This is a genomic window from Synergistota bacterium (assembly GCA_025060595.1).
Classification (GTDB): domain Bacteria; phylum Synergistota; class GBS-1; order GBS-1; family GBS-1; genus 42-11.
The window spans coordinates 1-57671 of record JANXBX010000004.1 but is presented as its reverse complement, the minus strand read 5'-3'; the positions used below and the strand labels follow the sequence as shown (position 1 = coordinate 57671).

The 57671-nt window shown below is 38.5% G+C and carries 61 protein-coding genes, 1 other RNA gene and 1 pseudogene (1 of these 63 running past the window's edge); all 63 read left to right on the top strand.

The genetic code is table 11. The features are described from left to right. Positions 1-222: the end of a GerMN domain-containing protein gene (locus NZ900_03805; protein MCS7233220.1), read on the top strand. The gene continues 384 nt to the left of window position 1, outside the view; the window shows 222 of its 606 coding nt (coding positions 385-606); its start codon lies beyond the left edge, outside the window; it ends in the stop codon at positions 220-222. A 20-nt stretch (positions 223-242) separates the two neighbouring features. Beyond that, positions 243-986 carry a ribonuclease PH gene (gene rph, locus NZ900_03800; GenBank protein MCS7233219.1) on the top strand — a complete coding sequence of 248 codons (744 nt, stop codon included), beginning with the start codon at positions 243-245 and terminating at the stop codon, positions 984-986. Between the two features lie 78 nt (positions 987-1064). Continuing rightward, positions 1065-1415, top strand: an RNA gene (rnpB, locus tag NZ900_03795) — RNase P RNA component class A. 54 nt (positions 1416-1469) lie between these two features. Continuing rightward, on the top strand, positions 1470-1895 hold the full coding sequence (gene mraZ, locus NZ900_03790; protein ID MCS7233218.1) for a division/cell wall cluster transcriptional repressor MraZ: 426 nt from the start codon (positions 1470-1472) through the stop codon (positions 1893-1895). Then, positions 1896-2858, top strand: coding sequence for a 16S rRNA (cytosine(1402)-N(4))-methyltransferase RsmH (gene rsmH, locus NZ900_03785; protein ID MCS7233217.1), 963 nt, complete (start codon positions 1896-1898; stop codon positions 2856-2858). It abuts the gene before it with no gap. Beyond that, positions 2779-3075, top strand: a complete 297-nt coding sequence (locus tag NZ900_03780; GenBank protein ID MCS7233216.1) for a hypothetical protein — start codon at positions 2779-2781, stop codon at positions 3073-3075. The genes rsmH and NZ900_03780 overlap by 80 nt, the downstream gene beginning before the upstream one ends. Before the next feature lie 44 nt (positions 3076-3119). Continuing rightward, entirely contained in the window at positions 3120-4739 is a 1620-nt protein-coding gene (locus tag NZ900_03775) for a penicillin-binding protein 2 (GenBank protein ID MCS7233215.1), read from the top strand. After that, positions 4736-6187 (top strand): UDP-N-acetylmuramoyl-L-alanyl-D-glutamate--2,6-diaminopimelate ligase, encoded by a 1452-nt coding sequence (locus NZ900_03770; GenBank protein ID MCS7233214.1) that lies wholly within the window; start codon positions 4736-4738, stop codon positions 6185-6187. The genes NZ900_03775 and NZ900_03770 overlap by 4 nt, the downstream gene beginning before the upstream one ends. Positions 6188-6194: 7 nt before the next feature. Continuing rightward, positions 6195-7145, top strand: a complete 951-nt coding sequence (mraY, locus tag NZ900_03765) for a phospho-N-acetylmuramoyl-pentapeptide-transferase (protein MCS7233213.1) — start codon at positions 6195-6197, stop codon at positions 7143-7145. A gap of 5 nt (positions 7146-7150) precedes the next feature. Then, entirely contained in the window at positions 7151-8497 is a 1347-nt protein-coding gene (gene murD / locus NZ900_03760; GenBank protein MCS7233212.1) for a UDP-N-acetylmuramoyl-L-alanine--D-glutamate ligase, read from the top strand. A gap of 41 nt (positions 8498-8538) precedes the next feature. Then, entirely contained in the window at positions 8539-9567 is a 1029-nt protein-coding gene (ftsW, locus tag NZ900_03755) for a putative lipid II flippase FtsW (GenBank protein MCS7233211.1), read from the top strand. Next, positions 9557-10645: an undecaprenyldiphospho-muramoylpentapeptide beta-N-acetylglucosaminyltransferase gene (gene murG / locus NZ900_03750; protein MCS7233210.1), complete on the top strand. Its 1089-nt coding sequence runs from the start codon at positions 9557-9559 to the stop codon at positions 10643-10645. Before ftsW ends, murG begins: the two co-directional genes overlap by 11 nt. Continuing rightward, positions 10626-11960 carry a UDP-N-acetylmuramate--L-alanine ligase gene (murC, locus tag NZ900_03745; GenBank protein ID MCS7233209.1) on the top strand — a complete coding sequence of 445 codons (1335 nt, stop codon included), beginning with the start codon at positions 10626-10628 and terminating at the stop codon, positions 11958-11960. Before murG ends, murC begins: the two co-directional genes overlap by 20 nt. Next, on the top strand, positions 11960-12859 hold the full coding sequence (gene murB / locus NZ900_03740) for a UDP-N-acetylmuramate dehydrogenase (GenBank protein MCS7233208.1): 900 nt from the start codon (positions 11960-11962) through the stop codon (positions 12857-12859). The genes murC and murB overlap by 1 nt, the downstream gene beginning before the upstream one ends. Then, positions 12843-13547 (top strand): FtsQ-type POTRA domain-containing protein, encoded by a 705-nt coding sequence (locus tag NZ900_03735; protein MCS7233207.1) that lies wholly within the window; start codon positions 12843-12845, stop codon positions 13545-13547. The genes murB and NZ900_03735 overlap by 17 nt, the downstream gene beginning before the upstream one ends. Further along, complete coding sequence (gene ftsA, locus NZ900_03730) at positions 13544-14800, top strand: cell division protein FtsA (GenBank protein ID MCS7233206.1); 1257 nt, start codon at positions 13544-13546, stop codon at positions 14798-14800. The genes NZ900_03735 and ftsA overlap by 4 nt, the downstream gene beginning before the upstream one ends. 29 nt (positions 14801-14829) lie before the next feature. After that, on the top strand, positions 14830-15921 hold the full coding sequence (gene ftsZ, locus NZ900_03725; GenBank protein MCS7233205.1) for a cell division protein FtsZ: 1092 nt from the start codon (positions 14830-14832) through the stop codon (positions 15919-15921). After that, positions 15921-17408 carry a B12-binding domain-containing radical SAM protein gene (locus NZ900_03720; GenBank protein MCS7233204.1) on the top strand — a complete coding sequence of 496 codons (1488 nt, stop codon included), beginning with the start codon at positions 15921-15923 and terminating at the stop codon, positions 17406-17408. Before ftsZ ends, NZ900_03720 begins: the two co-directional genes overlap by 1 nt. An 87-nt stretch (positions 17409-17495) precedes the next feature. Beyond that, positions 17496-18866 carry an RtcB family protein gene (locus NZ900_03715; protein MCS7233203.1) on the top strand — a complete coding sequence of 457 codons (1371 nt, stop codon included), beginning with the start codon at positions 17496-17498 and terminating at the stop codon, positions 18864-18866. A gap of 281 nt (positions 18867-19147) precedes the next feature. Further along, positions 19148-20833, top strand: a complete 1686-nt coding sequence (locus tag NZ900_03710; GenBank protein MCS7233202.1) for a methylmalonyl-CoA mutase family protein — start codon at positions 19148-19150, stop codon at positions 20831-20833. A gap of 13 nt (positions 20834-20846) precedes the next feature. Continuing rightward, positions 20847-21245, top strand: a complete 399-nt coding sequence (locus NZ900_03705; GenBank protein MCS7233201.1) for a cobalamin B12-binding domain-containing protein — start codon at positions 20847-20849, stop codon at positions 21243-21245. Then, on the top strand, positions 21245-22204 hold the full coding sequence (meaB, locus tag NZ900_03700; GenBank protein MCS7233200.1) for a methylmalonyl Co-A mutase-associated GTPase MeaB: 960 nt from the start codon (positions 21245-21247) through the stop codon (positions 22202-22204). Before NZ900_03705 ends, meaB begins: the two co-directional genes overlap by 1 nt. After that, complete coding sequence (gene mce, locus NZ900_03695) at positions 22191-22604, top strand: methylmalonyl-CoA epimerase (GenBank protein ID MCS7233199.1); 414 nt, start codon at positions 22191-22193, stop codon at positions 22602-22604. Before meaB ends, mce begins: the two co-directional genes overlap by 14 nt. 2 nt (positions 22605-22606) lie before the next feature. After that, positions 22607-24166, top strand: coding sequence for a methylmalonyl-CoA carboxyltransferase (locus NZ900_03690; GenBank protein ID MCS7233198.1), 1560 nt, complete (start codon positions 22607-22609; stop codon positions 24164-24166). A gap of 18 nt (positions 24167-24184) precedes the next feature. Continuing rightward, positions 24185-24571, top strand: a complete 387-nt coding sequence (locus NZ900_03685) for an OadG family protein (GenBank protein ID MCS7233197.1) — start codon at positions 24185-24187, stop codon at positions 24569-24571. Beyond that, positions 24564-25028 carry a biotin/lipoyl-binding protein gene (locus NZ900_03680; protein ID MCS7233196.1) on the top strand — a complete coding sequence of 155 codons (465 nt, stop codon included), beginning with the start codon at positions 24564-24566 and terminating at the stop codon, positions 25026-25028. The genes NZ900_03685 and NZ900_03680 overlap by 8 nt, the downstream gene beginning before the upstream one ends. A gap of 16 nt (positions 25029-25044) precedes the next feature. After that, on the top strand, positions 25045-26166 hold the full coding sequence (locus tag NZ900_03675) for a sodium ion-translocating decarboxylase subunit beta (protein MCS7233195.1): 1122 nt from the start codon (positions 25045-25047) through the stop codon (positions 26164-26166). A 79-nt stretch (positions 26167-26245) separates the two neighbouring features. Continuing rightward, on the top strand, positions 26246-27343 hold the full coding sequence (gene upp, locus NZ900_03670) for a uracil phosphoribosyltransferase (GenBank protein MCS7233194.1): 1098 nt from the start codon (positions 26246-26248) through the stop codon (positions 27341-27343). Continuing rightward, positions 27330-28175 (top strand): undecaprenyl/decaprenyl-phosphate alpha-N-acetylglucosaminyl 1-phosphate transferase, encoded by an 846-nt coding sequence (locus NZ900_03665; GenBank protein ID MCS7233193.1) that lies wholly within the window; start codon positions 27330-27332, stop codon positions 28173-28175. The genes upp and NZ900_03665 overlap by 14 nt, the downstream gene beginning before the upstream one ends. Positions 28176-28177: 2 nt before the next feature. After that, complete coding sequence (gene wecB / locus NZ900_03660; protein ID MCS7233192.1) at positions 28178-29284, top strand: UDP-N-acetylglucosamine 2-epimerase (non-hydrolyzing); 1107 nt, start codon at positions 28178-28180, stop codon at positions 29282-29284. A 12-nt stretch (positions 29285-29296) separates the two neighbouring features. Beyond that, entirely contained in the window at positions 29297-30559 is a 1263-nt protein-coding gene (murA, locus tag NZ900_03655; GenBank protein MCS7233191.1) for a UDP-N-acetylglucosamine 1-carboxyvinyltransferase, read from the top strand. A gap of 15 nt (positions 30560-30574) precedes the next feature. Beyond that, positions 30575-31423: an Asp23/Gls24 family envelope stress response protein gene (locus NZ900_03650; protein MCS7233190.1), complete on the top strand. Its 849-nt coding sequence runs from the start codon at positions 30575-30577 to the stop codon at positions 31421-31423. Further along, entirely contained in the window at positions 31383-31976 is a 594-nt protein-coding gene (locus tag NZ900_03645) for a uracil-DNA glycosylase (GenBank protein MCS7233189.1), read from the top strand. Before NZ900_03650 ends, NZ900_03645 begins: the two co-directional genes overlap by 41 nt. After that, positions 31955-32356, top strand: coding sequence for a secondary thiamine-phosphate synthase enzyme YjbQ (locus tag NZ900_03640; protein ID MCS7233188.1), 402 nt, complete (start codon positions 31955-31957; stop codon positions 32354-32356). The genes NZ900_03645 and NZ900_03640 overlap by 22 nt, the downstream gene beginning before the upstream one ends. After that, positions 32353-33036 (top strand): polyprenyl diphosphate synthase, encoded by a 684-nt coding sequence (gene uppS, locus NZ900_03635; GenBank protein ID MCS7233187.1) that lies wholly within the window; start codon positions 32353-32355, stop codon positions 33034-33036. The genes NZ900_03640 and uppS overlap by 4 nt, the downstream gene beginning before the upstream one ends. After that, positions 33033-33830, top strand: coding sequence for a phosphatidate cytidylyltransferase (locus tag NZ900_03630; GenBank protein MCS7233186.1), 798 nt, complete (start codon positions 33033-33035; stop codon positions 33828-33830). Before uppS ends, NZ900_03630 begins: the two co-directional genes overlap by 4 nt. Positions 33831-33893: 63 nt before the next feature. Next, positions 33894-34178, top strand: a pseudogene (locus NZ900_03625) (septal ring lytic transglycosylase RlpA family protein). Positions 34179-34199: 21 nt separating this feature from the next. Then, positions 34200-34457, top strand: coding sequence for an SPOR domain-containing protein (locus NZ900_03620; protein MCS7233185.1), 258 nt, complete (start codon positions 34200-34202; stop codon positions 34455-34457). Then, positions 34397-35593, top strand: coding sequence for a 1-deoxy-D-xylulose-5-phosphate reductoisomerase (gene dxr, locus NZ900_03615; GenBank protein MCS7233184.1), 1197 nt, complete (start codon positions 34397-34399; stop codon positions 35591-35593). The genes NZ900_03620 and dxr overlap by 61 nt, the downstream gene beginning before the upstream one ends. A 2-nt stretch (positions 35594-35595) precedes the next feature. After that, positions 35596-36597, top strand: coding sequence for an RIP metalloprotease RseP (gene rseP / locus NZ900_03610; protein ID MCS7233183.1), 1002 nt, complete (start codon positions 35596-35598; stop codon positions 36595-36597). A gap of 5 nt (positions 36598-36602) precedes the next feature. Beyond that, entirely contained in the window at positions 36603-37661 is a 1059-nt protein-coding gene (ispG, locus tag NZ900_03605; GenBank protein ID MCS7233182.1) for a flavodoxin-dependent (E)-4-hydroxy-3-methylbut-2-enyl-diphosphate synthase, read from the top strand. After that, complete coding sequence (locus NZ900_03600; GenBank protein MCS7233181.1) at positions 37648-39387, top strand: proline--tRNA ligase; 1740 nt, start codon at positions 37648-37650, stop codon at positions 39385-39387. The genes ispG and NZ900_03600 overlap by 14 nt, the downstream gene beginning before the upstream one ends. Before the next feature lie 66 nt (positions 39388-39453). Further along, the gene (locus tag NZ900_03595) at positions 39454-40359 is read left to right on the top strand and encodes a hypothetical protein (GenBank protein MCS7233180.1); all 906 of its coding nucleotides are present in this window, start codon (positions 39454-39456) and stop codon (positions 40357-40359) included. 111 nt (positions 40360-40470) lie between these two features. After that, positions 40471-41730: a dicarboxylate/amino acid:cation symporter gene (locus NZ900_03590; protein MCS7233179.1), complete on the top strand. Its 1260-nt coding sequence runs from the start codon at positions 40471-40473 to the stop codon at positions 41728-41730. After that, the gene (locus NZ900_03585; GenBank protein ID MCS7233178.1) at positions 41711-42421 is read left to right on the top strand and encodes an amino acid racemase; all 711 of its coding nucleotides are present in this window, start codon (positions 41711-41713) and stop codon (positions 42419-42421) included. The genes NZ900_03590 and NZ900_03585 overlap by 20 nt, the downstream gene beginning before the upstream one ends. Positions 42422-42438: 17 nt before the next feature. Further along, the gene (locus tag NZ900_03580; protein ID MCS7233177.1) at positions 42439-42693 is read left to right on the top strand and encodes a hypothetical protein; all 255 of its coding nucleotides are present in this window, start codon (positions 42439-42441) and stop codon (positions 42691-42693) included. Further along, complete coding sequence (locus tag NZ900_03575) at positions 42690-43802, top strand: HD domain-containing protein (protein MCS7233176.1); 1113 nt, start codon at positions 42690-42692, stop codon at positions 43800-43802. The genes NZ900_03580 and NZ900_03575 overlap by 4 nt, the downstream gene beginning before the upstream one ends. Positions 43803-43806: 4 nt before the next feature. Further along, positions 43807-44343, top strand: coding sequence for a hypothetical protein (locus NZ900_03570; protein MCS7233175.1), 537 nt, complete (start codon positions 43807-43809; stop codon positions 44341-44343). Between the two features lie 18 nt (positions 44344-44361). Next, a complete protein-coding gene (locus tag NZ900_03565; GenBank protein ID MCS7233174.1) occupies positions 44362-46179 on the top strand; it encodes a DUF115 domain-containing protein in 1818 nt (605 codons plus the stop codon). Between the two features lie 2 nt (positions 46180-46181). Then, positions 46182-46451: a hypothetical protein gene (locus NZ900_03560; protein MCS7233173.1), complete on the top strand. Its 270-nt coding sequence runs from the start codon at positions 46182-46184 to the stop codon at positions 46449-46451. A gap of 12 nt (positions 46452-46463) precedes the next feature. Beyond that, positions 46464-46691, top strand: a complete 228-nt coding sequence (gene secG / locus NZ900_03555; GenBank protein ID MCS7233172.1) for a preprotein translocase subunit SecG — start codon at positions 46464-46466, stop codon at positions 46689-46691. A 15-nt stretch (positions 46692-46706) separates the two neighbouring features. Next, positions 46707-47735 carry a nicotinate phosphoribosyltransferase gene (locus NZ900_03550; protein MCS7233171.1) on the top strand — a complete coding sequence of 343 codons (1029 nt, stop codon included), beginning with the start codon at positions 46707-46709 and terminating at the stop codon, positions 47733-47735. Positions 47736-47750: 15 nt separating this feature from the next. Continuing rightward, positions 47751-48872 carry a DegT/DnrJ/EryC1/StrS family aminotransferase gene (locus tag NZ900_03545; GenBank protein MCS7233170.1) on the top strand — a complete coding sequence of 374 codons (1122 nt, stop codon included), beginning with the start codon at positions 47751-47753 and terminating at the stop codon, positions 48870-48872. Positions 48873-48875: 3 nt separating this feature from the next. Beyond that, positions 48876-49739, top strand: coding sequence for a DUF4392 domain-containing protein (locus NZ900_03540; GenBank protein MCS7233169.1), 864 nt, complete (start codon positions 48876-48878; stop codon positions 49737-49739). Continuing rightward, the gene (locus tag NZ900_03535) at positions 49721-50170 is read left to right on the top strand and encodes a hypothetical protein (GenBank protein ID MCS7233168.1); all 450 of its coding nucleotides are present in this window, start codon (positions 49721-49723) and stop codon (positions 50168-50170) included. Before NZ900_03540 ends, NZ900_03535 begins: the two co-directional genes overlap by 19 nt. Position 50171: 1 nt before the next feature. Continuing rightward, positions 50172-50954 (top strand): 3-keto-5-aminohexanoate cleavage protein, encoded by a 783-nt coding sequence (locus NZ900_03530; GenBank protein MCS7233167.1) that lies wholly within the window; start codon positions 50172-50174, stop codon positions 50952-50954. 2 nt (positions 50955-50956) lie between these two features. Next, positions 50957-51811 carry a class II fructose-1,6-bisphosphate aldolase gene (gene fba, locus NZ900_03525; GenBank protein ID MCS7233166.1) on the top strand — a complete coding sequence of 285 codons (855 nt, stop codon included), beginning with the start codon at positions 50957-50959 and terminating at the stop codon, positions 51809-51811. A gap of 3 nt (positions 51812-51814) precedes the next feature. Further along, the gene (gene fsa, locus NZ900_03520) at positions 51815-52465 is read left to right on the top strand and encodes a fructose-6-phosphate aldolase (GenBank protein MCS7233165.1); all 651 of its coding nucleotides are present in this window, start codon (positions 51815-51817) and stop codon (positions 52463-52465) included. Positions 52466-52468: 3 nt separating this feature from the next. Next, positions 52469-53380: a hypothetical protein gene (locus NZ900_03515; protein MCS7233164.1), complete on the top strand. Its 912-nt coding sequence runs from the start codon at positions 52469-52471 to the stop codon at positions 53378-53380. Positions 53381-53383: 3 nt separating this feature from the next. After that, positions 53384-54625 carry a transcription termination factor Rho gene (rho, locus tag NZ900_03510; protein MCS7233163.1) on the top strand — a complete coding sequence of 414 codons (1242 nt, stop codon included), beginning with the start codon at positions 53384-53386 and terminating at the stop codon, positions 54623-54625. A 13-nt stretch (positions 54626-54638) separates the two neighbouring features. After that, entirely contained in the window at positions 54639-55832 is a 1194-nt protein-coding gene (locus tag NZ900_03505) for a M23 family metallopeptidase (GenBank protein MCS7233162.1), read from the top strand. Positions 55833-55849: 17 nt separating this feature from the next. Beyond that, positions 55850-56284: a HEAT repeat domain-containing protein gene (locus tag NZ900_03500; GenBank protein ID MCS7233161.1), complete on the top strand. Its 435-nt coding sequence runs from the start codon at positions 55850-55852 to the stop codon at positions 56282-56284. A gap of 4 nt (positions 56285-56288) precedes the next feature. After that, positions 56289-57671: CTP synthase (locus NZ900_03495; GenBank protein MCS7233160.1), on the top strand; the 1383-nt coding region annotated here is incomplete at its 3' end.

Sequence of the window (57671 nt, the reverse complement as noted above, 5' to 3'; positions counted from 1 at the left end):
GGTAAGGGGGTACTTTTTTTGGATTTTTCTTCTGAAATCATTAAGAATCATCCTGGCGGAAGTAATGCTGAGCTTATGACAATATATAGCATAGTTAATTCTGTTTGTAAGAGTTTTCCAGAGATCAGAATGGTTCAGTTCCTAGTAGATGGGAAGGTCTTGGATACCCTTAAGGGTCATGTAGATATATCTCTTCCTCTTGAACCTATATGGAAATTTTAAATGGGGGAGTGGTCGTATATATGTCGAGGGTAGATGGAAGAAGTCCTGAAAAACTTAGACCTATCAAAATGGAAAGAGGGTATCTGATTTATCCCGAAGGGTCTGTGAAGATAGAAATGGGAAATACACAAGTTATATGTACAGCAAGTTTGGAGGACAAGGTTCCTCCTTTTCTGAAGGGTTCTGGGAAAGGGTGGATAACAGCTGAATATGCTATGTTGCCGAGATCTACGCAAATTAGAACACCGAGAGATTATATGATTAAAGGGAGAGCGTCTGGAAGATCTTTTGAAATACAGAGGATGATTGGTAGAGCCTTAAGGGCTGCTGTTGATCTTGATAGGCTTGGTGAAAGGACAGTATGGATAGATTGTGATGTTCTTCAAGCTGATGGTGGAACACGGACAGCTTCTATAAACGGTGGATTTATTGCTCTTACCGAAGCTTTATATAAGCTTTATATGGAAGGAGTTATTGAGGAGTTCCCTGTGAAGTTTTTTGTTGCTGCTGTTAGCGTGGGTATAGTCGATGGGGAATTTCTTTTGGATCTCTGCTTTGATGAAGATTTTAGAGCAGAGGTTGATTTGAACGTGGTCATGAATGATAAGGGTGAATATATCGAAATTCAGGGAACAGCTGAACATAGAGCTTTTTCTCACTCTACTCTTGAGAAACTATTAACTTTGGCTTGGTGTGGTATAAAAGAAATTATAGAAATTCAGAGAAGAGTTTTAGGGGATATATCTGAGAAAATAAGCGCTTAAAAGCAAGGGACAAGAGTCCCTTGTTAGGGTATATACTTGGTTTACAATTCTTATTAGAACCTTGAAATATAAAAAGGTGGAAGCAACTGGGTAGCCGCAAGGAGATCCATTTGCTCCTTGAGGAAAGTCCGAGCTCCACAGAGCAGGATGCTGGGTAACTCCCAGTGGGGGCGACCCCAAGGAAAGTGCCACAGAAAACAAACCGCCTCATTTTTATAATGAGGCAAGGGTGAAAAGGTGGGGTAAGAGCCCACCAGCTATCAGGGCGACCTGATAGGCTTGGTAAACCCCATCCGGAGCAAGACCAAATAGGAGGGAGATAGGGTTGCTCGCCCTTCCCTCGGGTAGGTTGCTTGAGGAACGGAGTGATCCGTTCCCCAGATAGATGGCTACCTAAAACAGAACTCGGCTTACGGGTTGCTTCCGCCTTTTATTTTTTTATCCCCATGTGGATAACTTTGTGGGTAAAAGTGGTGGAAAGTGGTGAAAACTTTTGTAGGAGCTTATTTTTTTAGTGTGGATAATAAGGGAAGAGTTTTTATCCCTGCAAGTATGAGGGAAAAATTAGGGAAAGAAGCTGTTCTAACCCGGGGGCTTGATAGGTGCTTGTTTTTGTTTCCGTTAGAGGAGTGGGAAGGTATAGTTAATAGCTTTAACTCTCTTTCTTTTGCTAAAAAAGAGGTCAGAGCTTTTCTAAGACTTCTTTTGGCAGGTGCTTCTATGGTTTCTATTGATGCTCAAGGTAGGATTCAAATTCCTCTGACTCTTCGGGAGTATGCAAAACTTGAGAAAGAGGTGGCCATAATAGGGGTTGGTAATAGGGTGGAGATTTGGGCGAAGGATAGATGGGACGTTTATGAAAACGATGTGCTTCCTAGGTTCGAGGAAGTTGCAGAGGAGATTTTTTAGATGCATGTGCCTGTGATGCTCGAGGAGGTCATAAATATATTAGACCCTAAACCAGGTGATATTTATATAGATGCTACTGTTGGATTAGGAGGTCATGCTAAAGCGATAGCGGAGAAAATATTCCCTGATGGTTTATTGATAGGGATAGATAGAGATAATAAAGCTCTTGAAATTGCAGCTACTCTTTTAAGTGGATATAACGTTAAGCTTATTCAGGCAAATTTTAGAGATATAGATGTAGTTCTCGAATCGCAAGGGATAAAGAAGGTAAGAGGAGTACTCTTTGATCTGGGGGTTTCTTCCCTTCAGATAGATGATGAAACGCGAGGATTTAGTTTTATTAAAAATGGTCCACTAGATATGAGAATGGGACCAGATGCTTCATTGAAAGCGATAGATATAATTAATAATTCGAGTTTAGAACAACTTGTTAAACTCTTTAAAGATTATGGAGAAGAAAGAAACGCTTATATTATAGCTAAAGCTATAGTTGAAAGAAGAGAAAAAGAGAAAATAGAGACCACTTTAGATCTAGTTGAAGTTATAAGAAAAGCTTTGCCTAAACCTTTGCAGAGGAAGATGGGGAAACATCCTGCAAGGAGAGTTTTTCAAGCTTTGAGAATAGCAGTTAACGATGAACTTAACTCTTTAGAAGAGGGTTTAAGGAAATCTTTTGATTTCTTAGAAGTGGGAGGAGTAATTTGCGTTATATCTTATCACTCTTTAGAGGATAGAATTGTAAAACTTCTTTTTAAAGCTCTTTGTGAAGGAAAAGTTGCAGAATTTGTAGTTAAAGGAACGCTGTTTCCGTCAAAGAAGGAAGTGCTGTCGAATCCACGTTCAAGGAGTGCTAGGTTAAGAGCAATAAGGAGAGTGAAGGAGGGTGAAGTTTTTAAGAGCTTTAATAATTCTCTTGATATTTTGCGGCATAGTTATTGTTCTACTTCAAATTGTAAGCCTTAAAGCTGGTTATGAAGTTGACCTTTTACAGAAAAGGTTGGATGCTCTCGCTAAAGAGAGACAAGAACTTCTTTTAAAGTTGGGTGAGTTAACTTCCTCTGATAAGATTAAGAAGTATGCAAAAAGTAACGGATTTATTTTTTATGATAAAGGTAAGGTAGTTTACTTGGATATTAGGAAGGAAATCTTTACGAAAGCATGGGCTTCTGATTCTATGTGATGAATGATGATAGGAAGATAACTAGAAGAGGTTTTATTGTTTTATTGTTTTTTCTTTTACTTCTTGGGGTTGTAGGGAGTCACGTTTTTACACTTCAGGTTCTTGAGTCCGAAAAACTTAAGCTATATGCATGGAGGGAGCATAATACTGTTGTTTCTTTTTCTTCCAGGCGAGGAGAGATATACGATAAAAGGGGTAAAATATTAGCTTTAAGTGTTCCAAATTATTCTCTTTTTTACTACCCATTTGCGGGTGAAAGCCTTGATAGGGATAAACTTAGGAAGATAGCTTTTATTCTTTCTATGTCGCTTGAGGAACTTGAAAATAAAATAGGGGAAGGAAGAAGGTTTGTTTGGGTTCGTAGGCACATACCTAAAGATGAGGCCGAAGAGATAAGAGAAAAAATTAAAGAATTAAAATTGAAATCTTTTGGCTTTGTTGAAGAGGATAAAAGGTTTTATCCTAATGGTGACATGGGCTTAAACATTTTGGGATTTACTGGCATAGATGATCAGGGTTTAGCAGGAATAGAGTATGCTTATGAGGATTTCTTAAGAGGTGATAGAAAGGAAATCTTTTTGAGAAGAGATGCTGGCGGAGGAGCCATTCCTGATGAAAAGATTTTGGAACTTCCAGTTGGAACTTCTCGTAGAGAGCTTGTTTTGACTATAGATTCTATCCTTCAATCTTTATGTGAAGATATACTTAAGAATGCAATTGTGAAACACAGAGCTAAAGGTGGTTGTATTATAGTTTTGGAATCTAAAACTGCAGAAATTCTAGCTATGGCTACTTATCCATTAGTTAAGGAGAGAAATGATGCTATTTCATGGGTTTTGGAACCTGGCTCTACCTTAAAGCCTTTTATTGTGGCGGCTGCAATAGAGGAAAATATAGCTTATCCTGGAATGAGGTTTTTTTGCCCAGGATATATAGTTTATGCTGATAGGAAGATAGGGGATATTAAAACTCACGGAGCTTTGACATTATTGGATGTAGTAAGTGAGTCGTGCAATGTGGGTATGATAAGTTTGGCTTTGAAAATGCCACCTGAGCTTATTTACAGATATTTATTAGGTTTTGGCTTTGGTGATTATACTAACGTTGATCTCCCAGGGGAAGAAAAGGGGTTATTAAGGGAACCTCAACAGTGGTATGGATCAAGCAGGGCTGTTATAGGTATTGGCCAGGGCATTGGGGTTACTCCAATTCAACTTGTTAACGCCATGAATGTGATAGCAAACAAAGGCGTATTGCTTAAACCTGTAGTAGTTAAAGAGTTAAGGGATAACGGGAAGGTTGTTTATAGGGCTAGCAGGACGGAAGTCAGAAGGGTAATTTCTAGAGATACTGCAAAAATACTTGAAGAAATGCTTATTGCCGTAGTTGAAAGGGGTACAGGTAAAAAAGCTTCCATTCCAGGTATTAGGGTGGCCGGTAAAACGGGAACCGCTCAAATTCCAATAAAAGGGGGTTATCTTAAAGGAGAATATATTTCTTCTTTCATTGGTTATTTTCCTGTGGAAGATCCGCAATGGATTATATTAGTAATTATTGACAGACCCTCTGGAGGAGAATATTATGGTGGAGAAGTCGCTGCTCCTATTTTCGCAGAAATAGGTAATGCTATATTTAACATCTACGGCTGGGGGGTGAAAAATTGAAATTAGCAGAAATAGCAAAAAGATTGGGAAATGTAGAAGTAAAAGGGGAACTTGTGGATAAGCATGTTAAAGGGGTCACTCATGATTCTCGTAAAGTTAAAGAGGGATACATGTTTGCCTGTGTTCCTGGTTTTTCTACTGATGGACATCTTTATATAGAAGATGCTAAAAAGAGAGGAGCTGTAGCAGCACTTGTTGAGAGATTTTGCGAATGCGATATTCCTCAAATAAAAGTGGATTCCGTTAGAAAGAGTCTTCCTTGGGTTGCTTCTTGGGTTTATGGTGAACCTTCTCGGGGACTTCTATGTATAGGGGTTACGGGTACTAATGGTAAGACTACAACTACCTTTTTAATTAAATCTATTTTAGAGAAAGCGGGCTACAAACCTATGCTGTTTGGCACAATAGAGTATCGGTTTGGAGATAGGGTTATTCCAGCTTCAAGAACAACTCCTGAAGCATCAGATATAATGGAATTTATAAGTGAAGGAGTAAATTCTGGAAATGATTCTCTGGTTATGGAAGTTTCCTCTCATTCTCTTGATCTTCATCGGGTTGATTCTATAGATTTTGATATAGGTATACTGACGAACATAACGCCAGAGCATCTTGATTTTCACGGGACTTTTGAAAACTATAGAAACTCAAAAGCTAAGTTGTTTAAAAAGACCAAGAAATCATCGGTTTTAAATGCGGATGATGAGAGTTATTCTTTTATAAAAGATGTAGCTGCTTCTCCAGTCATATCTTATGGTGTAAAAAGTTTTCTTAGTGATGTAAGGTTAAAAAAAGTTGATTTTAAGTTTGGCGGAATGGATATTGAAATAGAAACCCCTATAGGAGTTCTTTATATAAGCAGTTCTCTTATGGGAATGTTTAACGTTTATAATATCTTAGCTTCTGTTGCTTGCGGAATATCTTTGGGATTGGATTTAACGGTCATAAAAGAAGGTATTGAAGCTGTTAAAGGTGTTCCTGGGAGAATGGAAGTGTTTAAGAAAGAAGGGTTTCCTACAGTAGTAATAGATTATGCTCATACACCCGATGCACTTGAGAAAGTTTTACTGGCTATTGAAGGATTTAATCCTAAGAGGATCATTAGTGTTTTTGGTTTAGGAGGAAATAGATTTGTTGATAATAGACCTATTATGGGAAAAATAGCGGCATCCATGTGCTACAAGGTTTTTATAACTTCGGATAACGCTCGCTGGGAAAATCCGATGGACATAGCTAAGCAAATAGCTGAGGGTTGTAAATTAGTTGGTGGAAAGTATGAGATAGTTTTGAATAGGAAAAGGGCCATAGAAAAGGCTATAGAGGAAGCATCTCCAGGCGATGTCGTTTTAGTTGCTGGGAAGGGTCATGAGGATTACTTTGAGATAAAAGGGCAGATAAGGTATTTTTCAGATAGGGAGGTTGTAGAAAAGATCTTAGGATTAAGGGGTTAAAGTCAAAATGTTAAAGGCTTTTACTATATCACTGTTTATTTCGTTATTTCTAGGTTATCTTATTTTAGCTTATTTAAAAAAGTTTAGTATATGGCAGCCCATAAAAAACTACGGACCTAAGAATCATTTTGTTAAAACTGGAACACCTACAATGGGGGGCATTTCTTTTGTTCTATCTTTTTTGATAGGAGTTTTTCTTTTAATGGACCTTCCTATAAAAGAAGTTGTGTACATAGTCATATCAGGGATCCTATGCTCTTTTGTTGGACTTATAGATGATATAGTTAAAGTTAAAAAGAGAACTGATGGAGTTAAGCCAAGAAAAAAGTTGTTTCTTCAATCTGTTGTTGCATTGTTTTGTTTAATTTTTCTTTTTAAATCGAATCTTTATGACCCAGAAGTTTTTTTTCCTTTTATGTTTAAAGTAAATTTTGGAGAAATTTATTCTCCTTTTGTTATATTTTTATTTTTAGCCTGTATGAATGCGGTGAATATAACCGATGGACTCGATGGTTTAGCATGTGGGAGTTCAATAATAGCCTTTTCAGCTCTCCTTATTATATCTTTACTGCAAGGTAAGATAGAGATTGCTATCTTGATACTGATACTTATAGGGTCTCTCGTAGGATTCCTTTACTATAATCGTTATCCGGCTAAGATGTTTATGGGGGATATGGGAGCCATGTTTTTAGGAGGGGTTCTAGCTTCCTTAGGTTTGGTTTTGAAAGTTGAGATACTGATGCCCTTTATTTGCGGGATATTTTTAATTGACACTCTTAGTGTGATAATACAGATCGCGAGTTATAAATTTAGAAAGAAAAGGGTTTTTCTTATGAGTCCACTTCATCATCACTTTGAGCTTAAAGGGTGGAAAGAACAAAAGGTTGTTAAATTTTTTTGGAGCATAGAGTTGGGGCTTTCAATATTAGGAGTAATGTTTTATAAGTTTGGGTGGTGAAAATGATGAAGCAAATCGAAGGTAAGAGAGTTTCTATAATAGGAGCTTCGAGAAGTGGTTTAGGTTTAGCTTACCTTCTAAAAGCTAAAGGAGCTAGGGTTTTTGTGAGTGAGAATTCTTTAGAGAAAAAGGACTCTATAGGGGAATTAGAGAGGCTGGGTGTGGACTTCGAAATCGGAGAGCATAGTAAGAGAGTGCTTGATGCTGACTTTATAGCTGTTAGTCCTGGTGTCTCTCTTGATATTCCTATACTTTCAGAAGCTAGGGAAAGGGGGATATCTATTTATGGGGAGATAGAGGTGGCTTCATGGTTTTCCAACGTTCCAATTTATGCTGTTACTGGAACGAATGGGAAAAGTACAACAGTAACACTTCTTGATCTGATGTTGAAGGCTTCAGGAATGCGGTCGATTTTAGCAGGAAACATAGGATATCCTTTTTCTAGGGCAGTGTTGGAGCAACAGGATGCTGACTGTTATGTTCTTGAAGTTTCAAGTTACCAGCTTGAAACTATAGAGAAGTTTTCTCCTAAAATTGCAGCGATACTAAATGTGACACCTGATCATCTTGATCGTCATAAAACTATGGAAAATTATTTGAGAGCTAAGCTTAAAATTGCTTCTAACCAGAAAGAAGAAGATAGTATATGGGTTAACGCGAGTGATAACTTGTTAAAAGATGTTAATTTTGTTTCTCAAAAGTACCTTTTTTGGAAAGACGGGCTTCCGGAGCGAGGGGCTGGCGTTATAGATAGTAAGATGATTGTTTTAGGAGAAGAGATTATTAAAGTAAGCGAAATTAAATTGAAGGGACCTCATAACTTAGAAAATTCTCTGTGTGCCTCTGGTATGGCCTATCAGGCTGGAGCAAAAAAGGAAGCTATAGCTAAAGTTTTAAGGGAGTTTTCTGGATTAGAACATAGGTTAGAATTCGTTGCTGAGATCGATGGAGTAACTTATATAAATGACTCTAAGGGAACGAATGTAGTTTCTACCTTAATGGCTCTCGATTCATTTGAAGCTCCTATTATCTTAATAGCTGGTGGAAGGGGTAAGAAGGCGGGTTATGAGAAACTTGCTAAAAAGATAATAGAAAAGGTAAGGGTCCTTGTTCTTCTTGGTGAAGATGGGCCGATTATAAAAGAAGCGGTTCAGAGAGAGGGTTTTTCTGAGGATAGAATCTTTTCTGTGTCAAGCATGGAAGAGGCTGTTAGTTTGGCTCATTCTGTTGCTAGAAGAGGAGAAATTGTGCTTCTTTCACCGGCTTGTGCAAGTTTTGATATGTTTTCTAACTTTGAGGAAAGGGGAAGGGTATTTAAACGAGCGGTATTAAATCTCCAGAAAGACTTTTAATAGTAAGCGTAGCAATTCTTTTAGTTATAAGCACCCTTGAAATATTAAGCTCTACAGCTCCTCCTGGCTGTAGAAATGGTGAAGGTTTTGCCCTTTTTAAAAAACATCTTATATCTATAGGAATTGGCTTAGTTGCTTTGAACTTACTGATAAGAATGGATTATGTAAAGCTTTTTGCTCTAAGTAAACCATTGATGTTTGTTTCCATTTTCTTGCTTTTGATTACTTTGTTTTACGGAGGAGAAGCAAGGGGAGGGGCTTATAGATGGATTAAAATCGGATGGGGATTTACCTTTCAACCTGCTGAGCTTGTAAAACTTAGTATTGTGATTTATACTGCTTCTTTCCTAACAAGAAAGCAGGAAATATTGAATAACTTTAAAGAGGTTCTTTTGCCTTTATTGATTATTACGCTTGTATCAGCGGGTTTGGTTTTATTTCAGCCAGACTTGGGAACTGCTGTTGTTATAGTTGGAGTTAGTATTATACTGTGGTGGGTTGGTGGAATAAGTACTTTAAGAATATTAATTATTTTAGTTTTCTTGGTTACTTTAGGAGTTTTATTCATATGGATAGAGCCTTATAGGAGAATGAGGATACTAGCTTTTTGGGATCCTTGGTCTTCACCTCACGGATATGGATATCAAATAATTCAGTCTTTATTGGCTTTTGGTATAGGTGGTATTTGGGGAACTGGGTTAGGAAGAGGTTTACAAAAGTTTTATTATCTTCCTGCACCCTACACTGATTTTATTTTTTCTGTAGTGGGAGAAGAGCTGGGTCTGGTTGGTAGCTTTTTAGTTCTTACCTTGTATGGCTTGATAGGTTGGACATCGTTTCAAATCGCGAGGAAGGCAAGCATCACCTTTGGTAAGCTTCTAGGTATGGGAATTACCTTTTTAATGTTACTACAAGCTTTTATAAATTTAGGTGGAGTTACGAATTTTATACCTTGCACTGGTATGCCTCTTCCATTTTTAAGTTATGGGGGTTCGAGTATGCTAGTTAACATGTCCTGTGTAGGCATCCTTCTGAGTATATCTAGGAGGGAAGATAAAATTGAAAGGTAGGGTTTTAATAGCATCTGCTGGGACTGGTGGACATGTTTATCCAGCCTTGGCATTGGCAGATTTTCTAAAGAAAGAAGGAATAGATGTTTTCTTTGTGACTTCTGATAGGGGAGAAAGTAAAATTATTGTGGAGAAAGGATATAATTGCAAAGAACTTTCCTATAGGGGTTTGCATAGAAGGTTCTGTTTTGAGAATGTGAAGAGAGTTTTAAAAATAGGCTTAGCAGTATTTCACTGTATTAAGTTGATAAAGTATTTCATGCCTGATCTTATAGTTGGAATGGGAGGATATGGGGAGGTTCCTCCTATTTTGGCAGGAAAATTGTTAGGAATTAGAACCCTTATTCATGAGCAGGATGTAAAGCCTGGTCTTTCAACTAGAATTTTAGCACCTCTTGTTGACAGAATATCTATCTCTTATGAAGAAACAATGCAATTTCTAAGAAAAGACTTGATTAAGAAGTGTGTTGTAACTGGGAACCCAGTGAGGGAGGAAATTTTGAAGATTACTCTTGGAGCAACGAAAAAAAAGTGGGGGCTAGAGGGGAGAAAGGTCCTTTTTGCTTTTGGGGGAAGCCTGGGTGCGAAAAGGGTAAACGATGCCATAGTGGGCTTTTTAAAGGACGGAGGCTTCGAGGGTTCTTTAGAAGACTGGGGGATTATACTTGTTACTGGTAAGGAGAACTTCGATGAAGTTAACGAAGCTCTTAGGTTTGTTAAAAGCAGTTTATTGATGTACGTTAGGGTTTTACCTTATATCGATAATATATGGGATGCATATGGTGCAGCGGATTTGGTTCTTTCAAGAGCAGGTGCAAGCACAGTAGCAGAGCTTAGAGTTTTAGGGTTACCAGCGATCCTTGTTCCTTACCCTCATAGTACTGGGAATCATCAATTTTTTAATGCTCGCCTTTTAGAGAGAGAAGGACAAGCTGTTTTGATTAAAGATGAAGAATTAACCTCTTCAAAGCTTTATGAACTTCTAAAAAGGGAATATAGAATAAGGCGGGCAAATAGGGAGAATTCTGCACAGCTTCTTGGAAAGGTGGTATTAAATCTTGTTTGGAAAAAAAGATAGGTATCATTTTATAGGCATAGGCGGAGTTGGGATGAGCTCTTTAGCTTTTATGTTGCATGATATGGGTTACCGTGTTTCTGGTTCCGATGTTGGAGAATCCCCTTTTCTAGAGAAACTCATTCAGAAAGGGATAAAAGTTTTTCGTAGCCATGATCCTTCTAATATAGGAGATGCCCAAAATGTTGTGTATTCTTCTGCTATAGATAAAAAGAATCCAGAACTATCTTTTGCTATCAGACAAGGATTAAGGGTAATGCATAGAGCTGAGCTGCTTGAGTTTCTTATGAGTTCTTATAGAAGAGTGGGGGTAACAGGAACACATGGTAAAACGACCACATCAGCGATGGTTATAAAGCTGTTTATAGATTCGGGGTTTGATCCTATAGGTGTGATAGGAGGTGATTATCCTTATATTGGTGGCAATTATAGAATGGGTAATGGTGAATTTTTTGTGGCTGAAGTTGATGAAAGTGATGGAAGTTTTCTCTTTTTATCAAGGCTTGATTACTTGATAATTACAAATCTGGAAGAGGAGCATCTGGAAAACTACGTTGATTTTGAAGATCTTAAGGATAAAGTTCATCAGCTTGCGAGAGTTTCAAGGTTAGTAATATATAATGCTGACGATCCAGTATTAAATGGAATGAACCTAAAAGGATTGTCTTATGGATTTGTTCGAGGATCCTTTACAGGTAAGGTTATAGATTCAAGTACTTTGTTTGTGGAAGGAATAGGTACTTTAAGACTCTCAGTTGCTGGTAGACATAACTTATACAATGCTCTAGGGGTAATAGCGTTATCTAAAGAAATCGGTTTAGATCATGGTAAGGTTATAGAATCTCTTCAAGGTTTTAAAGGGGTTAGAAGAAGGATGGAATTGCTAGGTGAGTTTAACGGTATTCTCTTTATGGACGACTATGCTCATCATCCAACTGAAATAAGAGCAGTTTTAAAGACCTTGAAGGATTTATGGGTGGATAGAAGATTGGTTGTTGTTTTTCAACCTCATCGCTATTCGAGAACAAGTAGAATGTATAAAGAAATGGCAGAGTCGTTAGAATTAGCTGACTGGATCGGGGTCATGGAGATATATTCTGCTTCTGAACCGCCAATAGAAGGGATAAGCGGAAAGCTTATTTATGAAGTTTTGTGCTTTAAAAAGAAACCGAATATTTACTTTTTTTCAAATATAGAGGATGCACAAAAAGTTTTAATGGAGGAGTTGAAAAGTGGAGACCTTTTTATTACTATAGGAGCAGGAGATATATATAAACTCAGTAAAGCCCTACTTGCTAAGTTTAAGGAGGGTTGTTGATGAAGATAGAACGTCTTCTTAGTAAAATAAAGGGTGTTATATTAAAAGGAGAAGCTCTTTCTAATCATACCTCAATAGGCATCGGTGGTCCGGCTGATTACCTTATAATTCCTGAAGATGTGGATGATGTTAGGAGGACGATAACGTTTTGCAATGAGGCAGGTATTAATTTTTTGTTTGTTGGGCATGGGAGTAATATTCTTGTGGGTGATGATGGATTTAGGGGAATAGTTCTAAAATTTAGTGAAGGAAAAAATTTGCAAAACGTATGTTTTCTTGACAAGTTTAGGATCGAGGCCCAGGCTGGGGTTCCTCTTAAAAGGCTTATAAACCTATCTCAAGAGAAAGGGCTTTCCGGTTTAGAGTTTGCTATAGGTATACCTGGTTCTGTAGGAGGGGCTATATGGACAAATGCCGGAGCGAATTCTCATGCGATAGGTTCTCTTGTGGAAAAGGTAACTGTTATAAAGGAAGATGGAGAGATAAGCGAACTTTTCGATAAAGACATGGTTTTTTCTTATAGATATTCTAACTTCCAAGAAAAAAAGTGGTTTATATGGAGAGTAGTCTTACGTTTAGAGCCTTCTACCCCTGCTGATATAGCTAAGAGAATAAGGAGCTTTTGGGAAAAGAGAAAAAAACAACCTTTTTCTTATCCAAGTGCTGGATGTATATTTAAGAATCCTCCAGGAGATTATGCCGGCAGACTAATAGAACAAGCAGGTTGTAAGGGAATGGTCATAGGTGGAGCTAAAGTTTCAGAAAGCCATGCTAACTTTATAATAAATATTGGCGGAGCGAAAGCGAGGGATGTACTTCAACTAATGGAAGTTATAAAAGAAAGAGTAAGGGAAAAATTTGGAATTGAGCTTGAACCTGAAATTGCGATTTATATTTAAGCTATTTGTTCTTATAACTTTAGGTGTAGGTTTTTACTATTTTCTATTTAGATCGGAATATTTCAAAATAAAGAATTGTGAGCTTAAAAATGGTTCTTCGTTAACTTTAGAAGACTTAAAGAAAAATCATCTTCTTCCTATAGGGGAGAATATTTGGTTAATAGATGAAGAAAGTATAGCTTTTGAAATAGAAAAAAGGTGGTTTGTTAAGGTTTTAGAGATACGTAAAAAATATCCTTCTTCCTTGATTATAAGGTTAGAGGACCAGATTCCGATTGCTATTGTAAGGGCTCCTAATGGTTTATGGCTGATAAGTGTTAGAGGATTGCTTTGGCCAGTTTTAAGCGTTGGAAAAGAATACATGAAAAGCTTACCAAAAGGCTTATGCGTGGTAACTTATTATAAGGAAATTGTTTGGTTTCCTGGTAAAGAAACTGAGGATCCGAATTTGATAAATTTGTTGAAGTTGTTCTCTTTTTTGGAAAAGATTGAAGAAGTATATATAAAGGAAAATTGTTTTCAGATTAAGAAGGAGGATTGTGAAATTTTTCTCCCGCGAAGTGGGGATGTTTCCTTAAGCATGTATAAATTAGACAAGGTACGTAGTAAATTTCCTGCTAAAGGAAAGGGTTTGATTTTTGATCTGAGATTTAGTGATATGGTAATAGTAAGGGAGAGGGAAAGATGAGAGGAAGACCGGAGGCCATAGTTGGGCTTGATATAGGTACTACAAAAATTTGTGCTCTTGTTGCAGAACCTAATGAAAGTGGGGAGCTTGAAGTAAAAGGTTTAAGTCTTGTTAGGTCGAGAGGTATGAGAAAAGGGGTAATAGTGGACCTCGATGGAGTAATAGATGGGGTTAGCAAGGTTATCTCTGAAGTATCTCAAAGATCTGGAGTCAATGTAACAAGTGTTTATGTAGGTGTGGCGGGATCGCATATTTCTACATTGCGTAACCGTGGAGTTACTTTAGTAAGTGGGGAGGCCCGTGAAATTACTTTTGCGGATTTAAATAGAGTAATGGAAGCAGCTCAGACCGTTTCTATTCCTCAGGATAAGAAAGTTATACATATCTTACCTATGGAGTTTATAGTGGATGGACAAAGAGGAATAAAAGACCCTGTAGGTATGGCTGGAATAAAGCTTGAAGCGGAAGTTCTAATAATATTGGGTTCTTATACTTCCATTCAAAGTACTGTAAATTGTGTAACTAGAGCAGGGCTTAACCTCGAGGGTATGTTATTAGAGCCGATAGCTTCAGCTGAGGCTGTTTTATCTCCTACCGAGAAAGAGCTTGGTGCTCTTGTTGTAGATATTGGTGGTGGTACTACTGATATAGCTGTTTTCTTTGAAGGTAATATACGTCATGCTGCAGTTATACCTGTTGGTGGGGATCATATAACAAGTGATATAGCTGCTATATTTAAGATTCCGCTCAATATGGCGGAAGAGATAAAAATAAAGTATGGCTGTGCTTCTGTTGATCATGCTGAAAGTGGATTGGATATAGAGCTTAAGACTGTTTTAGGGAAAGGGGGTTCTGGAAGTAAAATATCCCATAGGGAGCTTTGTGATGTTATTGAAGCCAGGGTAGGAGAGATATTCCTTCTTGTTAAGGAAAACCTGAAGAAATCCCAATGTTTAATGTATTTGCCAGCAGGTGTAGTTTTAACTGGCGGAGTAGCTCTTTTGAAGGGAATAGATGATTTGGCTATGCGAATATTAGATTTACCTGTTAGGGTTGGTAAGCCAAGGGAGATGGGAGGATTATCGGAAATGATTTCGAGTCCCATATTTTCTACTGTTGTAGGTTTGGTTAAATATGGTTTTCAACAAAGGGGTTCCGGGGAAAAGAATTTAAAAACTAATTCTGTTGTAGGTGGAGGGTGGTTAAGTAAATTGAAAGAAAAGTTGATAAGAATGTTTGTTGAATTCTTTTAAGGTTGTGAAATGTTGGAGGGTGATGAGAAATGATAGAGATATTAAAGGATGAAGAAGGGAGAAAAATCGGGGCTGAAATAAGGGTCATAGGTGTTGGTGGAGGAGGGAGTAACGCCCTAAATAGGATGATAGAGGCAGGTTTAAACGGTGTTAAGTTTATAGCAGTTAATACTGATTTGCAGGCCCTTAGTTTGTCGAAGGCTCCCATTAAGCTTCAAATAGGAGAAAAGCTGACGAGGGGGTTAGGAGCGGGGGCTAATCCGGAAATAGGTAAGAAGGCAGCCGAGGAAGACAGAGATAAAATATCTGAGGTTCTTAAAGGATCAGATATGGTTTTTATAACTGCTGGTATGGGTGGAGGAACAGGAACAGGAGCTTCTCCTGTTATTGCTGAGGTTGCAAAGGAGTTAGGCATACTGACTGTTGGTGTTGTTACTAAGCCATTTTCCTTTGAAGGTAGAAGGAGAATGTTTCAGGCTGAGGAAGGGATAAAACTTCTTAGGGAGAAGGTTGATGCTCTTATAGTTATACCTAATGATAAGCTTCTTGATGTTGCTGATAAAAATACTTCACTTCTTGAGGCTTTTAGGATGGCAGATGATGTCTTGAGACAAGGTGTTCAGGGGATTTCTGATTTAATAATGGTTCCAGGACTTATAAATGTGGATTTTGCTGATGTTCAAACTATTATGAAAGATGCTGGTTCTGCTTTAATGGGAGTAGGATATGGTAGAGGAGAAAATAAAGCTGTAGAGGCGGCAAAAGCTGCTATATCAAGTCCTCTTCTTGAAAGCTCTATAGAGGGAGCTAAGGGAATATTGCTTAATATTTCTGGTGGTATGGATTTAACGCTTAAGGAAGTTAATGACGCTGCAGATTTAATAACAAAAGTAGCAGACAGAGATGCTAATATAATATTCGGTGCGGTTATAAAGGAGGAAATGAATGATGAAATAAGGATTACTGTTATAGCTACTGGTTTTGGTTCTAAACCCAGCAAGGTTAAACCTTTAATGGACCTTGAAGGGTTTAGCCCGATAATAGATTCGGAGGATATCGATATCCCTCCATATCTTAGAAGAAGAAGAGAGGGAAGCCCACCAAATATAGGTCACAGGTAATGCTTTGGGAGTGGAGAAGCGAAGTATCAAAATATAAGGAGAAGGAAAGATGGCTTAGGTCTTTGTGGAAACCCCAGGGTGATTTGAAGTGGGCTCTGGTTTATCCTAACTTTTATGGTGTTGGAATATCTAATCTCGGTTTTCTACTCATTTATGGAATACTAGTAGAGGATAAGGATATTTTTGTTTCAAGATTTTTTAAGTGGGATGGTTTCCCTCCTCTTTCTTTAGAAGAAGGAAGAAGCCTCAATGAATTTGATATAATTACTTTTTCTCTCTCCTATGAATTGGATTTGATCAACGTAGTTTCTATCCTTAAAGCTGCTGGTATTCCTCCACTTCGAGAGGATAGAAGGGAGGAGAAATCGCCTCTTATTGGTGTAGGAGGAATTTTCCCTACAATGAATCCATTTCCTCTTTTCCCTATAGCAGACTTTATAGTATGTGGTGAGGGAGAGGAAGTTATTAAGGAAATTTCTAACGTTCTCAAAGCTTCTATTGGTAAAAAGAAAGAATCTATTTTAAGGGATTTAGCGGATTTAGAGGGAGTATTGGTACCTGATATTAAGGAATTTACTGCTCGAAGATGGATTAAAGACTTAAATAGCTACTTCTTGGTTGCGCCTCTTTACACTCCCTTGAACCAGTTTGGAGGAGCTCTTTTGGTAGAATTAAGTAGAGGATGTAACAGGTCTTGCTTGTTCTGTCCTGTACGTCAATGTTATAAGCCTTTTAGGTTTGTGTCTCTAGATAGTATAAAGAGGTCATTAGAAGATGTTCCTAAAGACGTTAAACTTGGACTTATAAGTTCTGTAGCTTCTGATCATCCTTTTTTTGATGACTTATTAAACTATCTCCTAGAGGAAGGAAGAAAAGTGTCTTTCGGTTCTTTCCGGGTGGAAGGAATTTCCGAAAAGCTTCTTATGTTACTTAAATCTAGTGAGCAGAAGATAATAACGTTAGCACCCGAGACGGGAAGTGAAGAGTTGAGAAAAAGAATAGGTAAAGATTTCTCTAACGAGCTTATAGAAGAGAAGCTAAGTCTTGTTTATAAATTTGGTTTCAAAAAGGTTAAACTTTATTTTATGATAGGTTTACCTATGGAAGAAATATCTGATGTGGAAAGTATAGTAAAAATGATTAGTAAGTTTAGAGGTAGCTTTAAGGGGCTTGAGATGGTTATTAACATCAACCCTTTTGTTCCTAAACCTTTCACCCCTTTTGAGGAAGAGCCTTTTTTACCTATAGGTGAGATTCGGAAAAGACTTAAGGTACTTGCTAGGATTGAAGGAGCAGAGCTTCGAACGGATGGATTAAAGGTTGCTCAACTTGAAGCTTTAATTGCAAGAGGGGGCGTTGAAGTTGGGAAAGCTCTTTGCCTCCTTGGAGACAAGCTTTCGATGAAAGATCTTAGAAAATATATTGATGTTGATGCGTATTTGCATGGTAGGTTTGGTAAACCATGGAGAGATGTGATAAAATCTTAATGGAGGTGTTAAGTAATGGGAGTAGAATCTATACTTAAAAAGGTAGATGAAGTTAGATGGTTGTTGCCTGAAAGCTATAAGTCTGGGATGAAGGTCCCGGGCCTAATATATGCTGATAGAGAAATATTAAAAGGGTTGGAAAAAGAGCAAGTCTATGATCAGGTTGCCAATGTGGCTACTCTTCCTGGTATAATAGGCTATTCTTATGGTATGCCTGATATTCACTGGGGTTATGGTTTTCCAATAGGTGGAGTTGCTGCAATGCGAGTCGAGGATGGAGTTATATCTCCAGGCGGTGTCGGATATGATATATCTTGCGGTGTTAGGCTTCTTGTTAGTCAGCTTGAGAAAAAGGACGTGGAATCTAAAATAGATTTGCTTATAAACAGGCTTTTTGGAGCTATTCCATGTGGTGTTGGTGAAAAGGGAAGGATAAGCTTGAAGCCTAATGAGTTGGACGAAGTACTCTCGAAAGGTGCTGTCTGGGCCGTTGAAATGGGCTACGGAGATAAAAAGGACCTTCAGTGTATAGAGGAAGGCGGGAGAATGAAAAGAGCAAATCCTGATAAAGTTAGTAAGAAGGCTAAAGAAAGAGGAGCGCCTCAGCTTGGAACTCTTGGATCTGGGAATCATTTTTTAGAAGTTCAGTATATTGAAGAGGTTTACCTTGAGGATGTTGCAAATAAATGGGGTTTGAGAAAAGGTATTGTTACGGTGATGATTCATTGTGGATCAAGAGGTTTAGGGCATCAGGTTTGTGATGATTATGTAAGAATAATGAGGAACAAGATGAAGGCTTACGGTATAAATGTACCTGATGCTCAGCTAGCTTGTGTTCCGATAAAGTCTAGGGAGGGAGAAGATTACTTTCAAGCGATGTCTGCCGCAACAAATTATGCCTTTGCAAACAGGGAAGTTATAACTCATTGGGTTAGGGATGTGTTTTATAATACGTTTGGCAGTGATGCGCATCTTAGACTTCTCTATGATGTTTCTCATAACATAGCTCATATAGAAAAACACAAGTGGAATGGTAAAGAGGTGGAAGTTTGCGTTCACAGGAAGGGAGCAACAAGGGCTTTCGGACCAGGTTCTACTTATATACCTGAAATCTATAGAGATGTGGGACAACCTGTCATAATACCTGGTAGTATGGGAACCCCATCTTATGTGCTTTTAGGGACAAAGAGGGCAGAAGAAGAGGCTTTTGCTTCAACTTGTCATGGTGCAGGTAGGGTTATGAGTAGACATGCAGCTATAAGGGATTTGAAAGGAAAAGATTTAATAGAAGAGCTTGAGGAAATAGGAATTAAAGTTAAAGCGAGAGAAAAAGGAACTATCTATGAGGAGGCACCAGAGGCTTATAAGGATATAGACAAAGTCGTAGATATTGTTGATAGGGCAGGGCTATCTAAGAAAGTAGTTAGACTAAAGCCTATTGGGGTTATAAAAGGTTAAGCTTTCCTTCGTAAGGGCAACATTTTAAATCCTTTTTGTTGCCAGAGAGGAAAGCAACCTTTAAGGGTGAAGAAAATGTAGTCCTAATCCCTTTTGAAGGGAGAAGGGAAAAGGGGCTGCTTTAAGAAAGAGAAAAGCAGTCCCTTTTCTTTTTAGCTTAGCTTAATTTATTTAGAGATTGACATTTTAGAATTTTTGAGGTATGGATTGTTCTAAGGATATATCTAAAGAGTTAACTTGAATTATAAATTATGTAAATCTCAAACGGGGAGGGGTGGGGTGTGTTTGATAAAGAAGCTTTAGAAAGAATCAAAGTTAAAAAAGAGGAGTGGGAAAGGGAAAACGTTAATAAGACTCTTACTAAAAATCCAGAAATGAAAAAGGAATTTAAGACAGGCTCTAATATAACAGTAGAAAGACTTTACACTCCTGCAGATATAAGTGATATGGAATATCTCGAGTCTTTAAACTTTCCTGGGGAATATCCTTTCACTCGTGGTATTCAACCCACTATGTATAGGGGAAGGTTCTGGACGATGCGTCAGTATGCTGGTTTTGGAACTGCTGAAGAGTCTAACAAAAGGTACAAATACCTTTTAGAGCAGGGACAAACTGGATTAAGTATTGCCTTCGATCTTCCTACGCAGATAGGTTATGACTCTGATCATCCCTTGGCTCAGGGGGAAGTGGGTAAAGTAGGCGTAGCTGTGGACTCTCTTGAAGATATGGAGATTTTGTTTGATGGTATTCCTCTTGACAAGGTTAGTACATCTATGACCATAAATGCTCCTGCTGCTATAATATGGGCAATGTACTTGGCTGTAGCGGAGAAACAGGGGGTTTCCTTTGATAAGTTGGAGGGGACTATTCAGAATGACATTCTTAAAGAGTATATAGCGAGGGGAACCTTTATATTTCCGCCTAAACCATCTATGAGGTTGATTACGGATACGTTTGAATTTGGCAGTGAATATGTTCCAAAGTGGAATACCATAAGTATCAGTGGCTATCACATAAGAGAAGCTGGTGCTACCGCGGTTCAAGAGGTGGCGTTTACTCTTGCTGATGGAATTGCTTATGTAGAAGCTGCTATTAAAAAGGGTTTAGATCCGAATATTTTTGGGCAAAGGCTCTCTTTTTTCTTTAATGCTCATAATGATTTTCTTGAAGAAATAGCAAAGTTTAGAGCGGCCAGGAGACTCTGGGCTAAAATAATGAAAGAACGCTTTGGTGTAACCAATCCTCGAGCCATGATGCTTAGGTTTCATACCCAGACAGGAGGATCTACTTTAACTGCTCAGCAGCCCTTAAACAACATAGTTAGGGTTGCTATACAAGCTCTTGCTGCTGTTCTAGGAGGTACACAATCTCTTCACACCAATTCCTATGATGAGGCTCTAGCTTTGCCAACGGAGGAATCTGTAAGGATAGCCTTGAGGACTCAGCAAATAATAGCTTATGAGAGTGGAGTTACTAACACTATAGATCCTTTAGCGGGTTCTTACTATGTAGAGTGGTTAACAAACAAGATAGAGGAGGAAGCTAAAAAGCTTATAGATAAGATAGATGAGCTTGGTGGAATGATTGAAGCAATAGAAGCTGGCTTTATTCAAAAGGAGATACAAGATAGTGCTTATCGATACCAGCTTGAGATTGAAAGGGGAGAACGTATAATAGTAGGGGTTAATAAGTTTCAAATAGAGGAGGATTTGAGCAATCTTAAACTTCTTAAGGTGGATCCTTCTATAGCAGAGAAGCAAGTGAAAAGGCTAAGAGAGCTTAAGCAGAAAAGGGATAACATAAGGGTTAAAAACGTTCTGGAAGATTTGAAAAAGGCGGCAGCGGATGAAAGCCTTAATCTAATGCCTTATTTTTTAGAAGCGGTTAAGGCATATGCTACTGAAGGAGAAATCTGTGATGTTCTTAGGGATGTTTTTGGAGTTTATGTGGAGAAGATAGTTCTCTGAGGGGGGAAATGAAATGTATGAGGGCAAAATAAGAGTTCTGATAGCTAAGCCTGGTCTTGATGGTCATGATAGAGGTGCTAAGGTTATAGCTAGAGGGCTTAGAGATGCTGGTATGGAAGTGATATATACGGGATTGAGACAAACCCCCGAACAGATAGTTCAAGCCGCCATTCAAGAGGATGTGGACGTGATAGGTTTAAGCATTCTTTCAGGTGCTCATGAGTATTACTGTAGGAAAGTTCTCGAACTTCTTAGAGAAAAGGGCTTAAACAATGTGATCTTGATCGTCGGAGGGGTTATTCCTCCAGAGGATATACCTACACTTAAGGAAATAGGAGTTTCAGAGGTGTTTGGTCCTGGTACTCCTATATCGCAGGTGGTAGAATTTATAAGGCAGGTAGTTAAAAGGTGATGGATATAGTAGAGAAAGCGCTGCGAGGAGATTTTTTGGCTATAGCTAAGTTAATAAGTATTGTTGAAGATGACGAAGAGAATGGGAAAAAGATATTGAAGGAGATCTATCCTTTTACGGGTAAAGCTCACTATATAGGTGTTACTGGAGCCCCTGGTGTTGGTAAAAGCACTTTAGTGGATAAAATTATAACTTATCTTAGGGAAGAAAATAAGAAGGTAGGGGTAATTGCTGTAGATCCATCAAGTCCTTTTTCTGGAGGAGCTTTTCTTGGAGATAGGTTACGTATGCAAAGACATGCTACTGATCCAGGGGTTTTTATAAGAAGCATGGGGTCGAGGGGGGCCTTAGGAGGGCTAGCTAAAACGACAATAAACGTTGCAAAGGTTTTAGATGCAGGTGGTTTTGACTTTGTTATAGTTGAAACAGTTGGAGCTGGTCAAAATGAGATAGATGTAGTTAAAGTAGCAGATACAGTTATAATAGTTCTTGTACCTGGTATGGGAGATGAGGTTCAAATAATAAAGGCAGGCATAATGGAGATTGGAGATATATTTGTTGTTAATAAGGCAGATAAAGAGGGTGCTCAAAAATTAGTAAGGGAGCTCGAAGTTTGGATTGAGTTTGGTTATAAGGGTAGATCGTGGATTCCTCCTGTTTTGATGACGATAGCTGAGGACGGAGCTGGTATTGATAAGCTTGTAGAAGAGATAAAAAAGCATCAAAGGTACCTTCACGAAAGTGGAGAGTTGGATAAGAGAAGAAAAGTAAAGACTATGGAGGAGATTGATAAGGCGGTAGAAGATGCTATAAGGAGGAGAATTATGCTTAAACTAAATAATAATTTAATAGATAACTATGTGAGTTTGGTTCTGGCTAAGAAAACGGATCCTTATAGTATTGCTGAGGAGTTAGTGAATAGACTATTGAAAGGGGGAGAAAAGTATGAAAACTGTTAAAGTAGATCATATAGGTATAGCTGTTAATAGTATATCGGAAGCTTTAAAGTTTTATGAGGGGGTTTTGGGTATAAAGTGCGAGGGTATAGAAGAAGTTTCTGAGCAAAAGGTTAAAACTGCTTTTTTACCCATAGGTGATACTGAGATAGAGCTTCTGGAGTCTACTTCTCCTGATGGACCTGTGGCAAAGTTTATAGAAAAGCGAGGGGAGGGGATACATCATATAGCTTTCAGAGTTAAAAATATTGAGGAAGCCATTAATGAGTTGAAGGAAAAAGGTTTTAGTTTGATAGATGAGAAACCAAGGAGAGGCGCAGGTGGGGCTAAAATTGCTTTTCTTCACCCCAAGTCTACAGGTGGCGTTTTGGTTGAAATATGTGAAAGGGGGGTAGAGGGGTAATCATGCCTGAGAAGACTATTGAGGAGCTTATTAATGAGCTTGAAGTTAAGCGGCAAGAGGTTTTATCTATGGGTGGTTCTTCTAAGGTTGATGAGCAGAGGTCTAAGGGTAAGCTGACTGCTCGTGAGAGGTTATCTCTTCTTTTGGATGAGGGTAGTTTTGTTGAGCTTGACATGTTTGTGGAGCATCGTTGTACTGAGTTTGGTATGGATCGTGTTAAGGCTCCTGCTGATGGGGTTGTATCTGGTTATGGTAAGGTGAATGGCAGGTTAGTTTTTGTATATTCTCAGGATTTTACGGTTGTGGGTGGTTCTTTGGGGGAGATGCATGCTAAGAAGATATGCAAGGTAGCGGATTTAGCTTTGAGGGTGGGGGCTCCTTTGATAGGTATAAATGATTCTGGTGGTGCTCGTATTCAGGAGGGGGTGGACTCTTTAAGTGGTTATGGTCAGATTTTTTTTAGGAACACCATATCTTCTGGTGTAATACCTCAGATAGCTGTGATAGTAGGTCCTTGTGCGGGTGGTGCTGTATATTCTCCTGCTTTAATGGACTTTGTTTTTATGGTTAAGGGTATAGGTGTGATGCATATAACTGGTCCTCAGGTGATAAAGGCTGTTACTGGGGAGGATGTGAGTTCTGAGGAGCTTGGTGGTGCTATGACTCATAATGTTAAGAGTGGTGTAGCTCATTTTGCTTGTGATAGTGAGGCTGAGTGTTTTTCTTTAGTTAGGAGGCTATTGAGCTATTTACCTCAGAACAACATGGAGGATCCTCCTTATGAGGATACTGGGGATGATCCTGGTAGGATGGACCTGCTTTTAAGGGGTGTAGTTCCTGTTAATCCTAACAAGGCTTATGATGTGAGGGATGTGATAAGGCTTGTGGTGGATAGGGGTGAGTTTTTTGAGGTACAGGAGCATTATGCTCCCAACATAGTTATAGGGTTTGCTCGTCTTAGTGGTTATTCTATAGGCATAATAGCGAATCAGCCGAAGCATTTAGCTGGTTGTTTGGACATAGATAGTTGTGACAAGGCTTCTCGTTTTATAAGGTTTTGTGATGCTTTTAACATACCTTTAGTGAACTTTGTGGATGTACCTGGTTATTTACCTGGGACTTCTCAGGAGTGGGGTGGGATAATTAGGCATGGTGCCAAGATGCTTTATGCTTACTCTGAGGCGACTGTACCTAAGCTGACTGTGATATTGAGGAAGGCTTATGGTGGTGCTTATCTTGGTATGTGTAGCAAGGATTTAGGTGCGGATGTGGTACTGGCTTGGCCTCAGGCTGAGATAGCGGTTATGGGTGCTGAGGGTGCTGCCAACATAATATTTAGGAGGGAGATACAATCTTCGTCTAATCCTGAGGAGGTGCGTAGGCAGAAGATAGAGGAGTATCGTGAGAAGTTTGCCAATCCTTATGTAGCGGCCAGGCGTGGGTTTGTGGATCGTGTGATAAAGCCTGAGGAGACCAGGCCTGCCTTGATAGAATCTTTAGCTATGGCTTTAACGAAGAGGGAGACGCGTCCTAGGAAGAAGCATGGGGTAATGCCTGTTTAAGAGGGGTGGTGGTTAGCTTTGGGTAGCTTAAACACCATTTCTGGGGCCTTAAGCTTATCTGTTATAGCCATGGTCATAGTGTTTGCTGTTTTAGGTGGCCTGGCTTTAATGATGGTTTTAATAAAGTATCTAGCCTTGCTGGTGGAGGCATCTAGGCTTAAGGTTAAGGAGGAGCCTAAGGGGGTTTTAAGGGAGGAGAGGGAGGTTAGGGAGGAGCCTAGCCTTTTACCTTCTGGTGGAGGTGGGGATAATAAGGAGCTAGTGGCTATAGCTGCGGCTATAGCCTCTTTTTCTGCTACAACTAGGGTGCCTTTAAGGGTGTGGAGGGTTACTGGACCTATAAGGAGCTCTTGGAGGGAAAGTGCCAAGGCAGAATCTGTGATGGGAGGGAATGAGAATGAATAAGAAGCTATTTAGGATAACCATCAATGGTAAAACTTATGAGGTTGAGGTGGAAGAGCTTGGTGGTCTTACCGTTCAAGCTACTACATCTTCGTCTACCGTTTCGGCGCCTTCCGTTTCACCATCTGCGCCTGTTTCTTCCCCTGTATCGCCTTCTGTAGCGCCTGCTTCTACACCTATGCCTACACCTACACCTACTGTTAAGAAGGAAGTGAAGAGGGAGGAGGCGCCTCAGGCTGTTTCTGGTGGTTTAGCGGTATCTGCTCCCATGCCTGGTAAGATATTGAGGGTAAACGTTAGGGAGGGGGAGACTGTATCTAAGGGGGACTTACTTTTAATTCTTGAGGCGATGAAGATGGAGAACGAGATTTTTGCGCCCTCTTCTGGGGTAGTTAAGCGTGTAGCTGTATCGCCTGGTGATTCAGTAAACACTGGTGATCTGCTTGTATTGCTTGGTTAATGGGGGGTAAGGGGAGATGGAGTTACTTTTGAGTAAGGCTATGATGGTATTTAAGACCTCTGGATTTTCTGGTTTAACTTGGGGCAACCTACTTATGATACTTGTGGGAGGGGTACTCCTTTATCTTTCCATAGGTAGGGGTTTTGAGCCGCTTCTTTTAGTGCCCATAGGTACTGGTTGCATCATAGCGAACCTTCCCTTATCTGGGATAATGGATGAGGGTGGATTACTTTACTACATTTACTTTGGGACTCGTCATGAGATATATCCTTGTTTGATATTTTTGGGTGTTGGTGCGTTAACGGACTTTGGGCCGCTTCTTGCCAACCCTATAACCTTTCTTTTAGGTGCTGCTGCTCAACTTGGCGTATTTATTTCCATGATAGGTGCCATGTTTTTAGGTTTTAACATAAAGGAGGCTGCCTCGATAGGGATAATAGGTGGTGCTGATGGTCCCACTGCTATATATTTGACCATGAAGCTTGCATCACACTTATTAGGGCCGATAGCTGTAGCGGCTTACTCTTACATGTCTTTGGTTCCCTTGATACAGCCCCCTGTGATATACTTACTTACCAACGCTAAGGAGAGGGCCATAGTGATGGAGCAGCTTCGTCCTGTATCTAAGCTTGAGAAGGTGCTTTTTCCTGTTTTGACGATGGTGGTTACGGGATTGCTTTTACCTTCGGCTGTGCCATTGATAGGAATGCTTATGTTTGGGAACCTTTTAAGGGAATGTGGTGTAACGGAGAGGCTATCTAAGACTGCGCAGAATGAGTTAATAAACATAGTTACTATAATGTTGGGGTTAACTGTTGGGGCTACCATGGATGCCAGGACCTTTTTGAACTTAAGGACGCTTGGGATAATACTTTTGGGTTTAATAGCCTTTATGGCTAGCACTGCTGGTGGGGTTTTATTTGCCAAGATATTGAACCTATTTTTGAGGACTAAGATAAATCCTGTGATAGGAGCTGCTGGTGTATCAGCCGTACCTATGGCTGCTAGGGTCTGTCAGAGGGTGGTTCAGAAGGAGAACCCTGGTAACTTTGTTTTGATGCATGCTATGGGTCCGAATGTGGCTGGGGTAATAGGTACTGCTGTTGCAGCTGGTGTAATGCTGGCTGTGTTAAAATAGAGAGGGTATATTTATATTTTGTAGCCAGTGACTAAAGTCACTGGCTATTTTTTTGACTTTATGTTAGGGGGTGCTTTTCTTGGTGGATAAAATAGCCCTTGGAGCTGATCATGCAGGGTATAGGCTCAAAGAGGAGATAAAAGTCTTTTTAAGCGAGAGGAATTACTCATTTGAAGATTTTGGGACTTTTAATGCCAAGCCAGTTGATTATCCAGAAATAGCAATAAAGGTTGCTATTTCTGTAGCAAGTGGGGAATTTTCAAGAGGGATATTGTTTTGTGGAACAGGCATAGGTATGTCAATAGTGGCTAATAAAGTACCAGGTGTCTACGCTTCGTTGTGTCATGATATATTTACCGCACGAGCATCGAGGGCTCATAATAATGCTAATATTCTTGCTTTGGGGGGTAGAATTTTGGCTCCAGAATTGGCGAAGGAAATAGTTAGAGAATGGCTTGAAACACCCTTTGAAGGTGGAAGGCATTTAAGAAGGATACAACAGATAAAGTCTTTTGAGGAGAAGGTTTTCAAAAAAGAAAAAGTTAAGAGTAGTAATTTAATAATAGTAGATCATCCCCTTATTCAGCACAAACTATCTATATTAAGGGATAAAAATACCGGGGTGAAGGAATTTAGAGAGCTTATATCTGAAGTCTCGGCTTTGATGTTGTTTGAAGTTACGAGAGATCTTCCGCTTCTTGAGAAGGAGATAGAAACTCCTATTTCTAAGGCCAAAGCTCTTATTGTTAGTGGCAAAGAAATGGTTTTAGTCCCTATACTCAGGGCTGGTTTGGGGATGGTGGATGGTATACTTAAGCTTATGCCTACCGCTAAGGTAGGTCACATAGGTTTATATAGGGATCCTAAGACATTAGAGCCTGTTACTTATTATTGTAAGCTTCCTCAAGATACCTCGGAAAGAGATGTGGTAATACTTGATCCCATGCTTGCTACTGGTGGATCTGCAGTAGAGGCTGTGAAATTAGTTAAGGAGTATAAACCCAAAAGCATTAAATTCCTTTGTATTATAGCTGCCCCAGAAGGAGTAGAAAGGCTTCAAAGAGCTCATCCTGATGTGGAAATATTAACAGCTGCTTTGGATGAGAGGATTAATGATCATGGTTACATAGTTCCTGGGTTAGGTGATGCAGGTGACAGGATTTTTGGAACAAAGTAAGATGGTTTTATTTTCTTTTTTTATTTCTTTTCTACTAAGCTTTGTTTTGTCTAAGCTTGCTTATAGTTACGGATTTTTAGATATACCTTTTGAGAGAAAGGGACACCCTTTTCCAGTAGCTCTTGGAGGAGGGATGGCCATTTTTCTTTCTTTAACTCTATCGTCCATGATTTTAGGTGGGCCTTATGAATTGCTTATTTTTTCCTCTGTTCTTATTATGATTGGGCTTGTGGATGATATTTTTGATCTACCTGCTTTTCTTAAACTTGTTTTTCAGTTTATGATTTCTACAGTTTGGTTAATTTATAAGCCATTTGTCCTTTTGGGGGATCCTTTTCTTGATTTCATAGGTGGGCTTTTGTGGATTGTTGTTCTTATCAATGCGTTTAATATAATAGATGGTATAGATGGCCTTGCTTCAGGAGTTGCGATTTTATCTTCTATAGGCTTAGCTATAGAAGGTGAAAAATTTGCTCTTTTAATAATAGGGGCAAGTATAGGGTTTTTTGTTTTAAATTATCCACCAGCTAGGATATTTTTAGGAGATGCAGGGGCTTATCTTTTAGGGTTTCTTATAGGAAGTCTCTCATTGAATCTTCTAAAAGATTTTTCTCTTCCATCTATATCTAAGATTTTTTTCTTGGTATTATTTCCATTGATTGATATAACTTGGACTGTATTAAGAAGATGGATTAAAGGGCAACCTGCAATGGTAGGGGATGAGAAACATATTCATCATTTTCTTAGAAGAAAGCTTGGAGGAAAAGCTGCTTTAATTGTTCTACTTTTAGTTCAAGGAATGTCTGTTTTGATAGGAGTGTGGTGTTTTTAGGAATGAATAAAGTTGTTCTAGTTTTTGGAACGCGGCCGGAAGCAATAAAGATGGCTCCAGTGTATGAAGTCTTAAAAAAAAGAGGTCTTTTTGATGTTAAGGTTTTGGTTACTGCTCAACATAGAGAGATGTTGGATTCTGTTCTTAATATATTCTCTATAAAACCAGATTATGATCTTTCTTTGATGAAAGAAAGACAAACCTTGGCATATGTGACAAAAGAGGCATTGGTTGGTATAGTTGAGGTGCTTGAAAAAGAACGCCCTGATGTAGTTCTTGTTCATGGTGATACTACTACTACACTAGCTGGTAGTCTTGCAGCCTATTATTTAAGGATACCTTTGGGACACGTGGAAGCTGGTTTGAGAACAGGGGATATCTATAATCCTTTTCCAGAGGAGTTTAATAGAATAGTAGCTGATGTGCTTTCAGACTTGTGTTTTGCTCCAACTAGAAGGGCAGCCCAAAATCTCTTAAGAGAGGGGATAAGCGAAAGCAAGGTTTTTATAACGGGTAATACGGTGGTTGATGCGCTTTTAAAAATTGCTTCGATAAGATTTGAATTTTCTGGGGAACTTGAGATAATAGATTCTTGGGATGGAAGAATTGTATTAGTAACTTTTCATAGAAGAGAAAGCTGGGGCGAGCCTTTGATAGGAATATGTTCGGCTTTGAATGTGATACACGATCTATTCAAGGATCTTCTTATAATTATCCCTTTACATCTTAATCCCGAGGTTAGAAAAGTTGCCTTGTCGGTTCTTAGGGGAAAACGATTTCTATTTGTGGATCCCCTTCCCTATATTCCTTTTGTTCATCTTATGAGGAAATCTTATTTGATTTTGACCGATTCTGGAGGGATTCAAGAGGAAGCGCCTTCCTTAGGTGTTCCCGTATTGGTCATAAGGGAAAAAACTGAGCGTCCCGAAGCTCTTGAAGCAGGAGTGGTTAAGCTTGTGGGAAGGGATAAGGATAAGATAATTGAAGAAGTTTCTTTACTTCTTGAAAATGAAGAGGCCTATGGTAAAATGAAAAGGGTTACTAATCCTTATGGTGATGGAAGGGCGTCAGAGCGAATTGCTACTATATTAGAGGCATATTTTTCTTGAAGGAGGTGTAATATGAGCAAAATAATTGTAGAAGGCGGGGTTCCACTCAATGGTGTTTTAAAGGTTCAGGGGGCTAAGAATGCAGCGCTTCCGCTTATGGCTGCTTCTATTTTGTTAGAGGATAAGGAAAAACTTTCCTTAAATAATGTGCCCTCTCTTAAGGATGTAAGTACAATGGCCGAAATTTTGTCTTTTATTGGTTTTTCTGTATCAATGGAAGGGGATACGCTTATTATATCTAATACAGGAGAAATAAGAGAGGACGTTCCCTATGAACTTATGAGGAAAATGAGAGCTTCTATTCTGATATTAGGACCTTTACTTTCTAAAAAGGGTAGAGTTACTTTGCCCATGCCTGGTGGTTGCCCTATTGGAACGAGGCCTATAGATCTTCATCTTAAGGGTTTTTCTTTGATGGGTGCTGAGATATCTATTAAGCATGGCTATATAGAAGCTCAGGCTAAAGGAAGGTTAAGGGGGGCAAGGATTTACCTTGATTTTCCAAGCGTTGGAGCCACTGAAAACATTATTATGGCTGCTGCTCTTGCTAAAGGCACTACTGTTATAGAGAATGCAGCTCGAGAACCAGAGATAGGTAATCTTATAGACCTCCTTGGCAAGATGGGATTAGATATAGGTAGAGACGGAGAAAGTACAATAGTGATTAATGGTTCCGAAAGTCTTCATGGGGCGGAGGTTGCAGTTATTCCAGATAGAATAGTGGCAGGAACATACATAATAGCTGGTGTTATAAGCGGAGGTAAAGTCAGAGTTGAAAAAATTAATCCTTGTCATATGGAAGCATTGCTTTCTAAGTTGCTGGAATCGGGAATAGATATAAAGCAAGGTGAAAATTGGGTTGAAGCGTCTTTTGTTAAAAGGCCTAGAGGGGTTAGGATAACTACGCTTCCTTATCCTGGTTTCCCAACCGATCTTCAGGCACAAATGATGTCTTTGCTTTCTATAGCAGAAGGTACGAGTCTTATTACGGAAACTATCTTTGAGAATAGGTTTATGCATGTTCCAGAATTGAGAAGAATGGGAGCAAACATAAGAGTAGAAGGTGGAAACGCTATTATGGAGGGAGTAGAATCCTTGAGCGGTGCTCAAGTTGTTGCAACGGATCTCAGGGCTGGTGCTGCTTTAGTTTTGGCTGGGCTTTCAGCTAAGGGTGTTACAATAGTGTCTAAGGCTGAACATGTAGATAGGGGTTACGAGAAATTTGTTGAAAATCTGAAATTGTTAGGGGCAAAAATTGAGAGGGAGGAGGATTGAAGGAGAGGATTTAGCTTGGAGGTTTATGCTTTTATAGGTCCTAGTGGTACTGGAAAAAGTCAGCGTGCCTTGCCTCTGGCTTTAAGTTACAATATTAGGTATATTATTGATGATGGTTTATTAATAAAAGATGGTAGAATTATTGCTGGTGTTTCCGCTAAAAGTGAGTTAAGTAAAGTTAGAGCTATAAGAAGAGCGCTTTTTCAATTTGAAGATCATAGGGAAGCTGTTGTTAGTAAAATTAAGGAGGAATCCCCGGAAAAAATCCTCATAATAGCTACTTCGGAAGAGATGGCCCAGAAGATATGTAGGAATTTAAATCTTCCTGATCCAAATAGCATAATTTATATATATGATGTGGCCTCCCCTGGAGAAATAAGCCAAGCTAGGCAAGAGAGAGAAAGAAGTGGTAAGCATGTCATACCTGTTCCTTTGGTAGAAGTAGAAAGAGGTTTTAGAGGGCAGCTTGTTGGTAGGATAAGATTGTTTTTTTCTGGGAAAAGAGAGGAAGTAGGAGAGAAGGTAATTGTAAGACCTCCTTTTAGTTTATATGGAAGGTTATCCATAACAGAGGATGCTCTTAAAAGTCTGATCGGATTTTTAATAAAAGAGCACTCTCCTTATGTTCTACTAAAAAACGTTAGTTTAAGGTTTCCTGAGGAAGGAAGTATAGAGGTTGATTTGAGAGTGGAAGTTGTATATGGTGTTTCTATAAAGGTTTTGCTAAAGGGTTTACAGTTTTACCTTAAGAACAGGGTAGAAGAGATCACTGGGATGGTAATTAATGAGGTAAATATAGAGGTGGTGGGGATAAAAATTGGTATTGAGTTTAGAAGAAAGGTTACAGCTTATGGAGGAAGTTAAAGATCATTGCCTTAAGTGTAAAAAATGTCCTCTTTCAGGGCTGAGGACCCAAGTTGTTTTTGGGGAAGGTCAAATAAATACTAAACTCATGTTTATAGGTGAAGCTCCTGGCGCAGAAGAGGATCAACAGGGAAGGCCATTTGTTGGAAAAGCAGGTCAGCTCCTAACAAAAATACTAAGTTCTGCTGGTATATCGAGGGATGAAGTTTATATAACTAATGTTGTTAAATGTAGACCTCCGGGTAATAGAAATCCCACGCCTGAGGAGGTGGGAATGTGTTGGCCTTATCTTGAGGCTCAGATTGCTATTATAAGACCCAAGATAATAGTTACCTTGGGTAGTGTTCCTACACAGGCTATTTTAAAAACTAAAGAATCTATAACAAACCTCAGGGGTAGATGGTTTGAGTGGGTAGGTGGAATAAAGGTATTTCCCATGTTTCATCCGAGTTTTCTTTTAAGGAACCTTTCGAAAGAGAAAGGAAGCCCAAGATGGTTAACTTGGGAGGATATAAAGGAGGTTAAAAGAACTTGGCAGGAGCTAAAAGGGTGATAAACTTAAGAACTTCTTCTAAAGAGGAATTCATCGATATAACTGATAAGGTAAATCAGGTTGTTAAAGAATTTGGAGCTAGGGACGGTTTTTGCTTTCTATTTGTTCCTCATACAACAGGAGCAGTGTTTGTTAATGAAGGTTATGACCCTTCTGTTCTAAAGGATATAGGTGATACTTTAAGAAGATTGATTCCCTCTGGTTTGAGTTATAGTCATCTTGAGGGGAATAGCCATGCTCATATAAGGTCCTCGATTGTAGGTGTTAGTTTACTGCTACCTGTCGAAAATGGCAAAATCTCTTTGGGAAAATGGCAATCAGTATTTTTTGCTGAGTTTGATGGTCCTCGGAGTAGGGAGGTTTGGGTTTGGCTACTATAATTCCTGCGCATATTGCCATAATAATGGATGGAAATGGAAGATGGGCTAAATTTAGGGGTTTGCCAAGGATTGCTGGACATAAAGAGGGAGCTAAAGCTGTTGAAAGAGTAGTTTATGCTTCATTAAAAAGGGGAATAAAGTATCTTTCGCTTTTTGCGTTTTCCACAGAAAATTGGAAAAGGCCAAGGTTAGAGATCGATAGTTTAATGAGTATATTAAAAATTTATTTTTTGACTAAGATCGAGAAACTGAAATGGGCTGGTGTTAAGATTAGATTTGGTGGTAGATGGTGGGAGCTTTCATCTGATATAGTTGAGCTTATTAAGAGAGCTATGGAGATTACTGAATCCAATAAGGAACTTCATCTTATAATATATCTTAATTATGGTGGTAGAAGAGAAATAATAGATGCAATTAATTCTATGATATTAAGCAAGAGCCCTTCATTGGTGAGTGAAGAAGACTTAAGGCCTTACTTATATGTACCTGATGTTCCAGAACCAGATTTGCTTATAAGAACAAGTGGAGAGAAAAGAATAAGCAACTTCCTGCTTTGGCAGATAGCTTATACTGAACTTTACTTTACTGAAACTCTTTGGCCAGACTTTGGAGAAGATGATTTAGATGCTGCTATTGCGGATTATAATAGGCGTGAGCGGAGGTTTGGAGGGATAGTATGAGAGAACTGGGGAAAAGGGTTTTATCTGCTCTTATTGGAGCTCCTGTAATACTTTTTACTTGTTGGTGGGGAGGATACCCATTTTTAGGGTTTGTTATGAGTGTTGGAATTTTAGGACTTATGGAATTTTATGATATAGTTGCTTATAAAGGTGTTAAAGCTTCTCGTGGAGCGGGTATAATTGCTACTATAATTCTTCTTACATGTGCGTTTTTTGATAATGAGCAAAAAGTTATTGTTCCGACTTTCCTTTTTTTATTCCTTATTGTTGCTCAGGTTCTAAAAAGAGAGAAAGGTTCGCCTCTGATATCAGTCGGTGCTACATTGCTAGGTTTCTTTTACGTTGCTTGGCTAATAAGCTATGTAATACTTTTGAGAAACCTTGAGGAGGGAAGATTTTGGACGATAGTACTTCTTCTTGTTACTTGGTCTACTGATACGATGGCTTACATCGTTGGTAAAACAATGGGTAGAAGAAAATTAGCACCTAGCATAAGTCCTAATAAAACTGTTGAGGGTTTTTGGGGTGGGGTTTTAGGAGCTGTGTTGTTTTCAAGCATTATGGGATGGCTTTTTACCCTTCCTCCTTTATGGACTCTTCTTTTTGGTTTTGTTATGGGTGTTTGGGGACAACTTGGTGATCTCGGAGAGTCTCTTTTTAAGAGGGAAGTGGCTTTGAAGGATATCAGTGGCTTAATTCCTGGACATGGTGGTGTGCTAGATAGATTTGATAGTTTCCTCTTTAATGCTCCTATGATATATTATTTCCTCTTCTGGACAGGAGTGATAGATTAGTTGAAAAAGCTTCTTTGTTTTAAGTTATTTCTTCTTTTTCTTCTTACAGATGTTGTTTACTCTAAGAGCTTCATTCAGTATGGTTTGGCTTCCTGGTATGGTTCTGAGTGGCATGGAAGAAGGACGGCAAGTGGTGAGGTTTACAATATGTATGATCATACTGCAGCTCACAGGACCCTTCCATTTGGGACGGAGGTACTTGTCACCAACTTATCTAATGGGAAAAGAGTTGTTGTTAAAGTAAATGATAGAGGTCCCTTTAAGGAAGGTAGAATAATAGATTTATCATATGCAGCTGCTAAAAAGATCGGTATTATTAAAAGTGGAATAGCCAGAGTCAAGCTAGAGCTTCATCGACCACCTCCAGGGATGGAAACCATTCCTGACCCTGACTACTACTCGGTTCAGGTAGGGGCATTTAGGGAGTTAAATAACGCTAGGGTTTGGAAGGGCAAAGTTAGAGGTTTGATGTGGTGGAGAATAGATGTTCCGTTATTCATAAGAAAAGAAGGGGAACTATATAAAGTGCTAGTGGGTAGGTTCAAAAGAGAGGATGAGGGAGACAAATGGAGAAAGTTTTTTATGAAGAGAGGGATAGATGCTTTTGTTGTAGCGATATACAAATGAGGGTTGCTGTTCTTGGTGCTACGGGAAGTGTTGGTAAGGCTGTTATGGATATTGTTAGGCTTTTTCCTAATTTTTTAATTCCTGTTGTTTTAGTTGGGGGTTCAAATGTGGACTTGATGCAAAAGCTTTTTATGGAATTTAGGCCTAAAAGGGTTGGGATGTTTTTTGAGCCAGCGGCAGAAGATCTTGAAAAGCGATTAGGTGTAAATGTTTATTCGGGAGATAGTGCTCTTTTAGACATATGGAAATATTATGATGATATTGATGCAATTGTGGTTTGCGTATCTGGTATTCATGGTTTTAAGCCGATTTATGAGGCTGTTAAGTTAGGCAAGAGAGTTTTTTTTTCTACAAAAGAAGCTCTAGTTGTGGGAGGTGGTTTTATAATAACCGAATTAAAGTCTAAAGAACAGTTAATTCCATTAGATAGTGAGCATTGGGCTATATTATCTTGTTTAGATTTAAGAGGGGAAGTTAAAAGAATTTTCCTTACAGCATCTGGTGGAGCATTAAGAGATCGCTCACATGAGGAAAGAAGAAGGGCTTCTCCTTTAGAGGTTTTGGAACACCCTGTGTGGAATATGGGGAAAAAGATTACAGTTGACTCTGCAACGTTGATGAATAAAGGGTTTGAAGTTATAGAAGCTTATCATCTTTTTGGTTTGTCTTTAGATAGTATAAAAGTTTTGATTCATAGAGAAGGATACGTTCATGGTATGGTTGAATTCTTGGATGGTTCAGTGAAAGCTTTACTTTTTTATCCTGATATGCGCATAGTTGTTCAAGAAGCTCTTTTACATCCGTTGATTTTAGAAAATCCTGCCCTGCCTAAGATTGAATTTAATGGTAAGGTAAATCTGAGCTTTGAGGAGCCCGATTTTGAAGAGTATCCTTGTTTGAGTTATGCTTATTATGCTGCCCGGGTTGGGGGGAATCTCCCTGTGATTTTGAATGCTGCTGATGAAGTTGCGGTTTCGCTTTTTTTATCTTATAGGCTAAAATTCAGCGATATTCCTAAATTTATAAGAAAAGTTCTCTTTTACTTCCCTAGGGAGGATCTCGACTCTCCAGAGGATATATTTTTTTGGGATAGAGAGGCTCGAAAATTTGCGGAGGAGGTTTCAAGGAATTGTTAACTGTGTTAGCTTTTTTGGTCGTTATAGGAATTGTAGTTGTTTTTCATGAGCTTGGGCATTTCTGGGTTGCTAAAGTTGAGAAGGTTAAAGTTAAGGAGTTTGCAATAGGGTTTGGTCCAATTATTTTTTCTAAGAGGAAGGGAGACTTGCTTTATTCTATAAGATTACTTCCTTTAGGTGGCTTTGTTAGGCTTTTTGGTGAAACTCCTGAAGAAAGCGGAGAGGGTAGTTTCTTAGAAAGCTCTCCTTGGTCAAGGTTTAAGATAATAGGTGCTGGTCCCTTGATGAATTTTCTCTTAGCTTTGCTAATGTTTTACTTGGTTTTTCTATTTAACGGCTATCCTAACCTTAACGTTTGTAAAGTAGGTGAGGTTCTATCTAGCAGTCCTGCGGAAAAAGCTGGCTTAAAGCCTGGTGATGAGATAATTGCTGTAAATAATATTAAAGTTTCGAAATGGAAAGAACTGGCTACGATAATTCATAGCAAACCTGGTGAAAAGCTAAGACTTGAGGTTTTGAGAAAGGAAAGAAAGCTTTTTATCGAAGTCACTCCAGAGTATAATCCTAACCTAAGGGTTGGATTAATAGGTGTGGCTCCATGGATAGAGAAATATAACTTTTTAGGTTCTATGCTTTACTCGACCAAATACACTTTGAGTGTTAGCTATTTTATGTTAAACGCTATAGGTAGGATGGTTTTAAGAAAGGAAAGGGTCGATATAAGGGGACCAGTGGCTGTAGCACAGCTTGCTGGACAGGCGGCAAAGAGCGGTTGGTTTAACTTTTTATCGTTTATTGGTATAATAAGCGTTAACCTTGCTTTTATAAATCTATTTCCTTTACCTGCTCTTGATGGAGGAAGACTTCTCTTCATAGCTTTTGAGATTTTCTTTCACAAGCGTTTAGATCCTAAATATGAGGGGATCATTCATTATATAGGTTTTATAATACTTATAGCTTTGATGCTTTTTGTGACCTATCGTGATGTGGTGAGTTTGAGGTGATCATTTTGGGAAGTAAAAAAACAGTTTATCTTGGTGGCCTTCCCATAGGGGGAGGAAACCCTATAGTTGTTCAATCTATGTTAAGAAGTTCACTAGATGACTTAAAAAGCTGTGTTTTTGAATCCCTTCGCCTATTGGAGGGAGGATGTGAGGTAATAAGAGTAGCCTTGGTTTCGGATGATCAGCTTCCTAACCTGCTTAGGCTCAAAAAGGAAATAAAGGCTCCATTAGTTGCTGATGTTCATTATGTTCCTGCTCTTGCTATCAAGGCTCTTCTTAGTGGAGCTGATGGTGTTAGGATAAATCCTGGGAATATGAGAGATACCAAATATTTAAAGGAACTTGCTAGGGTTGCAAGAGAGGAAGGCAAAGTTATTAGGGTAGGGGTTAATTTAGGGAGTCTTCCTGAGGATAAAAGAAAGCTTTATGAAGATGATGCTTTAGCTATGGTTAATGTAGCTTTAGAAACGATTGCCTTTTTGGAAGAGGAAGGTTTTAAAGATATAAAGGTTTCCCTTAAAGCTTCTAATGTTATGACAACTGTTAGAGCTTATAGATTAGTATCTAAGCTTATTGATTATCCCCTTCATCTTGGAATAACTGAAGCTGGTCCAGTGTTTGAAGGAGCTATAAAATCTGCTGTAGGACTTGGGATTCTCCTTGCAGAGGGAATAGGAGATACTATAAGAGTTTCACTTACCGGTGATGGCCTTAAAGAGGTCGAAGTTGCATATGAGATATTAAAAGCTTTGGGTTTGAGAAAGCGAGGGATAGAGATAGTTTCTTGCCCCCGATGTGGTAGATGTGAAATAGATCTTGAAAGAATAGTTGAGGAAGTTAAAAGTGGGATTAAGTCCTCAAAAAGGAGCTTAAAAGTAGCGATAATGGGTTGTGTTGTGAATGGTCCTGGTGAGGCAAAAGATGCGGATATAGGGATAGCTGGTGGTAGAGGAAAGGGGGTTATATTTAGGAAAGGAAAGATTATTGAAACGGTGGATGAATCACATTTAGTAGATAGATTTCTTGAGTTAATGAAGGAGGTAGAGGATCATGAGGATGAGTAGGCTTTTTGCTCCAACTCTAAGAGAGGATCCTGCGGAGGCCGAAACTATAAGTCATAAGCTAATGCTAAGGGCTGGTCTGATAAGAAAGGTAGCAGCTGGCGTTTATAATTTTCTTCCTTTAGGTTATAGGGTAATTAGAAAGATCGAGCAGATAATAAGAGAGGAAATGGATGCTAAAGGTGGGCAGGAAGTTTTCATGCCTGCTTTGCAGCCTGCTGAGCTTTGGAAACAAAGCGGAAGGTGGGATGTGTATGGCCCTGAGTTAATGAGATTGACGGATAGAAATGGTAGGCAGTTTTGTTTAGGTCCTACACATGAAGAGGTTATAACTACATTAGTTAGTGAGAATGTTAGGTCTTATAGAGAACTTCCATTGCTTCTTTATCAGATTCAAACCAAATTCAGGGATGAGATAAGACCTCGTTTTGGTGTTATGCGGGCTAGAGAGTTTTTAATGAAGGATCTTTATAGTTTTGATAGAGATGAAGAGGGGATGAAAAAGTCTTACGAAGCTATGTATGATGCCTACTGTAGGGTTTTCAAAAGGTGTGGTTTAGCTTTTAAAGTGGTTGAGGCTGATCCTGGTGCTATCGGGGGAACCAGCTCTCACGAGTTTATGGTTTTAGCTAAAACAGGTGAAGAGGAGATAATTTACTGCGATGATTGTGACTACGCGGCTAATACTAATCAAGCTACGAGCGTTGTCCCTGATATTGATTTTTCTTCGAATGAAGAGGAAAGAGGATTAGAAAAGGTGTATACACCTGATGCTAAGACGATAGAAGAGGTGGCCAGCTTTCTGGGGATAGAGAAAAAGAGGACCATTAAAACCCTTTTTTATGAGGCTATTTATACTAAAGATAAGTGGGAAATGGTAGCTGTTTTGATTAGGGGAGATTATGATGTTAATGAAACTAAGCTTAAGAATTATTTGGGATGCTTATATCTCAATCTTGCAAAGGAAGAGGAGATAAGCAAGATTTCAGGGTGTAGGGTTGGTTTTGTTGGTCCAGTAAATCTTAAAGGGGTTAGGATTATATCTGATATTACTGTTCATAGGCTTAGAAATGCTGTTATAGGTGCGGGAGAGGAAAACTATCATTTCATAAATGCTAATCCTGGAAGGGATTTCGAGTTGGGGGAAGTAGTAGATATAAGGTTGTCTAAGTCTGGTGATAAGTGTGTTAAATGTGGTGCTGAGCTTAAGGTTACGAGAGGTATAGAAGTTGGACATATATTTAAGTTGGGACACAAGTATAGTGAAGTTATGAATGCAAAGTTTGTTGATAGTGATGGTAAGGAGAAATATTATTATATGGGTTGCTATGGAATAGGAGTTGGAAGGACTATGGCTGCAGCTATTGAGCAGAATCATGATGAAGATGGAATAATATGGCCTATGTCTATAGCTCCCTATCATGTTGTAATAGTTCCTGTGGAATATAGTAATATAGAGCAGATGAAAGTAGCGACAAAGATATATGAAGAGCTTCAAAGTAAAGGGGTTGAAGTGGTCCTTGATGATAGAAATGAGCGACCCGGTGTCAAATTTAAGGATGCCGATTTGATAGGCTTCCCTTTAAGAGTTACAGTAGGGGAAGCTCTTAAAGAAGGTAAGGTAGAACTTAGATGGAGGAGGACGAAGGAAAGTAGGTATTATCTTGTAGAAAATATATCTGATGTTATAATTTCTGAGATAAATAGGGAGATAAGAGAAGGGGTTTAACTTTCTTTTCTCCTTTGCCGATAGATAAGTAACTTATAGATTCTTCCCAAGGAGGGGGAAAACGGCATGGATGCTGTTAACTATTTGACTTTAAGGAGTTTTTCAAGGTATGAGGTAAGTTTATCATTTGAAGGATTTTCTCAAAAGGACAGAATAAGTGTTATTTATGAAGCTTTGAAAGGTAAGGATGCGACTTTAGGGAAAAATTTCCTTATAGTTGTTTCCTTTCTTAGGCAAATTGATCCTGATGTGGTTGAGCATTTTCTTAATGTAGTTGAGAGTTCTTTGAAATTGGAGAAGCAAATGTCAATGCGGCGAAATCGTGAAGGGGTAGATCTTTTCTTTGAGATTGATCTTAGGATAGTTGTGGCAGAGGAGCTAGGGGACGAGGAAGGGAATGTTATTTCTACAAGATTAGTATTGGAAATTGCAGTTGGGTTTAATAGTAATCTGGCCAAACCTAAGAGGATGGATCCTATAGTTCTGGATATACATGGAGATGGGATAAGATTAAGTGGTCTTGAGAACCCTGTATATTTTGATATAGATGGAGACGGCTTTAAAGAGAAGGTTAGCTTTGTTGAGGGAGATGATGCTTTTTTATTCTTAGATCTTAATATGAATAAGTTTCTAGATAATGGTTGGGAACTCGTAGGAGATAATTTTGGCTTTAAAAATGGCTTTGAAATGCTGAAAGCTTTTGATATTGATAAAGATAATAAGATAACGATGAAAGATCCTGTTTATAGCTCCCTTTATATATTTCAGGATTTAAATAAGAATAAAAAGGTAGAAACGTATGAAAATCGTTCTTTATTCGAAGCAGGAGTGATAGAAATTGATCTTCTTTATAATTATACCGATATAAAGTTAAATGAAACTGACAAAATTATAGCCATTTCTTCTTATAGAACTGCTTTAAACAAAGAAAAGTTTAAAGTTGGTGATGTAATTTTAAGTTACCTTAGGTGATTTAAAAGGATCCCATCAACTGATGGGGTCCTTTTAATTTATCTTGTTTTATTTTCTTAAAAGGATTATAATTTTATTTAAGGTGTCCTTTAATATAGGAGGTGATACGCTATGTGGAGGCGTTACCTGGAGATTAGTGTACTCACCAAAATACTGATTGGTTTAATCCTTGGTGTAATATTTGGCCTTATAATAGGACCTAAGATTGAGGTTTTAAAGCCCTTAGGAGATATATTTATGAACCTTTTAAGAATGATAGTTATGCCTGTTATTTTATTTTCTCTAATTGTTGGTGCTGCAAGCATTGAGCCTGCGCGATTAGGTAAGGTTGGAGTTAAAATAATGCTTTATTATCTTTTCACATCGGCTGTTGCGGTTGCAATTGGTTTAGTTGTTTCTGCTATATTTAGACCGGGGTTAGGACTTAATCTTGCTGGTGTGACAGGTAAAGGTGTTACCTTACAACCACCTCCTTTAGTAGAAGTTCTTCTTGGTATTATTCCAACCAATCCATTTGAAGCTCTTGCTAAAGGTCAAGTTTTACCAACCATATTTTTCGGTATTGTTCTAGGTATAGCGCTTTCAGTGCTTAAAGAAAGCAAACAAGAGGGGATAAGAAGCTCTGCTGAACTAACTATCAAAATTTTTGATGCTCTCGCTAATGCTATATATAAAATAGTAGGTGGAATTCTTCAATATGCTCCTATTGGGGTTTTTGTTCTCGTTGGTATTGTGTTTGGAAGGCAGGGAGCTAAAGCTGCTGGACCTCTTCTTACAGTTATCATCACAGTTTACTTAGGGCTTCTGATTCACATATTATTAATATACGGAGGGTTTTTGAAGTCTTTCGGGGTAAGCTTCTTAAAGTTTTTGGTTAAGGCTAAAGATGCTATGCTTACAGCTTTTGTTACCAGGAGTAGCAGCGGAACTCTTCCTGTAACAATGAGAGTTGCTCACGAGGAGATGGGGCTTCCTTTAGGGATTTACTCTTTTACTCTTCCTTTAGGTGCTACAATTAACATGGATGGAACTGCTCTTTATCAAGGAGTATGTGCTTTATTTGTCGCAAATGCTATAGGGATGCCCCTTGGTTTTTCACAGCAGCTTGTGGTGGTATTAACTGCTGTCTTAGCTTCTATAGGAACTGCAGGAGTTCCTGGAGCTGGTGCTATAATGCTTTTAATGGTTTTAGATTCTATAGGAATAAAACTTACAGAAGGTAGTCCTGCGGCTATGGCTTATGCTATGATACTTGGTATAGATGCAATACTTGATATGGGTAGGACAATGGTCAATGTTACAGGAGATCTTGTAGGAACGGTTATTGTGAGTAAATCTGAGAGGGAGCTTGATGAATCAAGGTGGAAATAGGAGTAAGATTGTAGGAATACTTGGAGGAATGGGTCCGGAAGCAACGGCAGATCTATTTCTAAAAATAATAAGGTTGACACCCGCTCTGAAAGATCAGGATCATATACGTGTTATAATAGACTCTAATCCTAAGATTCCTGATAGAACTGCATATATTTTGGGGAAGGGAGAAGACCCCTTCCCCGCCTTGCTAGAAACAGCGCTTAATTTGAAAAGAGCCGGGGTTGACTTTATTATCATGCCTTGCAATACAGCTCACTATTTTCTGAAGCGGCTGGAAAAGGAAACAGGTCTTCCTTTTATAAGTATAATTGATGCTGCTTTGGAAGAGCTTAAGGAAAGGGTGTCTCCACCAGCTAGGGTTGGAATTCTTGCCACAGATGGGACTATTAGAGCTGGAATATACCATGAAAGTTTAAAGAAAGAAGGTTTCACGCCTGTTGTTCCCTCTGATGAGAGGCAAAAGCTTGTAATGAAGTGTATATACGAAGGAGTTAAAGCTGGTAGAATTGCAGAAGCAAGGGAGTGGATAAAAGCACCACTGGGAGAACTTCAAGCTCTTGGAGTTAAAGCTATAATTCTAGGTTGCACTGAACTACCTGTTCTTTTTGATAGAACTTGTCATAAAGAAGTTTTAATGATTGATGCCACTTTGGCTTTGGCTAAGAAAGTAGTGAGTATCGCAAGTTAATTTTAGGAGGGTTGGCTTTGAAAGAGGGGATATTCTTTTGTCAAGAGTGTCTTAAAAAAGTTATAAGTGAGCTTGAAAGGGAATACACTACTCAAAAGATGGGTAAAGCTCTATGTTGGGATTGTCTAAAGAAGTTGATTGTTCTTGAGGAGCTAAAAAAGAAAGAAGAAAAGGAGGATGTAATAAAAGAATCTATAGAGAAACTTCGAGAAGAAAATATAAAAGTTAAGCTTATTGAGGATTTATATGGGGGGAAGGAAGGGAAGAAATGAAGAGGGTATATGTAGATGAGCTTAAGCCTGGTGATAAACTCGCCTGGCCAGTTTATTTGAGTAGTGGAGAGATACTGTTAGAGGCAGGTAAGGTACTAAGCGCTGAAGATATAGATAAGCTTTGTGAATGGAAAGTAGTGGAAGTCTTTGTTGAAGGATATGATGAAGTTGAGAGAGAATTAGAACAGGAAAGGATATTAGTTAGAGTTTTTAGGGAAGCTCATCGTAATGCTGTTGAATATTCTAAAAATATTTGGGAACGTTTCTCCCGTAATGTTGAAGTCAAAAGGGAGGAAATTGGGAGACTTGTCATAGATGCGGTGGAAAATCTTTCCATAAATAGGGATGTATTGTTAATAATTTCGACATACCTTAAAGGGAAAGATGAGCATCTATTTCCCCACGCTGTTAACTCTATGACGATTTCCTTAGCAATAGCGAGCTATCTAGGTTATACCAAAGAGGAACTTGAACTTATAGGGGTAGGTGCTCTGCTTCATGATATAGGTCTCGTTAAATTATACTACGAAACTGATGGGAAATTCAATGAAGCTGATATTAAACATCCTGATATTGGTTTTAAAGTAGTTAAAAGCCTTGTACCAGGATTTCATCCCGTAATTGGCAACATAATATTACAACATCATGAGAAGAAAGATGGTAGTGGCTTTCCTTATGGTCTTAAGGGAGAAGAAATATCAAGAGAGGCTATGATAGTTGCTGTAGCTGAGCTCTTTGAAAGACTAACTTCTCCTCTCTCTAGCGATAGAAGGCTTTCTCCTTTTGAGGCCATGAAGTACATACTCTCTAATACTAAAGAGGCTTTTGATCCAAAGGTGGTAGAAGCGCTGATGAGGGTGATGGTTATATATCCTTTGGGAAGTTTGGTCAGGCTTAACACAGGTGAAATAGGTAGGATTGCGGCTTCAACGCATAACCCCTTTAGACCTAAGGTAAACATAATTTTCGATAAATATGGGAAGCCTCTTGAAAAGGTTATTAGGCTAAACCTGGCTGAGGAATCAGCACATAGATATTTTATAGCTGAGGTTTTGGATGAAAGTAAGTACGATTTAAATTTGGAACAGGAGCTTATGTTAGAGGAGTGAAAGAATGCTGAGAATAGACTCTTTTATAGAGAATCCCATACTTTATTACAGACTTGACCCAGGAGAAATGGGATTAGCAATTCCTGCTAGAGCGAGTGAGAGTATTTTGCGTGTTTCTTCTCATGAAGTTGCTAATATTCGTCGATTTGAGGCAGAAGCAGCTCAGAGAGAAGGGGTTGTGATATACAAAAACGTTTCTCTTGACCTTGCTTTTGAGGGGTCATTTTTGGCTGCGAGAGCTGGTAAGTCTGAGGTTAGAGTTATTTATAAAAAAAGCGGGGGCAGAATAGTTCTAGAAAGGATTGAGGATCCAGATGTGAATAGAGAGAGAATGAAATTTAGTTTGGAGAGAAAAAAAGAGCTTTTAGAACAAAGAAAAAAGGCGATAAGGAGGGATACATCCCTCGATTTAGATCAAAAAGAGTTTAAGATAAGAAACTTAGAAAGAAGGATAAAAGAAATTGAAAGACTTATAGCGTTATTAGATACAAAACTAGGGGTCCCTTTTATGGGAGCCATATTTTTAAACTTTATGGTTTAATTTTAATTGAGAGTTAGGATGGATTTTTTTTCGAAGAACCTTCAGCTTCTTAAGCATAAGGACAGAGAGCTTTATAGTAGATTAAAAAAAGTGCCTGAGGCACCATATGTTTCTTTTATTCTATCAAAGACAGGAAAACTTGTTGCTCAAGTTTTAGGAAAGGATGGTAAAAGGTATCTTCTTCATAGTGCTTACGATCCATTGGCTGAAGTAGAAGAGGTAGCTTCTAAGATCAATTGGGTTGGTGTTTCTCATGTAGTGGTTTTAGGATTAGGATGTGGTTATCAGTTAATACCAATTCTTAAGAAAGTTCCTGAGAATGTTAAGGTTTATGCTGTTGAACCTGATATATCTCTCTTTAGAAAAGTTTTGGAAGTTATTGACTGGAGTGAAATTTTATCTTTTCCTAATCTGAATTTAATAGTGGGCTTTTCCCCTTCAGTTGCTGTTGAAGCCATAATGAAGAGTTTAAATCCCTCTGAGTTAAAAGCAATAGAGTTTTTAAAGCATCCTGTGTACTATAGGTTGCTTTTTAACTATTTTTCAGAGTTAGAAAGGGAGCTTTCAGAATCTATTAGGATATCCCTTGTGAACTTGATAACTGCCTTACAGTTTAGCTTTAGAGATCAGAAAAACACTTTGCTGAATCTTAAGTACCTACTTTTAAGTTCTCCTGTAAAGAATCTTTTTAGAGCGTTTAGTGGGAAACCAGCTGTAATAGTTTGTGCTGGTCCTTCCCTAGATAAGAATATTGATTACTTAAAGGAGGTTCGGGATAAGGCCTTATTAATAGCTGTAGACACAGCATTAAGGCCTCTTATAGTTAGGAATATCAGGCCACACATAGTTGTTGCTGGTGACCCTCAGGAAGCTAATTTTGATCATTTCAGAATTATTGATCCTGAGGAAACAAAAAATATATTCTTAGTTGCTGATCTTCGAGTTTCTTCCCTCATATTTGATTTTTGGAAAGGAGGTATTTTTATATGTGACTTCGGTTCAGAAATAATGAGATGGATTAAGGGTCTTTTAGGAGAAGTGGGAAGACTTACTGTTTGGGGCTCTGTGTCTACAGTAGCTATAAGCCTTGCTTATGAATTTGGTTGTGATCCTTTAATATTGATTGGGCAGGATTTAGCTTATACTGGTTTTAGAAGATATGCTTCTTATACATGGATTGATGAAACTACTAATAATTTAGTGGATCCGGAAGGTGAGGGTTTGATCAAAGATAGAGATCTCTGGGGTAGAGAGGTTTGGACAGCAAGGAACATGGTTGCTTATAGAGATTGGCTAGGCCAGTTTTTTAGAAAGACAAAAGGTTTGTTTGTAAACTCTACAGAAGGTGGAATCTTGAAAGAAGAGGTAAAAATTGTAAACTTTGTGGACATTGCTAATAGGGTTTTAAGAGACACCTTTGATAGTTTATCAGTTATTAGAAAAAGGTGGACACCGTTTAGAAGGAATGAAAGGATTAAGAGTGTTATTTTGGAGGAGATTAATTCCCTCAAAGGAAAAGTAAGGAAAATAAAGTCTTTTTGTGAAGAAAAACTATCTCTCCTAGAAAGATGTTGTGATAAAATAGTTGAAGGTGTAAGAAATACAGAGGGAGAACTAAAGCTTTTGTGGAAAGAACATCCATGGTTAGGGGATGTGTTTTTGCCTTATTTTCTTTCCTTTAATAGGGAGATTGAAAAAAGTAGAACAATGCCTCCCGAAAATTCTTTAGTTAGAGAATATGAAGCTTATGTCTTTCTTTTTACTGGAGTGAAGAATATGGCATTAAAATATGAGGAGGCAATAGATACTTCTATAAAGTTGCTCAGGGAGGGATAGTTATGAAGCTCCTATTTTGGGATTTGGGGATGTATGTGGGAAGAGTGTTTCTAGCTTTACTGGTAGGAGGAGGCATAATATTAGTTGCTACTGTACTAGCTTTTATATTTTGGGATAAAGCTGATGTTCTTAAAGAAGAGAGCGAAGAAAGAGGATCTTCTGTTATAAAGGGTACTTCCATAGTATGGCGGGTTTTGGCTATAGCTATAGCAATAGTTGGATGTTTGTGGGGATTGTCTGCTTTTATAGATTTAATTAAATTTCTCTTTTAAGGAGGGAAAATCATGAAATTGCTAATTATTGTAGCTCATCTTTTAATAGCAGTAGTATTGATTTCTGTGATCATGTTTCAGGGCAGAAAAAGTTCTAGGTTTTCTGGTATCTTTGGAGGAGGAACTTTGGCTGATATGAGCGGGGGTCAGAGGAAGAAGCTTCCTTTTCTCACGAAGTTAACCGCTATTTTAGGAATAATTTTTATGGTTACCTCTTTTTTAATGGTTTTCTATAGGTAAAAGTGGGGGATTGTCATGATAAGTAGCCTTAAGGAAGTTAGGGAATTGAAAATAAATTTGGAGCGCTTACATTCTGCAACTCATGAAGAGATTAAAGAAGGATTAACTACGGATATCTACTTTATTAAAACATTGGAAATATTGAAACATCTTGGGCTCGAATCGGTTAATGTTGTTGCGGATATATTCCCCAGGCGTTCAGGAGTTTTGGTGGGAGTGAAAGAAGTTTTAAAGCTTTTGGAGGATAAGAAAGGTATCAAAGTTTGGTCTCTAGAAGAAGGGGAGGAATTTGAAAAAAAAGAAGTAGTTATGCAAATAGAAGGACCGTATTGTGAGTTTGGGCCTTTGGAAACAGCTATATTGGGTATGCTTGCTAGTGCTTCGGGTTGGGCTTCTGCTGCTCGCGAGTGTAAAAAAGCAGCAGGTGATAAATTGGTGCTCTGTTTTGGAGCAAGACATGTTCATCCAGCAGTGGCCCCAGTAATGGAGAGAGCTGCGCTTATAGGTGGTGCTGATGCTGCAAGTTGTATTCTTGGAGCCAAGCTTTTAGGAAGGGAGCCTAAAGGGACAATTCCTCATGCGGGTATTTTAATAGCGGGTGATACAGTCGTTTTTGCTAAAAGTTATGACGAAATTATGCCTGAAGATGAGCCAAGGATCGTTCTCGTAGATACCTTTAAAGATGAAGCTGAAGAAGCAATAAGAGTGGCTCAAGTTTTGAGGGAAAAGCTTACGGGAATAAGACTAGATACTCCGGATGAAAGAGGGGGGGTAACTCCAGATCTTGTTAGGGAGGTTAGGGCAAGATTAGACCAAGCAGGGTTTAACCAAGTTAAAATATTTGTTTCCGGTGGCTTAACACCTGAAAGGATAGCTTCCTTACGAGAGACACCTGTAGCTGGTTTTGGTGTTGGAAGTTATATAGTCCATGGAGTTTATATAGATATGACAATGGATCTTAAAGAAGTAATGGGTAAACCTCTTGCGAAAAGAGGAAGAATACCGGGAAGAGCATTTAATCCGCGTCTTAAGAGAATGTTGTAGAGAGGAGGAGTAGTTTTGAAAATACCTCTAGTTGACCTTAAGGCTCAGTATGAACGCATTAAAAATGAGATAATATCAGCGGTGACCTCTGTTTTGGATAGTCAACAGTTCATCTTAGGAGAAAAGGTTTTAGAGTTCGAAAGTGAGTTATCCAAATACATTGGGGTTAAGCATGCTATAGGAGTAGCTTCTGGAAGTGATGCTCTTCTATTAGCTTATATGGCTCTTGGGCTAAAGAGTGGGGATGAGATTATAACAACCCCCTTTACCTTTTTTGCTACTGCGGGTTCGGCTGCTCGCTTGGGAATAAAAGTATGTTTCGCTGATATTAGAGAGGACACATTTAATGTTGACATTGATTCTCTTTTAGAAAGGGTTACTTCGAATACTAAGGCTATAGTTCCTGTTCATATTTTTGGGCAGGCTGCTGAGATAGATAAGATCATGGACATATCACACAGAACGGGAATTCCAATTATAGAAGATTTGGCTCAGGCGATAGGTGCTAAATTTGCTGGTAGAAAGGTTGGTAGCTTTGGTCTAATTAACTGTCTTTCTTTCTTTCCGTCTAAAAATTTGGGTGGATACGGAGATGGTGGAGCTGTTCTGACTAATAGTGATTCTTTAGCTGAGTTAATTAAAATGCTGAGAGTACATGGTAGTTCAAGTCGTTACTATCATGAGATTGTAGGTATAAATAGTCGTTTAGATGAAATTCAGGCGGCTGTTCTTTTAGTTAAGATGAAATATTTAGATATGTGGAATGAGGAGAGAAGAAGTAGAGCTAAATATTATAACTATCTTTTTAAGGAAAGCCTTTTAGAGGAGTTTGTTAAAACTCCTGTGGAACTTGAAAATTGTTACCATGTTTATCATCAGTATGTGATTAGAGCAAAAGATAGAGATAAACTTAAAGATTACCTTAGTGGAAAGGGTATATCCACTCAAGTTTATTATCCTGTTCCACTCCATCTTCAACCTTGTTTTAGAGGATGGGGTTATAAACCAGGTTATTGTCCAGTGGCTGAAAGAATATGTGGAGAGGTTTTAGCTCTCCCTATGTATCCAGAGCTTTCTCCGAGTTTGCAAGAATATATAGTTGAGGCTATCGCTAGTTTTTATAGAAAGAGGGTATAGATAATGGAGACTTTTTGGGAGCGACTTAAAAGTTTGATTTCTGAAGACGCTGCCTGTAGGGGAATTAATGATTTAGCTTCAGCTGATGAACTTAGGCGAGCGGTAGAATTTTCTATGTCCTCAAGTAATATTGCTATATTCACAGGGTTTACTATAATGCCTTTAATAAAATGCGAGACTGATGGCCCTGTAGGAGCGGTTTTTCTTGCAAGAGGTCTTTTAGATTTAGGTAAGCGAGTTTCTATATGGACTGATGACATTTATGCAGATGTTTTAAGGAAAGGAATAAACTTTCTCAGTGTGAATGTTCCAGTTTATGGTGTCCCCTTTAAATGGAGTGGTAATTTTTTGGGCTTGTTTTGGCAGGAAGGATTTGATCTTTTGATTTCCGTAGAAAGACCTGGTAGAGCTATTGATGGAAAGTATTATAGCTCTCGCAATGAAGATATATCTTGTTATGTTTCTCCTCTAGATGAACTCTTTATAGAAGCTGGAAGGAAAAATATCCCTACTATTGGAATAGGAGATGGAGGAAATGAAATTGGCATGGGTAATATAAGGGGAGAGCTTTTGAATAGGTTTCCAAGTAAGGGCAATATATTCAGTATAGTTAAGGTGGATTCTCTTATTATTAGTGGGGTTTCTAATTGGGGAGCTTATGGGCTTCTTGCTGGGTTAGCTAAGTTGAGCGGAAAGGGAAACATGCTTCCTGATCCGAGCGAAGAAAAACTTTTCTTAAAGGTTATAGTTGAGAGTGGTAGTGTGGACGGGGTTACTTTAAAAACCGCTGAAACTGTAGATGGGGTTTCTGGGGATACATTGAGTAAGAAGTTAAGAGAAATAGCAAGTTGCTTGGAAGATTTCTAATCCTTATTATTATCGTTTTTATGATATTTCCACTATTTGGTTGTATTGGTTTAAGTAGATGGAGAAGCTATTACTATACGGGTGATCTTGAAATAGAGGAGATTTATATTTGCATGGATGTGGATGATGACTTGAATCCTATTGATGTGAGAAATCGCTTCGATTATGGAATTAAAAGGGTGTGTCTTTTCTTTAGATATAGATATGTAGATGGGGAGGTAGCACTTTTAAGGATAAGATGGTATTATCAAGGAGTGTTCGTTCATCAAGTAAGTTATTATTTGGATAGCGGATATGGTAAAAAAGCTTACTATTTTTTCTTAGCTTCAGGGGAGTCTCTTCCAAAAGGGGATTATGAGGTAAGAGTAATGTTTAAAGGAAGGATAGTAAAAGTTTTAAATTTTAAAATAGAGGGTAAAGGTGGGAGTTAAAGTGGGGAAAGGGAAATTTATTCTTATGCTGGCTCCCGTTGGTGAAAAAGGATTCGTTACCCCTTTTGAGGTGGTTGAGGAGGCTTCGCGTGTAAGAGCAAAAGGTTTGTCTATATTGCATTTCAGAAGCGTTTTTTCAGGAGGCCAGCTCAATTATAATATAGAGGCCTATTCTCAAGCTATGGCTTGGTTAAGGGAAAGCAGCGATTTACTTATAGAGTTTCCTGCATGGGGGACACTAAAACATGGTTTAGAGGAAAGAGTTTCACCTTTAGTTTTAAAACCAGATTTTATAGAAATTATACCTGGTTCACTTAACATGGATGATCATATTATATACAATCCTATTGGTTATATACATTTTGTCCTTCAAATTAGCTCAGAAGCTATGGTTAAACCTGTATTTAAAGTTTTTTCTCCTTCGATGATTATATATTTGAGAAGATTAATAGAACAGAAAGAACTGACCCCGCCCTATATATTTACTCTTTTCTTAAGTGAAGATTATTTTCCTCCAACGGTTGAGAACTTAGTTTATATGTATAAGCTTCTTCCGAAAAATAGTAAATGGTTTTTAAGTATGAAGGGTAGACCATCAAAAGCATTAATTGCTGTAGCTTTAGAGCTTGGCGGTAATGTAAGAGTAGGTTTGGAGGATTCAGGAGAGAATATAGGTTTAAGCAACGAAAGGATGGTGGACGAAGTGTTAAAGATAGCGTCTTCTTTGGATATGGAACCCGCTACTCCTAAAGAGGCTTCTGAGATTCTTGGAAAGGTGGGATAGGTATGCCTTTGCTTGCGGGTAATGTCTTATTAAAAAAGGCTAAGGAAGGGAGGTTTGGCATAGGAGCCTTTAACTTTAATAATCTTGAATTTCTTCAAGCTATATTAGAGGCTGCGATGGAAATGCGTTCACCTGTAATACTTCAAGTTAGTGAGGGTGGAATGAAATACATGGGACTTCCTTTTTTAGAAGGTTTTATAAAAAGCGTTCTTTATAGGGTAGAAATACCTGTTGTTATTCATCTTGATCATGGTTCGAGCTTGGATGCGATTCTTTCTGCTATAAGGATTGGATTTACCTCTGTAATGATAGATGCTTCAAGCAAACCCTTTGAGGAGAACGTTAAGATAACTCAAGAAGTTGTTAGAATTGCTCATTCTGTGGGAGTTTCTGTTGAAGCAGAGCTTGGTAGAATAGTAGGAACAGAGGAACACATTAAAGTCTCAGATAAAGAAGCATTTTTTACAGATCCAGATGAAGCAGCAAAGTTTGTTGAATTGACGGAAGTAGATTCTCTTGCTGTAGCTATAGGCACGGCTCATGGAGTTTATAAGGGGGAACCTAAGCTTGACTTTGATAGACTTTATGATATAAAAAGGAAAGTGGATATACCTCTTGTTCTCCACGGTGCTTCAGGGGTCCCATTAAACGATCTTCAGAAGGCCATATCTTTAGGTATATGTAAGATTAATATTGATACTGATTTAAGGTTAGCATTTAGGATTAAACTTGAGGAGATGATATCTCTTAAAAAAGGGGAGATAGATCCTCGTAAGTTTCTAGGGCCGGCAAGAGATGCGGTTAGAGAGACTGTTAAAGAAAAAATAAAAGCCTTTGGTTCTGAGGGGAGGGCATAGTGGATGAGACTTTTTTTAGATACTGCGAATATTGAAGAAGTAAAACAAGCTTTGAGTTGGGGAATAATTTCAGGGGTTACTACTAACCCTACTCTTGTAAGTAGAGAAAGGGGAAGGGATTTTCACACTCTTATTCGAGAAATATGTGACCTTGTTCGAGGACCTGTTAGTGCGGAAGTAATTAGTTTAGATGCTGATGGAATGATTGAGGAAGCAAGAGAGCTTGCTTCTTTAAGTGAGCATGTGGTTATTAAAATTCCTATGACGCCAGAAGGCATGAAAGCTGTTTCCGTTCTGGCTAAGGAGGGTATAAAGACTAACGTTACTCTTATTTTTTCTCTCGAACAGGCAATCTTAGCTGCAAATGCAGGAGCTACTTATGTTAGCCCGTTTATAGGAAGGTTGGATGATATCGGAGGAGATGGTGTTGGGCTTGTAGCGGACATAGTTACGGCTTTTAAAAAGGCCTCTTTTGAGACTCAAGTTATAGCTGCAAGTATAAGACATACTAAACATGTGAGAGATTGTGCATTAGTGGGAGCCCATATAGCTACAGTTCCTTTTAATGTCTTAAAAGGGATGTTTGTTCATCCTCTTACAGATATAGGAATTCAGAGGTTTCTTAAAGATTGGGAGTCCTTTAAAAATAAATAGAAGATGTTTTTTTGGTTAATCGTATTTTTTCTTTCTTCCCTCGGGGTAATAGGTGGAGGTATTGCTCTAGAGAGAGTTACAGAAGAGTGGGCAGAACGAAAAGGTGTTACCAAAGAGTGGGCGGGTTTTTTGATTCTCTCTATTGTGACTTCCTCTCCGGAGCTCGGTGTAGCTATAAGTGGTGCTTTAAAGGGTTATTCAGATATGATAGTTGGAAACATTTTGGGTGGTAATCTGTTTAATATAGCGGTTTTTTCCTTCTTTTCGTTCATGTGGTACGACCTCTTTAGCTGCATTAATCGTAAAGTATTCATTGAGCTGATAAGTTGGAGTATAGCGTTTACTGTAGTTATGATTTTTGCTTTGAACTTTAAATTGAATTTATTCTGGATTTTTCTTGTTTATCCATTAATAGCTTTTCGGATTTTTGAAAGATCTGACGAAAGCAAGACTTTAGAGGAAAGAGCGAATGAGAGAGATTTCGCTATATATTTTATTCTCAGTATATTGGTAGTTTTTATATCAAGTTACTTTTTGATAGTAGCTGGTGGGTGGTTATCAAGGATTACCAGTATTTCTGATACCTTCATAGGAACCCTTTTTATAGCTCTTGTAACGTCAGCTCCGGAGCTTTCTACTTCTTTAGCTGCCATTTTAAGAAAAGCTCATGGATTATGTTTGGGAAACATTTTGGGCAGCAACGTTTTAAATTTTTTCATACTTCCTATAGCGGATTTATTTTTTAAAGGTTCAATGGTTAGTTTCTCTTCTAACATGCATATGTTTACTGTTTTAAGCTTGCTTTGCGTTAGTCTAATTTTGGTTATATCTACTCTTTTTTCTGTAAGATACCTCAGGTTACTGCCGGTTAGTATCTATCTTATAACCATTTTTATTCTCGGTAAGGGGGTATAAAGTTTGTTTGAGTTTAGCGAATTAAGTACGAAAACATTATCGGAGCTACAGTCTATAGCAAAAGAGTTGGGAGTAACGGGATTTTCTCGTCTCAAAAAACAAGAACTTATATTTGAGATTCTCAGGGCACAGGCTAAGAGTAAAGGACTTCTTTTTGGAGGTGGGGTTCTTGAGATAGTTCCGGAAGGTATAGGTTTTTTAAGAACAAATGGATATCTTCCAAGTTCATCGGATATTTATGTTTCTCCTTCGCAGATAAAGAGGTTTAATTTGAGAACAGGGGATATAGTTTGGGGGCAAACAAGGCCACCTAAAGAGCAAGAGCATTACTATTCTTTGTTAAGGGTTGAGGTAGTTAATTTTGAAGATCCAGAAAAAGCAAGAAGTAGACCTTACTTTGATGAGCTTACTCCAATTTATCCTTGTGAGAAGTTTAAACTTGAAAATGATCCAGAGGAAATATCTACTCGCTTGGTAGATCTATTTGTTCCTATAGGGAAGGGACAAAGAGGTCTCATAGTTTCCCCTCCAAAGGCAGGAAAGACTACTCTATTAAAAAATATTGCTAACAGCATAACAGCTAGTCATCCTGAGGTTTTTCTTATAGTTCTCCTTATTGATGAAAGACCTGAAGAGGTAACGGATATGCAAAGATCTGTTAAAGGAGAAGTTGTAAGTTCTACATTTGATAGACCTGTGAATGAGCATCTTAAGGTTGCTGAGTTAGTTCTTGAGAAGGCTAAGAGGTTAGTGGAGTATGGAAAGGATGTTGTAATACTCCTAGATAGCTTGACTCGTCTAGCAAGAGCCTATAACTTGACCGTTCCCCCAAGTGGTAGAACCCTTTCGGGTGGTATGGATTCTGTTGCTATTCACTATCCTAAAAGGTTTTTAGGAGCAGCTAGAAATATTGAAGAAGGTGGTAGTTTAACTATAATAGCTACAGCGCTGATAGATACGGGTAGCAGGATGGATGATTTAATCTACGAGGAGTTTAAGGGAACGGGAAACATGGAGATTCATTTAAGTAGAAAACTTGCTGAACAGAGAATCTTTCCGGCTATAGATCTTAAAAAGTCTGGAACTCGCAAAGAGGAGCTTTTACTGCCTGAAGAGGATTTACAGAAGATATGGCTTCTAAGGAGAAGGACAGCGAACCTTGATGAAGCGGAAGTTTTGCAGCTTTTGATTAAGAAATTACAGGAGACGAAGAGTAACGTAGAGTTTCTTAAGGCAATTAAGTAAAGGGGGTGCTTTTTTGAGGTTCTCTTTCTCCAAGTTTGTTTATTTGGTAGTGGGAATTTCAGTTTTGTTTTCCTTCTTAGCTTGGAGAGAAAGTAGGACCTTGTGGATCTTGAAAAAAGAGTTTTATGAGGAGACAAAGTACGATCTAGAGAAAGAGAGGATAAAGATGGGTATAAAAGAACCTCCTTATGAACTTGTTGGTGGGGAAATGTTTATAAAGGCTGGTTTATCTCTGGTAGGATCTTTTGAGGTTCCACCCCTTCCTGAAATTAAAAGGATTCCTTTTGTAATTTATAGAATTGAGGGAAAATATGGAAGGGGTGTTTGTATGGCCATATCTGTTGATAAACTTAGCAGGGTGTTTACGATGGGATTTAACTCTTTTTTAAAGGCTGGGATAAGCAGAGGAGGAAGTTTTTCCCTAAACATTAGGGGGGAGTTTTTCTCGAAACATAAAGAGCCTATTTTAAAGCTTTCTCCCTATGTTGTTAAGCCTGGGGATACTTTATGGGACATAGCAAAAAAATTTAATATAACCCTTGATACAATTATAAGTGCAAATGATCTTAAAAGCGTTGATTTACTTAAAATCGGTCAGGTTATAAAGGTTCCTAATGTGTCTGGTGTCTTTCATAAAGTTGGTAAAGATGAAAGCTTGGAGAAAATAGCTAAAACTTATAATGTCGATATTGAGCACATAAAAAAGTATAATGAGGATATTAAAGAGTTGAAAGTAGGTACTTTAGTTTTTATTCCGGGTGGTAAGCTTCTTGAAGAAAAGCAGCCTTCTAGGCCTCGATGGCTTGCTTCTCGTGGAACTTCTCAGAGATTTATATGGCCTTTGGAGGGAACTATTAATTCTGATTTCGGTTGGAGGCGAGACCCTTTGTCGAAACGTAGGGAGTTTCATAGTGGTATAGATATAGATGGAAGTGCAGGGGAATATGTGAGAGCGTCTCGAGCTGGTAGGGTTGTGTATGCGGGTTGGCAATCAGGTTATGGCTTATTGATTGTTATAGATCACGGAGATGGGTGGGAAACTTGGTATGCTCATTGTAGTCGAATAAACGTTAGAGAGGGACAATATGTTAGACAAGGGGAAATAATAGGGAGGGTGGGAAGCACTGGTAGAACTACAGGATCTCATCTTCATTTTGAAATAAGAAATAATGGTAGACCGGTAAATCCGCTTTATTATCTTCGTTGAGGTGGTTTGTTTAGAAAATGAAGGAATGGGAAGGGGTATTAGAAAAGCTTAATAAAGAATCTGAGACATCAATAGTTTTAGAATTGTTAGGAAGCCTTAAACCTTTTATTAGGGAAGAGGAAGTAAAAGAGAAGGTTTTGGATTTCTTACTTAATTTTGGGGACAGATTGGTTAGAATAAAATCTACTGAAATTCTTGAGGAGCTTGAATCAGCTGATAGTAAAGTGATAGAAGCTCTAGTGATTGCATTACTTAATGATCCTGATGCGTTTGTAAGAGGGTTTTCTGCTAAGGTGTTAGGGAAGATAGGAGATATTCGTGCAATAGAAGCCTTGAAAAAAGCACGGGAAGATGAGGATGGTTTTGTTAGGCATTATGCTGAAGAGGCTCTTAGAATTCTTGAAATGAAGACGCGACTTTTAAGCGTCATTCAGAGAGCGAAAGGAGGATAAGGCTTTGGCTAAGTATATATTTGTTACAGGTGGTGTTTGTTCATCTTTAGGTAAAGGTATAACTGTTTCCTCGATAGGAGCTATACTTAAGGCTCGTGGGTTAAATGTAAGTGCTTTGAAGTTTGATCCATATCTTAATGTAGATGCTGGGACCATGAATCCTTATCAACATGGAGAGGTTTTCGTTACAGAGGATGGTGCTGAGACTGATCTTGATTTGGGGCATTATGAGAGATTTATGGATGTCTATTTAACCTCTGATCATAATGTTACTGCGGGTAAGGTCTATCAAGCAGTTATAGCGAAGGAGAGGGAGGGCAGATTTCTTGGAGCTACAGTCCAAGTAATTCCTCACGTAACTGATGAAATAAAGAGTAGAATAAGAAAGGTAGCGGAAGGTTTTGATGTGCTAATAGTTGAGGTTGGTGGTACAGTGGGGGATATAGAAGGGCTACCTTTCCTTGAAGCGATAAGGCAATTTAGGGTTGAGGAGGGTGTAGAAAATACGGTTTATGTTCATGTTACTCTTGTTCCCTATCTTAAGACTGCAGGAGAGGCGAAAACTAAACCTACACAACATAGTGTTAATGAGCTTCGGAGGATAGGTATTCAACCGGATATAGTGGTTTGCCGAACTGAAAGAGCCTTGTCGGAAGAGGCGATTAAGAAAATAGCTCTTTTTTCTAGCCTTCCTGCTGATGCGGTTATAGAAGCCAGGGATGCGAGATTGATTTATGAGGTTCCTTTGCATCTTGAGAGAGAAGGGATAGGAAAACTTATTTCTAAGAAGCTTGGTTTTTTATTAAGGGACCCAGATTTATCAGCTTTTGCCGATTTTGTAGAATCATGGCTTAATCCTATTGGTGAGTTGAATGTAGCTATAGTTGGTAAATATGTCAGACATAAAGATGCTTATATAAGTGTGGTAGAAGCTCTAACGCATGCTTCTGTCTATTGGAAAAGGAGATTGAACATACAATGGGTAGATGCTGAGGAGATAAAGGAGGGAATGGAGGAAGAAGTTTTAAGAGGAGTTAATGGAGTACTTGTCCCTGGCGGTTTTGGTTTTCGTGGGATAGAGGGGAAGATGAGAGCAATAAAATATGCTAGAGAAAGGAAAATACCTTTCTTAGGTTTGTGTTTTGGTATGCAGTGTGCTGTTATTGAGTTTGCGAGAAATGTGTGTGGTCTTAAAGAAGCCAATACTACAGAGGTAGATCCTTGTACTCCTTATCCTGTTATAGACCTTTTACCTGGGCAGAAGGGGCTTAGGGATCTCGGTGGAACCATGAGATTGGGAAGTTACCCTTGCAAGTTGGTTAGAGATAGTAAGGCATTTCTTGCATATGGAGAGGAAGTTATATATGAAAGACATAGGCACAGATAC

What these genes read in the sequence shown, in the direction of transcription:
- rph (MCS7233219.1), top strand. Translation starts at nt 243, where the DNA reads ATGTCGAGGGTAGATGGAAGAAGTCCTGAAAAACTTAGACCTATCAAA.
- rsmH (MCS7233217.1), top strand. Translation starts at nt 1,896, where the DNA reads ATGCATGTGCCTGTGATGCTCGAGGAGGTCATAAATATATTAGACCCT.
- mraY (MCS7233213.1), top strand. Translation starts at nt 6,195, where the DNA reads ATGTTAAAGGCTTTTACTATATCACTGTTTATTTCGTTATTTCTAGGT.
- murD (MCS7233212.1), top strand. Translation starts at nt 7,151, where the DNA reads ATGAAGCAAATCGAAGGTAAGAGAGTTTCTATAATAGGAGCTTCGAGA.
- murB (MCS7233208.1), top strand. Translation starts at nt 11,960, where the DNA reads ATGAAGATAGAACGTCTTCTTAGTAAAATAAAGGGTGTTATATTAAAA.
- ftsA (MCS7233206.1), top strand. Translation starts at nt 13,544, where the DNA reads ATGAGAGGAAGACCGGAGGCCATAGTTGGGCTTGATATAGGTACTACA.
- ftsZ (MCS7233205.1), top strand. Translation starts at nt 14,830, where the DNA reads ATGATAGAGATATTAAAGGATGAAGAAGGGAGAAAAATCGGGGCTGAA.
- NZ900_03720 (MCS7233204.1), top strand. Translation starts at nt 15,921, where the DNA reads ATGCTTTGGGAGTGGAGAAGCGAAGTATCAAAATATAAGGAGAAGGAA.
- NZ900_03715 (MCS7233203.1), top strand. Translation starts at nt 17,496, where the DNA reads ATGAAGGTCCCGGGCCTAATATATGCTGATAGAGAAATATTAAAAGGG.
- NZ900_03705 (MCS7233201.1), top strand. Translation starts at nt 20,847, where the DNA reads ATGTATGAGGGCAAAATAAGAGTTCTGATAGCTAAGCCTGGTCTTGAT.
- meaB (MCS7233200.1), top strand. Translation starts at nt 21,245, where the DNA reads ATGGATATAGTAGAGAAAGCGCTGCGAGGAGATTTTTTGGCTATAGCT.
- mce (MCS7233199.1), top strand. Translation starts at nt 22,191, where the DNA reads ATGAAAACTGTTAAAGTAGATCATATAGGTATAGCTGTTAATAGTATA.
- NZ900_03690 (MCS7233198.1), top strand. Translation starts at nt 22,607, where the DNA reads ATGCCTGAGAAGACTATTGAGGAGCTTATTAATGAGCTTGAAGTTAAG.
- NZ900_03680 (MCS7233196.1), top strand. Translation starts at nt 24,564, where the DNA reads ATGAATAAGAAGCTATTTAGGATAACCATCAATGGTAAAACTTATGAG.
- NZ900_03675 (MCS7233195.1), top strand. Translation starts at nt 25,045, where the DNA reads ATGGAGTTACTTTTGAGTAAGGCTATGATGGTATTTAAGACCTCTGGA.
- wecB (MCS7233192.1), top strand. Translation starts at nt 28,178, where the DNA reads ATGAATAAAGTTGTTCTAGTTTTTGGAACGCGGCCGGAAGCAATAAAG.
- murA (MCS7233191.1), top strand. Translation starts at nt 29,297, where the DNA reads ATGAGCAAAATAATTGTAGAAGGCGGGGTTCCACTCAATGGTGTTTTA.
- NZ900_03630 (MCS7233186.1), top strand. Translation starts at nt 33,033, where the DNA reads ATGAGAGAACTGGGGAAAAGGGTTTTATCTGCTCTTATTGGAGCTCCT.
- NZ900_03620 (MCS7233185.1), top strand. Translation starts at nt 34,200, where the DNA reads ATGGAAACCATTCCTGACCCTGACTACTACTCGGTTCAGGTAGGGGCA.
- dxr (MCS7233184.1), top strand. Translation starts at nt 34,397, where the DNA reads ATGGAGAAAGTTTTTTATGAAGAGAGGGATAGATGCTTTTGTTGTAGC.
- NZ900_03600 (MCS7233181.1), top strand. Translation starts at nt 37,648, where the DNA reads ATGAGGATGAGTAGGCTTTTTGCTCCAACTCTAAGAGAGGATCCTGCG.
- NZ900_03595 (MCS7233180.1), top strand. Translation starts at nt 39,454, where the DNA reads ATGGATGCTGTTAACTATTTGACTTTAAGGAGTTTTTCAAGGTATGAG.
- NZ900_03590 (MCS7233179.1), top strand. Translation starts at nt 40,471, where the DNA reads ATGTGGAGGCGTTACCTGGAGATTAGTGTACTCACCAAAATACTGATT.
- NZ900_03585 (MCS7233178.1), top strand. Translation starts at nt 41,711, where the DNA reads ATGAATCAAGGTGGAAATAGGAGTAAGATTGTAGGAATACTTGGAGGA.
- NZ900_03575 (MCS7233176.1), top strand. Translation starts at nt 42,690, where the DNA reads ATGAAGAGGGTATATGTAGATGAGCTTAAGCCTGGTGATAAACTCGCC.
- NZ900_03570 (MCS7233175.1), top strand. Translation starts at nt 43,807, where the DNA reads ATGCTGAGAATAGACTCTTTTATAGAGAATCCCATACTTTATTACAGA.
- NZ900_03565 (MCS7233174.1), top strand. Translation starts at nt 44,362, where the DNA reads ATGGATTTTTTTTCGAAGAACCTTCAGCTTCTTAAGCATAAGGACAGA.
- NZ900_03560 (MCS7233173.1), top strand. Translation starts at nt 46,182, where the DNA reads ATGAAGCTCCTATTTTGGGATTTGGGGATGTATGTGGGAAGAGTGTTT.
- secG (MCS7233172.1), top strand. Translation starts at nt 46,464, where the DNA reads ATGAAATTGCTAATTATTGTAGCTCATCTTTTAATAGCAGTAGTATTG.
- NZ900_03550 (MCS7233171.1), top strand. Translation starts at nt 46,707, where the DNA reads ATGATAAGTAGCCTTAAGGAAGTTAGGGAATTGAAAATAAATTTGGAG.
- NZ900_03540 (MCS7233169.1), top strand. Translation starts at nt 48,876, where the DNA reads ATGGAGACTTTTTGGGAGCGACTTAAAAGTTTGATTTCTGAAGACGCT.
- fba (MCS7233166.1), top strand. Translation starts at nt 50,957, where the DNA reads ATGCCTTTGCTTGCGGGTAATGTCTTATTAAAAAAGGCTAAGGAAGGG.
- fsa (MCS7233165.1), top strand. Translation starts at nt 51,815, where the DNA reads ATGAGACTTTTTTTAGATACTGCGAATATTGAAGAAGTAAAACAAGCT.
- NZ900_03515 (MCS7233164.1), top strand. Translation starts at nt 52,469, where the DNA reads ATGTTTTTTTGGTTAATCGTATTTTTTCTTTCTTCCCTCGGGGTAATA.
- NZ900_03500 (MCS7233161.1), top strand. Translation starts at nt 55,850, where the DNA reads ATGAAGGAATGGGAAGGGGTATTAGAAAAGCTTAATAAAGAATCTGAG.